46 protein-coding genes (2 of these 46 cut by a window edge) are annotated in these 57,671 nt (G+C 60.2%); 22 read left to right on the top strand and 24 right to left on the bottom strand.

What is annotated here, in order from left to right; all coding sequences use genetic code 11:
* The 6 genes in view from tssG to tssA are tightly spaced (at most 33 nt apart) and all read right to left on the bottom strand, a layout consistent with a single transcriptional unit that may run on beyond the window.
* Positions 1–96, bottom strand: partial view of a type VI secretion system baseplate subunit TssG gene (gene tssG, locus J3P86_RS00480; protein WP_434626741.1) — the start only. It extends 924 nt beyond the left edge of the window; the window shows 96 of its 1,020 coding nt (coding positions 1–96); the start codon lies at positions 94–96; its stop codon lies beyond the left edge, outside the window.
* Positions 60–1,847, bottom strand: a complete 1,788-nt coding sequence (gene tssF / locus J3P86_RS00475) for a type VI secretion system baseplate subunit TssF (RefSeq protein ID WP_434626743.1) — start codon at positions 1,845–1,847, stop codon at positions 60–62. The genes tssG and tssF overlap by 37 nt, the downstream gene beginning before the upstream one ends.
* A 2-nt stretch (positions 1,848–1,849) precedes the next feature.
* Positions 1,850–2,263 (bottom strand): type VI secretion system baseplate subunit TssE, encoded by a 414-nt coding sequence (gene tssE, locus J3P86_RS00470; protein WP_434626745.1) that lies wholly within the window; start codon positions 2,261–2,263, stop codon positions 1,850–1,852.
* A 14-nt stretch (positions 2,264–2,277) separates the two neighbouring features.
* A complete protein-coding gene (gene tssC, locus J3P86_RS00465; protein ID WP_434699216.1) occupies positions 2,278–3,747 on the bottom strand; it encodes a type VI secretion system contractile sheath large subunit in 1,470 nt (489 codons plus the stop codon).
* Positions 3,748–3,774: 27 nt separating this feature from the next.
* The gene (tssB, locus tag J3P86_RS00460; RefSeq protein ID WP_434699215.1) at positions 3,775–4,278 is read right to left on the bottom strand and encodes a type VI secretion system contractile sheath small subunit; all 504 of its coding nucleotides are present in this window, start codon (positions 4,276–4,278) and stop codon (positions 3,775–3,777) included.
* A gap of 33 nt (positions 4,279–4,311) precedes the next feature.
* Positions 4,312–5,868 (bottom strand): type VI secretion system protein TssA, encoded by a 1,557-nt coding sequence (tssA, locus tag J3P86_RS00455; RefSeq protein WP_434700691.1) that lies wholly within the window; start codon positions 5,866–5,868, stop codon positions 4,312–4,314.
* Between the two features lie 418 nt (positions 5,869–6,286).
* Here tssA and J3P86_RS00450 point away from each other — a divergent pair, with 418 nt between their 5' ends.
* The 6 genes from J3P86_RS00450 to J3P86_RS00425 all read left to right on the top strand — a co-directional run bounded on the left by J3P86_RS00450 (position 6,287) and on the right by J3P86_RS00425 (position 17,389).
* Positions 6,287–8,350: a type VI secretion system tip protein VgrG gene (locus J3P86_RS00450; RefSeq protein ID WP_434699214.1), complete on the top strand. Its 2,064-nt coding sequence runs from the start codon at positions 6,287–6,289 to the stop codon at positions 8,348–8,350.
* Positions 8,347–9,198, top strand: a complete 852-nt coding sequence (locus J3P86_RS00445; protein WP_434699213.1) for a DUF4123 domain-containing protein — start codon at positions 8,347–8,349, stop codon at positions 9,196–9,198. Before J3P86_RS00450 ends, J3P86_RS00445 begins: the two co-directional genes overlap by 4 nt.
* 35 nt (positions 9,199–9,233) lie before the next feature.
* On the top strand, positions 9,234–9,956 hold the full coding sequence (locus J3P86_RS00440; protein WP_434699212.1) for a hypothetical protein: 723 nt from the start codon (positions 9,234–9,236) through the stop codon (positions 9,954–9,956).
* Positions 9,957–10,013: 57 nt separating this feature from the next.
* A complete protein-coding gene (locus J3P86_RS00435; RefSeq protein WP_434699211.1) occupies positions 10,014–12,152 on the top strand; it encodes a lipase family protein in 2,139 nt (712 codons plus the stop codon).
* Positions 12,153–12,359: 207 nt separating this feature from the next.
* A complete protein-coding gene (locus J3P86_RS00430) occupies positions 12,360–16,766 on the top strand; it encodes an RHS repeat-associated core domain-containing protein (RefSeq protein ID WP_434699210.1) in 4,407 nt (1,468 codons plus the stop codon).
* Between the two features lie 5 nt (positions 16,767–16,771).
* Positions 16,772–17,389, top strand: a complete 618-nt coding sequence (locus J3P86_RS00425; protein ID WP_434626761.1) for a hypothetical protein — start codon at positions 16,772–16,774, stop codon at positions 17,387–17,389.
* A gap of 113 nt (positions 17,390–17,502) precedes the next feature.
* Here the strand turns inward: J3P86_RS00425 and J3P86_RS00420 are convergent, their stop codons facing one another.
* From J3P86_RS00420 to J3P86_RS00410, 3 genes are all read right to left on the bottom strand, one after another.
* A complete protein-coding gene (locus J3P86_RS00420) occupies positions 17,503–17,778 on the bottom strand; it encodes an HU family DNA-binding protein (RefSeq protein ID WP_065758133.1) in 276 nt (91 codons plus the stop codon).
* A 191-nt stretch (positions 17,779–17,969) separates the two neighbouring features.
* Positions 17,970–19,118 (bottom strand): NAD(P)/FAD-dependent oxidoreductase, encoded by a 1,149-nt coding sequence (locus J3P86_RS00415; protein ID WP_434570564.1) that lies wholly within the window; start codon positions 19,116–19,118, stop codon positions 17,970–17,972.
* Positions 19,119–19,142: 24 nt separating this feature from the next.
* On the bottom strand, positions 19,143–19,310 hold the full coding sequence (locus J3P86_RS00410) for a rubredoxin (RefSeq protein ID WP_003177199.1): 168 nt from the start codon (positions 19,308–19,310) through the stop codon (positions 19,143–19,145).
* A 134-nt stretch (positions 19,311–19,444) separates the two neighbouring features.
* Here J3P86_RS00410 and J3P86_RS00405 point away from each other — a divergent pair, with 134 nt between their 5' ends.
* Together J3P86_RS00405 and ubiA are read left to right on the top strand one after the other, a co-directional pair.
* On the top strand, positions 19,445–20,050 hold the full coding sequence (locus tag J3P86_RS00405; protein ID WP_434626764.1) for a chorismate lyase: 606 nt from the start codon (positions 19,445–19,447) through the stop codon (positions 20,048–20,050).
* The gene (gene ubiA, locus J3P86_RS00400) at positions 20,050–20,940 is read left to right on the top strand and encodes a 4-hydroxybenzoate octaprenyltransferase (protein ID WP_434699209.1); all 891 of its coding nucleotides are present in this window, start codon (positions 20,050–20,052) and stop codon (positions 20,938–20,940) included. The genes J3P86_RS00405 and ubiA overlap by 1 nt, the downstream gene beginning before the upstream one ends.
* Before the next feature lie 155 nt (positions 20,941–21,095).
* Here the strand turns inward: ubiA and J3P86_RS00395 are convergent, their stop codons facing one another.
* Positions 21,096–21,479, bottom strand: coding sequence for a COG4315 family predicted lipoprotein (locus J3P86_RS00395; RefSeq protein WP_434570569.1), 384 nt, complete (start codon positions 21,477–21,479; stop codon positions 21,096–21,098).
* 152 nt (positions 21,480–21,631) lie between these two features.
* On the opposite strand from J3P86_RS00395, the gene phoB reads away from it, so the two are divergent.
* The 3 genes from phoB (at position 21,632) to J3P86_RS00380 (ending at position 25,152) form a co-directional block, all read left to right on the top strand.
* A complete protein-coding gene (phoB, locus tag J3P86_RS00390; protein ID WP_003177195.1) occupies positions 21,632–22,321 on the top strand; it encodes a phosphate regulon transcriptional regulator PhoB in 690 nt (229 codons plus the stop codon).
* Between the two features lie 81 nt (positions 22,322–22,402).
* Positions 22,403–23,689 carry a phosphate regulon sensor histidine kinase PhoR gene (phoR, locus tag J3P86_RS00385; protein WP_434631561.1) on the top strand — a complete coding sequence of 429 codons (1,287 nt, stop codon included), beginning with the start codon at positions 22,403–22,405 and terminating at the stop codon, positions 23,687–23,689.
* A gap of 122 nt (positions 23,690–23,811) precedes the next feature.
* A complete protein-coding gene (locus J3P86_RS00380) occupies positions 23,812–25,152 on the top strand; it encodes a hemolysin family protein (protein WP_434626770.1) in 1,341 nt (446 codons plus the stop codon).
* Between the two features lie 175 nt (positions 25,153–25,327).
* Here J3P86_RS00380 and J3P86_RS00375 read toward each other — a convergent pair whose 3' ends face one another.
* The 8 genes from J3P86_RS00375 to J3P86_RS00340 all read right to left on the bottom strand — a co-directional run bounded on the left by J3P86_RS00375 (position 25,328) and on the right by J3P86_RS00340 (position 36,051).
* Positions 25,328–26,224 carry a peptidoglycan DD-metalloendopeptidase family protein gene (locus tag J3P86_RS00375; RefSeq protein WP_434626772.1) on the bottom strand — a complete coding sequence of 299 codons (897 nt, stop codon included), beginning with the start codon at positions 26,222–26,224 and terminating at the stop codon, positions 25,328–25,330.
* 246 nt (positions 26,225–26,470) lie between these two features.
* Positions 26,471–27,424, bottom strand: a complete 954-nt coding sequence (locus tag J3P86_RS00370) for a response regulator (protein ID WP_305497677.1) — start codon at positions 27,422–27,424, stop codon at positions 26,471–26,473.
* Between the two features lie 165 nt (positions 27,425–27,589).
* Positions 27,590–28,351: a phosphate signaling complex protein PhoU gene (phoU, locus tag J3P86_RS00365; protein ID WP_072397242.1), complete on the bottom strand. Its 762-nt coding sequence runs from the start codon at positions 28,349–28,351 to the stop codon at positions 27,590–27,592.
* A gap of 72 nt (positions 28,352–28,423) precedes the next feature.
* Entirely contained in the window at positions 28,424–29,257 is an 834-nt protein-coding gene (gene pstB, locus J3P86_RS00360) for a phosphate ABC transporter ATP-binding protein PstB (protein ID WP_305497678.1), read from the bottom strand.
* A gap of 142 nt (positions 29,258–29,399) precedes the next feature.
* Complete coding sequence (pstA, locus tag J3P86_RS00355; protein WP_434602405.1) at positions 29,400–31,070, bottom strand: phosphate ABC transporter permease PstA; 1,671 nt, start codon at positions 31,068–31,070, stop codon at positions 29,400–29,402.
* 15 nt (positions 31,071–31,085) lie between these two features.
* On the bottom strand, positions 31,086–33,119 hold the full coding sequence (locus J3P86_RS00350; RefSeq protein WP_434700690.1) for an ABC transporter permease subunit: 2,034 nt from the start codon (positions 33,117–33,119) through the stop codon (positions 31,086–31,088).
* Between the two features lie 396 nt (positions 33,120–33,515).
* Positions 33,516–34,514: a phosphate ABC transporter substrate-binding protein PstS gene (locus tag J3P86_RS00345; protein WP_092333675.1), complete on the bottom strand. Its 999-nt coding sequence runs from the start codon at positions 34,512–34,514 to the stop codon at positions 33,516–33,518.
* 238 nt (positions 34,515–34,752) lie between these two features.
* Positions 34,753–36,051, bottom strand: coding sequence for an MFS transporter (locus J3P86_RS00340; RefSeq protein ID WP_434699208.1), 1,299 nt, complete (start codon positions 36,049–36,051; stop codon positions 34,753–34,755).
* 375 nt (positions 36,052–36,426) lie between these two features.
* Between J3P86_RS00340 and J3P86_RS00335 the strand changes: the two genes are divergently transcribed.
* Both J3P86_RS00335 and J3P86_RS00330 read left to right on the top strand, forming a co-directional pair.
* Complete coding sequence (locus tag J3P86_RS00335; protein WP_003177184.1) at positions 36,427–36,831, top strand: acyl-CoA thioesterase; 405 nt, start codon at positions 36,427–36,429, stop codon at positions 36,829–36,831.
* Positions 36,832–36,888: 57 nt separating this feature from the next.
* Complete coding sequence (locus tag J3P86_RS00330) at positions 36,889–37,788, top strand: D-hexose-6-phosphate mutarotase (protein WP_434626779.1); 900 nt, start codon at positions 36,889–36,891, stop codon at positions 37,786–37,788.
* A 126-nt stretch (positions 37,789–37,914) separates the two neighbouring features.
* Here J3P86_RS00330 and J3P86_RS00325 read toward each other — a convergent pair whose 3' ends face one another.
* The 4 genes from J3P86_RS00325 to purE all read right to left on the bottom strand — a co-directional run bounded on the left by J3P86_RS00325 (position 37,915) and on the right by purE (position 40,474).
* On the bottom strand, positions 37,915–38,451 hold the full coding sequence (locus J3P86_RS00325) for a DUF3299 domain-containing protein (protein WP_305497682.1): 537 nt from the start codon (positions 38,449–38,451) through the stop codon (positions 37,915–37,917).
* 85 nt (positions 38,452–38,536) lie between these two features.
* Positions 38,537–38,782, bottom strand: coding sequence for a GlsB/YeaQ/YmgE family stress response membrane protein (locus J3P86_RS00320; protein WP_256229514.1), 246 nt, complete (start codon positions 38,780–38,782; stop codon positions 38,537–38,539).
* A 102-nt stretch (positions 38,783–38,884) separates the two neighbouring features.
* Positions 38,885–39,970: a 5-(carboxyamino)imidazole ribonucleotide synthase gene (locus J3P86_RS00315; protein WP_434699207.1), complete on the bottom strand. Its 1,086-nt coding sequence runs from the start codon at positions 39,968–39,970 to the stop codon at positions 38,885–38,887.
* Between the two features lie 12 nt (positions 39,971–39,982).
* Positions 39,983–40,474 carry a 5-(carboxyamino)imidazole ribonucleotide mutase gene (purE, locus tag J3P86_RS00310; RefSeq protein ID WP_003196369.1) on the bottom strand — a complete coding sequence of 164 codons (492 nt, stop codon included), beginning with the start codon at positions 40,472–40,474 and terminating at the stop codon, positions 39,983–39,985.
* Between the two features lie 352 nt (positions 40,475–40,826).
* Between purE and J3P86_RS00305 the strand changes: the two genes are divergently transcribed.
* Positions 40,827–41,396 carry a reprolysin-like metallopeptidase gene (locus J3P86_RS00305; protein WP_434699206.1) on the top strand — a complete coding sequence of 190 codons (570 nt, stop codon included), beginning with the start codon at positions 40,827–40,829 and terminating at the stop codon, positions 41,394–41,396.
* A gap of 45 nt (positions 41,397–41,441) precedes the next feature.
* Here J3P86_RS00305 and J3P86_RS00300 read toward each other — a convergent pair whose 3' ends face one another.
* Positions 41,442–42,353, bottom strand: coding sequence for a LysR substrate-binding domain-containing protein (locus J3P86_RS00300; protein ID WP_434602400.1), 912 nt, complete (start codon positions 42,351–42,353; stop codon positions 41,442–41,444).
* Between the two features lie 182 nt (positions 42,354–42,535).
* On the opposite strand from J3P86_RS00300, the gene aspA reads away from it, so the two are divergent.
* The 7 genes from aspA (at position 42,536) to J3P86_RS00265 (ending at position 55,364) form a co-directional block, all read left to right on the top strand.
* Positions 42,536–43,960, top strand: a complete 1,425-nt coding sequence (gene aspA, locus J3P86_RS00295) for an aspartate ammonia-lyase (protein ID WP_434570586.1) — start codon at positions 42,536–42,538, stop codon at positions 43,958–43,960.
* Positions 43,961–44,446: 486 nt separating this feature from the next.
* Entirely contained in the window at positions 44,447–45,898 is a 1,452-nt protein-coding gene (locus J3P86_RS00290; RefSeq protein ID WP_434626787.1) for an alanine/glycine:cation symporter family protein, read from the top strand.
* A 132-nt stretch (positions 45,899–46,030) separates the two neighbouring features.
* The gene (locus J3P86_RS00285) at positions 46,031–47,035 is read left to right on the top strand and encodes an asparaginase (RefSeq protein WP_434626789.1); all 1,005 of its coding nucleotides are present in this window, start codon (positions 46,031–46,033) and stop codon (positions 47,033–47,035) included.
* A 115-nt stretch (positions 47,036–47,150) separates the two neighbouring features.
* Positions 47,151–48,143 (top strand): AraC family transcriptional regulator, encoded by a 993-nt coding sequence (locus J3P86_RS00280; RefSeq protein ID WP_434626791.1) that lies wholly within the window; start codon positions 47,151–47,153, stop codon positions 48,141–48,143.
* Between the two features lie 320 nt (positions 48,144–48,463).
* On the top strand, positions 48,464–49,495 hold the full coding sequence (locus J3P86_RS00275; RefSeq protein WP_434699205.1) for a histone deacetylase family protein: 1,032 nt from the start codon (positions 48,464–48,466) through the stop codon (positions 49,493–49,495).
* An 11-nt stretch (positions 49,496–49,506) separates the two neighbouring features.
* On the top strand, positions 49,507–50,607 hold the full coding sequence (locus J3P86_RS00270) for a polyamine ABC transporter substrate-binding protein (RefSeq protein ID WP_434626795.1): 1,101 nt from the start codon (positions 49,507–49,509) through the stop codon (positions 50,605–50,607).
* Positions 50,608–50,756: 149 nt separating this feature from the next.
* Positions 50,757–55,364 (top strand): dermonecrotic toxin domain-containing protein, encoded by a 4,608-nt coding sequence (locus J3P86_RS00265; RefSeq protein ID WP_434699204.1) that lies wholly within the window; start codon positions 50,757–50,759, stop codon positions 55,362–55,364.
* Positions 55,365–55,401: 37 nt separating this feature from the next.
* Here J3P86_RS00265 and J3P86_RS00260 read toward each other — a convergent pair whose 3' ends face one another.
* On the bottom strand, positions 55,402–56,952 hold the full coding sequence (locus J3P86_RS00260) for a PLP-dependent aminotransferase family protein (RefSeq protein WP_434699203.1): 1,551 nt from the start codon (positions 56,950–56,952) through the stop codon (positions 55,402–55,404).
* 101 nt (positions 56,953–57,053) lie between these two features.
* Here J3P86_RS00260 and J3P86_RS00255 point away from each other — a divergent pair, with 101 nt between their 5' ends.
* A protein-coding gene (locus J3P86_RS00255; RefSeq protein WP_434699202.1) for an FMN-binding negative transcriptional regulator crosses the window boundary here: on the top strand, positions 57,054–57,671 show its 5' portion. The gene runs 24 nt beyond the window's last position; the window shows 618 of its 642 coding nt (coding positions 1–618); it begins with the start codon at positions 57,054–57,056; its stop codon lies off the right edge, out of view.

Here is a 57,671-nt window from a genome sequence, read left to right as displayed (position 1 = left end):
GATCACCAGTAAGATCGCCTGGAACAACGAATACTCGCGTATACCTCTCGTCAGCGCGCTCATAGAAGCGGCTGCTGGCCCATACGGGGTGTCCATTGGTACACCTCTCCCTGCGTACTGTTTACCCGCAACTGGTGATACGAGTTGAGGCTGGCGTAGAGCGCGAAAAACTCGTTGAGGACGGACGCGAAGACGTACAAATCACCTTCGCCGATATAGCCCTGAGGATTGATCGTCAGCTCTGTACATATGCCGCGAACGGGCAAGCCGTGATGCAGTCGATCAACATGGTGGTGTTCAATCGCCTTCAGGCCGCTCAGCAGAAGCTTGCTGACCTTTTCGGTCTGTTCGTCGTGGTAACGCGGAAAGTCGTAGGTCTCGAGTATTACTTTCAGCGCATTGACGTCCACCAGCGACAGGTAGTTGAGCGACATGTTGCTGATGAGCTTCCAGAGGAAGTCACGATCCAACGGAGGCGCGTAACTCGGCGTAACCGGACCGATATTGCGGAAACCAAGCGACGCCGGGCTCTTGTCGCCCGGTTGATTGATATCACCCGGATTGAGCTGGCGCGGCAGGTTCCGATTGGTGCACATCAACTCGATCGACAGCGTCTCGTGGGTCGGGTTGGGCCGGATGCCGAATCCCAGGCAAGTGTCAAAGCCACCGTGAAGCAACGAGGGCCGTTGGCGAACGCTGTAATAACCGCGATTGCCAGGTACGTCGAAACTGGAATCGTGTTCGAAGGATTCGAAAGGAACGTAGGCTTGGTAACCCAGCCCACCGGGGTTCCAGCCAGTAACGCTTTCGACGGAAAACACGCCGCAGTGTTCAGGGTCGTATCGGGCCGGCAAGAGCAGGTATTCATCCTGCTTCCCATCCAGGCGAATCGGCTGCGCGTCATGTTTGAACAGATTGACGATGGGCGTGCAATAAAGCTTCACGTTATCCAGCGTCGGACGTAACCGCTGATTACCGCTCTTGCCGATGTCGAAACGCAGGTCCAGCCCTCGCATCTGTTTCAGGATGTCTTGCGGCAACGTGTTGAGTACATCGAGGCCATTGACGTCGATGAACAGGAATTTTTCCTGGAACGCGAAATATTCTTGCAGGTAGCGATAGCCGCGAAAGGTGTTCAACGGATAAGGGACCAGCGCGTGCTCGTCGGCGAACCCCACCGGCCGGACTTGGCTGGCGGCGATCCTGAACGTCAGGGGATCACCATTCGCAGCGGTTACGGGACCGCCATCACCGCCCAACGGGATCAGCTCGACATGTTCCAGGTTGCGCATCAGATTGAGGTAGAGCATCTGGCTGATATAACGCTCGCCGGTCAGATGCAGGCGCAAACGGCTTAGCTGCAATTCTCCCAGGTGGCCATCGCAAGTCATCTGCAGACGCAGGCTCAATAACGAGCCGTTTCCCTTTACCGAGTAACCGAGCCCAGTCAGATCCAGCGACAATACCTCGGTCGGGTAACAGGTTCGAAAACGACAGATCACCTCTTTGATCGGCTTGCTCTCCACCGGCGTATCGCGCTCGACCTGCAATGCGGGACCAGCCCGCTGTAGCGGATCAAACTGCAAGATACCGAAGGACGGTAGCGGCCTCATGTAGTTGGGCCAAAGCAGTTGCATCAACGAATGGCTCAACTCCGGCAGTTCGTCATCGAGCTTCTGCCGCAAACGCCCTGTCAGGAACGCGACGCCCTCCAGCAACCGTTCAACATCAGGGTCGCGCCCAGCCTGGCCGAGGAACGGTGCCAGCGCAGGATTGCGCTCGGCAAAACGCTGGCCCAACTGGCGAAGCGCGCTCAACTCGCTCTGGTAATACTGATTGAATGACATATCTATCCTTGAATGACCTTGATCTGGCCATTGCCGTCCAGGCATGCGGAGAAATTCACCGCTCCCCTGAAGCCTTCCACTTCCAGAAAGGCGTCAATGCGAAAAGACAGGCGGAGCTGGTCGGCGTCATTGGGCGCTGAAACGACACAGACATTCCTCAGGCGCGGCTCGTAAGCCTCGATAGAGGCCTGGATCGCACGACAGGCCTGACCACGGGCGTCGTGCAAACTCAGCCGCATATCGTTGAGGTCGGGCAATCCGTAATCGGCTGCGGTTTGTGCGCTGCCCGCTCGGGTGCAAAGCATTTTTGCCAGATGGGCAGCCACGGACGCTCCGGCGCAGGCATCGCGACTCAATCCCGAGCGTGCTTCGGTATCGCCATTCAAGCGTTCGAAAAGGCTGCCGTATCCAGTCATGGCGCGAGCTCCGTTTACTCTTTGTCCAGCTTGCCGACCAGCGACAGGGTGAAATCGGCGCCCATGTACTTGAAGTGTGGGCGGACATTCAGGCTGACGCGATACCAGCCCGGCTCACCCTCCACGTCTGTAACGATGACCTGGGCCGCACGCAACGGCCGCCGGCCACGGACTTCGGAGCTCGGGTTCTCCTGGTCGGCGACGTATTGGCGGATCCACTTGTTCAGCTCCAGCTCAAGGTCGGTGCGTTCTTTCCACGAGCCGAGCTGCTCACGCTGCAGCACCTTCAAGTAATGAGCCAGGCGGTTGACGATCATCATGTAAGGCAGTTGCGTACCGAGCTTGTAGTTCAACTCGCTCGCCTTGCCTTCGGCACTGATGCCAAAGAATTTCGGTTTCTGCACGGAACTGGCGGAGAAGAACGCAGCGTTATCACTACCTTTACGCATGGTCAGTGAGATGAAGCCTTCTTCGGCCAGCTCGTATTCGCGACGGTCGGAAACCAGCACTTCGGTAGGGATCTTGGTTTCGATCTCGCCCATGCTTTCAAAGTGGTGCAATGGCAGATCTTCAACCGCGCCGCCGCTCTGGGGGCCGACGATGTTCGGGCACCAGCGGAACCTGGCAAAGCTATCGGTGAGCCGAGTGCCGAATGCGTACGCCGTGTTGCCCCACAAATAATGCTCATGGTCATTGGCAACGGTTTCCTTGTAGACGAACGATTTGACCGGGTTTTCCTGCGGATCATAGGGTGTACGCAAAAGGAACCGCGGCACGGTAAGGCCTATATAACGTGCGTCTTCCGATTGACGAAAACTTTGCCATTTGGCGAATTGCGGACCTTCAAAATGCCCTTTGAGATCCTTGAGGTCTGGCAGGCCAGTGAAGCTTTCCAGACCAAAAAATCCTGGACCGGCCGCAGCGATGAAGGGCGCATGGGACATGCACGCCACGCTGGCTACGTACTGCATCAGCTTCACATCGGGGGATCCGGGAGACAGGAAATAGTTCGCGATGATCGCCCCGACCGGCTGGCCGCCGAACTGACCGTATTCGGCGGTGTAGATGTGTTTGTACAAACCCGACTGCATGACTTCCGGCGAGTCTTCGAAATCATCCAGCAAATCGTCTTTGGAAATACTGAGCATCTCAATCTTGATGTTCTCGCGAAAATCCGTGCGATCAACCAATAGCTGCAGGCCACGCCACGCCGACTCCAATGCCTGGAAATCGGCGTGATGGAGGATCTCGTCCACCTGGCGGCTGAGCTTGGAGTCGATCTCGGCGATCATGCGGTCAACCATGGCCTTCTTGACTGGCTCGCCGCTGTTCTGCGGCTTGAGAAGCTCTTCGATGAATGCCGACACGCCTCGCTTGGCAATGTCATAGGCGTCGTCTTCAGGCGTCAGGCGCGTTTGAGCGATGATGCTTTCGAGAATGCTGTACTCGCCGCTATCTCGGTGCTGCGCTGCGTGATTATTCATATGGCGACTTCCTTGGCTGAGAGAGAATCAAACGTCCGGGGCTGAGGCAGCCAGGCCCAGTTCATCCAGCACGCGATTGCGGGATGTATCGTCGGCAAGCACGCCTTCGATGGCCTTGCGAAACGCCGGTGCGTTGCCCAACGGCCCTTTGAGTGCCACCAGCGCATCTCGCAGCTCCATCAACTTCTTGAGTTCGGGCACTTGGTCGACCAGGTTCGCCGGGTTGAAATCCTTCATCGAACGCAAGCGCAGTTGTACGGCGAGCTCGTCGGTATCGCTCTCTTGCTGGAGGCGGTTCGGTACGCTCAGGAGCAGGCTCAGCTCTTGCTTGGCCAATACTTCGTCGAAGGTCATCCTGTCGATGCTGATCGGTTTGCGGTCTTCGATCTTGCGTTCGTCCTTGCGATGGATGTAGTCACCGATTGCCAACAGTTTGAGGGGCAGTTCGATCTCTTCCTGGCCCCCTCCGATAGCAGGCTTGAAGGTGACGTTGATGCGTTCCTTGGGGGCGACAGAGCCTTCTTTGGCCATGACTATTCTCCTTGCGATTAGAGGCCTGCAGGCCTATTCGATGACCCGTTCCAGGTCGAGATGACACAACCTGCGGTAGGTTTCATCCTTGCGCTCGCGAACGAGGTGGTTCTGGGGCAATAACTCACAGCAGTGATGCAGCAGATGCAGGACCTGTAGCTCGAGATCGGGCTCCCAGGCATTCAAGCCCGCGTCTTGCAACGCCTGGTTCAGCGCTTCGAGCTGGACCTTGGCAAGCTCGTATTTCTTGGCCGAGAAGCACAAGCGAGCCAATGAGAATCGCCAAAGGAAAAGCGCCCGCGCACCCTCAGCGGTTTGCATCCCTTGCCTGAGAAACTGAACGGCAGGCTTGAGGCCGTCCACGGTCAGTATTGATCCGGCTTCTTCCAGGGCCAGCTCCCAAGGCGCCTGGTTATCGATGGTCTCGACTCGTGGCGCAGTGTTGGGGCGTTCCAGGCGAGGCATGACCTGCGCAGCGATCCAGGCCCGGGTGGCCGGGTCGGCGAACGGCTCGCCGTCGTGCCAGCGCAGCTCGACGACGCCCGGAAGGCGATGGATGAATAATGCGAAATGGACCTCTACCTCGCGCATGGCCGATTCGGCATTCAACCCTTGAAGACACTCCCATGCGAGCCGCTGACCGTCGAACCAGAACGGCGCCTTTGTCAGGCTGGTCTCGATCTCTACCAGCAGGTCCGCGTACTCGCCCCGCTCGCGTCTGTCCTGATAAGCCTTGAGCTTATCCACCGGAAGCCTGCGTAGCTGGGTAACCTGTTCGGCATTGCGCTCCGGCACCGCGTCGATGCCCAACCAGAGCAAGGTGCGGTTGAGGCGCAGCGCGCGCGCATCCGTCACTTTTTGCTTGAGCCACCAGGCGCATAACGTACGAGCGCTCTCCTGCTGAGCCCGCAACACCTTGTGGGCATCCCTTTCGTTTTCGATCGGAGCACCGGAAGCGAGCAGTTGGGTAGCGGCTTGCTTTACTTGAGCCACCATCGTCCCGACAGATCCAGGCTGCGGCTGGCCACTGGTCACACGCTGGATCATGCCCTTGAGACGTCGGCACAGCGGCAATACCAAAGGCGCGTCATTGCCGAGATGAGTGGTGAAGACGGCATCAAGGTCTTCAAGTTGTTCTGCCAGATGACGGAACAACGGCAGTTGCTTGCCTATCGCGACATCTTCACTTAACGCCTGCTCCAGGCGAGGCACCAACCAATGAAAACTGGCGGCACGGGTTCGGGTCTTGACCGGGTGGAGCTCAAGCCAATGGTTCTTGCACAGGTGTCGCAAAAGCCCGAGGCCGGCTAGCAACCCTTGGAACGACTCACGCTGGTACAACGCCCAGGTCAGCCAGGCGGCCACTCGCAAATCTTTTGACTGGGTACGCAGCAGGGCTTCACTTTTTTCAAGGACCTTCAGCCAGTCGATCTGGCCGTTCTCATGCATCGACTGGGCTTTGCCGAGCTCGCGTTCCAAAACTTCATATTCATCTGAAAAACGCACATCTACCCCCGCGAAGTTTTCGCTGGAAACGGGACAACTGGCAAGGACCAGATAATGGGCAGAGAGTTTTTCAGAGTAAGACATGTATGCCTTCAAAATTTGCTCAGCTTTATTAATCCGCGGCAAGCCATCAACACTAGTTTTGACGTAACCGTCAGAATTTTTTCATCAGCGATAACTTATGCAAGCGGATTTGGCTCATGCACCGCTATCCGTTCGACGCGAAGCATGCCAAGGTTCTAAAAATAAAAATGTAGGAAACTTCTCTAAATACGGTATTAATCAAAGAAATCTTTAGCACTCAAACTACAACCCCTAGAGCCCTACTATTTTTTTCTAACTTTTAACATACCCATTCGAAGCAGAATTGAGACGAATGATTTCTACCTACGCTTAATTTAGAAAATTCTTACATACCCGTCTTTTTTCATCGTAATGGAGTGCGGTAGTCCTCTGGCTTGCTTCAATGAAGGGAAGCCAGCCCATTGCGAAGGAACGGAGCATGCCCACTCATCACGCGTTTCCAACGTTTCACCTTGATATCGAGGACTTCGGGCGTGATCTTCAGGTACTGAAATTCGAAGGTCGCGAAGCAATCAGTACCCCTTATCTGTTCGATATAGAACTGGTCAGCGAACGAAAGAATCTGGACCTCGAGAAACTCTTGCACAAGCAGGCGTTTCTTGGGTTTAACGCAAAGGACTGTGGCGTCCATGGACAGATCCACCGTGTAACTCAACGCGACTCCGCAAAACGCCTGGCTCATTACAACGTGCAACTGACGCCCAGGCTGGCTTATTTGCAGTACCGCACCAATCAACGCATCTTTCAGCAAATCACTGTTCCCGAGATCATTTCTTCAATTCTCAAGGAATATGGAATACTGGCTGACGCCTATAGCTTCCGACTGGGTACGAGCTATTCACCGCGTGACTACTGTGTCCAGTACCACGAATCGGACTTGGCTTTCATCGCGCGCCTGTGTCAGGAAGAAGGCCTGCACTACCATTTCCAGCATAGTAAGTCGGGCCATCACCTGGTGTTTGGCGATGACCAGACCGTATTCCAGAGGCTTGATCGTCCCACGGCTTATAAACAAGGCAACGGCCTGCTGGGCGAGGAGCCGGTTGTACAACGTTTCGATGTGCGGCTGGAAACCCGGGCCAGCAGGGTTACTCGTCGTGATTATGATTTTGAGAAATCAACGTTCACCCTCGAACAGGACTACCAGCCAGCGATCAACAAAATCCGACCGGACCTGGAGGCTTATGACTACCCCGGGGGTTTCATCCAACAGGAGCATGGGAAGCGATTGACCCGGCGGGCCTTTGAAAGCCATCGCGCCGACTATCGCAGGGCCGAGGGTACAAGTGATCAGCCAGAATTGGTGTCCGGCCATTTCCTGATGTTAAGTGAGCACCCGCGCCCGGAGTTGAACGACTTGTGGCTGTTGACCGAGTTGCATCATGAAGGCAGCCAGTCGCAAGTGCTGGAGGAAGGCCTGGACGACGACATCGGACGCCCTGAGAGCGAAGGCTACCGGAACAGCTTTGTCGCCACGCCGTGGGATTCGATTTTTCGCTCACCACGGGCTCATGAAAAACCGCGAATGTCCGGAAGCCAGACGGCTATCGTTACCGGTCCGCAAGGCGAAGAAATCCATTGCGACGCGTACGGCCGGGTCAAGGTCAGGTTCTTCTGGGATCGCGCCGGCGATACCAGTGAAAACAGCAGCTGCTGGCTGCGGGTGGCGTCCAATTGGGCCGGGAACGGCTTCGGCGCAGTCACCATCCCCAGGGTAGGCATGGAAGTACTGGTGACCTTCCTGGAAGGCGATCCAGACAAACCTCTGATCAGCGGTTGCCTGGTCAACAGCAGCAACGCCGCGCCCTATCAGTTGCCCGCACAAAAGACCCGAACGGTGTTTCGTTCCCGCAGCTCACCGGGTGGCCGAGGTTTCAATGAGCTACAGCTGGAAGACCGCGCGGGGCAGGAGCTGATTTACCTCCGAGCCCAGCGCGACATGGAGCAGAAGATCGAGCATGACAGCCGACTGGAGATCGGCAATGAACGTCGAGAAAACATCAAGGGCAACAGCACCACGGTGCTGCAAGCCAGTGAACACCGGACCATCGCTGCCGATCGCACGGTCCAGGTAAAAGCCAACGACTACCTGCACGTTGCCAATCGCCATACCCACGCGGACCAGGCGCTGGTCGTCGAGGCCGGCCAGCAGGTGCATATAAAAGCCGGTGCTCATCTGGTCCTGGAAGCGGGAGCGACGCTCAGCCTGAGTGCCGGAGGCGAGCATATCGTGATCGGCCATGGCGGCATTTTCAGCAGTAGCGCAATCCAATTGGGTGGCGCCCCGCTTCCCGGTGCACGTGCCGCAGCATTCGATCCAGGGTCGATCGACCCGTTGGCTACGCTGCTCAACCTGCCGCCCACGCTTGCGCCCACCCAACGCGCCCTGATGACAACCAGCAAGGTCGCCGGAGCGGATTTCTGCCCCCTTTGCGAAGCCTGCCGCGAGGGCGCATGCCCGATGGAGCCCATAGCCGCATGAACGATACCCAACCTCGGCAGTGGCTGCTTGAACACCTCCGCCTCGGCCATGCCCTGTGTGTGATCCTGGATGCGGACGGCGAACAACCGATGCTCCAGGCCCTGATCAAGAACAGTCGACCCGATCAATATCTGAGCGTCTACAGCAAAACCCTGATTGCCGATCTCAGCGAGGTCGGGCCGTTTGTCTTCACCTTCGATAACCCCAACGATAAAAATCTCCAGGAGTTGCTCAATCGACCGGACAGTCATTGGGGTTGGCTCGCCAGCCTCCCCAAGGGCCACCTCCCCCAGTTAGTCGGGCACTGGCGCGAACGATTGATTGTTGGGGAGCGTCCTCATCAAGCGGTGTATCGCTTCCACGACAACCGGGTATTGGCCCGGGCGCTTGCGTATCTGCCAGTCGAAGCGCATGCCGCCTATCTCGGTCCGGCCAATAGCGTGTGCTATTGGCAAGGTGACCGCTGGGAACACATCGACAATCCCTCCCCCGGGACACATCCGGTGCCAGAGGTGCTGCTTTGGTTGCAAGTCCCCATACCCGAACAGCAAGCACGAGCAACGCGCCGGATCAATGCCCGACGCTTTTTATTGGCCGAGCACCTGGACGCCTACGCGAAGCTCGCCGAACACGAGGACCCGGACGCCTGGTTGCATGCCACCCTCGACCAGGCCGAAGCATGGAACTGGTTGGCGCCCGAACAACTGGCTTTTTTCCTGGCCCAGCGCCTGAAAACGCCAACACGGACGCCGACGCAGTGGCAAGCACGCCAAGGCGAGAGCCCTGAGGAGCATTTTGAACGGGTGCGGTTGATGGTGGACTTCTGGCAAGGAGAAGCATCGCCATGACACGGGTCTTACGGGGCACATGCCTGGGCTGCTGCATGGCAATCACTGCGGGATGTGCCGACAGACAACCAGACACATTTACTTTTACGGGTGATTTGCCGCCTGGCTTTGCCTATGAGGCGGCGGTGTATTACGTCCCCGCTCCTGGGGAAACCTGCACCGTCGAGAAAAAATACAACAAGGCACCGGTGTTCAAGAGCAAGGACAAACCCATTGCCGAAATTCTTATCCGTAGAACTCGCAGCGGCTGTCCGCTGGTGATCAGTCGTATCGAGCTTGGAATTAGCTCTATCTACGGCCCGCATTGGCTCGATTCCAGTCGAGATACTGCCAACGTGGTTATACGTGATGAGCTGGAGGAGCAATACAAGGGCACCTTCAGCAAGACGGGGGAGAGCATCTTCCACGGCCAATGCCAGTGGCTGTTCCGCACCTCGGGGGCCAAACGACGCATCGTAAAAATCCTCGATTGCAAAAAAACCAACCCAAAGGGCGACGTTGGAAACGGTCGGCCTTTTTCGGCGTTCACGCTTGATCAACTGCCGGGGAAAACGGTGAGGATGAAGATCAAGATGGCAGACGAGGAAAGACCTTACATGAAGGACACATGGGTCAAGTTCGCCAATGGCTGGAAACGCTGCATGGGAGACAATTTCGAAGATCGATACGCTTTTTGTCTCGGCAATTACAAGGATTTCAGTGGATTTCATATGCCGGACGGCGAGCCATGCACCATTTACCCAAGTTGTACCGAATAAGGAAGTTTACGCATGATGTTGTCGAAAACGGCTTCGGAGTCACGCCTTAGGAGTCGCATGCTCGACTGCCCTGCGGGCGGTAAATGGACCAGCTTTCAATTGGTGGATGAATTGGGTTCTGGCGAGCCTTACGCATGGCTGGCCTATGTTGTCACCGACTCGGAAGGGCAAACGTACCGCGGCGATCTCGATGCCACGGGAAGGGGCAAGGTCAGCAATCATTTCGCCGGGCCGATCGCCTTGACCTTGGATCAGGAATATCAGGGCCAGGAACGGTTATACATAGAGCTCCAGAGCAGAGATAGCTACCCGCTCAAAATCACCGAACTCCAAGTTCGCGCCGAACAAACCCCCTACCTGAACGACAACGCCACCAGCACCCGAGAGAACCCCGCCCAAGCCTGCGCCGGTCAGTTCTTCCAGGTGGAGGTGCGCGACCTAGTCAAGCATGTCGCCCATCTGCCGCCGCGGGTGTACCGACATTACCCAACCAACCAGGGGCCGGCACGGCTCATGGGAAAGTTTGGCGAGACTGGCGTAGCGTTGATGCCTCAACTGCATACCGTGTTGGAAGTGCGCCCGCTGCGGGCCTTGCGGCCCATGCTGTCCATCACTCCGCAATTCTGCGCGCTCAACCTGTACCAGTTGGCGCTCATGGCGACCTTGAGTTACTGCCCCTTCGGCCAGAAGCCCGGCGAGGCTCCAATACACTTATCGGTGAGTTTCCCCAAGCAACCGAGCGTGGGCAACTGGTTCGGCGTTGCCTTGGCCAAGTCCGAGGAGCTTTGGAAGGTTGACCCGGGACAGGTAAAACACCATTACCCCTTGTATGAGGATGTGCCCTACTCCAAGCGACTGGAAATCGTCCCGTTCGACCCTGCTCTGTACCCTATGAACAATCCGGAACTGGGTGTGAAGCAGGAGCATCCCGCCAAGGTCCATTTTCTCGATGACACTGCAAAAGAAGAAAGCACCGATACCCAAGCTTTCATCACTCACAACGACGAAATAATTCTGATCGCAGTGCGCGGCACAGCGCAGATGCTTGCCGATGGCCTGCGTGACGCCGACGCGCTCCAGGTTCCCTTTGAGGAAGGTGGCGGTAAGGTGCACCAGGGGTTTTACGGAGCAGCCAAAAAAGCTGCTGCCTTCGTAATTGATTACCTGGAAAGGTTTCATGCCGGTCAGAAACTGCTGATCTGTGGCCATAGCCTGGGCGGCGCCGTGGCATTGCTGCTCGCAGAAATGCTACGTCTGAGGGAAGGATTCAGCTACGACATCCAACTCTACACCTACGGTGCCCCTCGCGCCGCCGACGCCGTCTTCGTCGAAAATGCCGCCCCCCTGGTGCATTACCGCATGGTCAATCACAACGACCCGATACCCAGCGTACCGGGCAGTTGGATGGACACCAAGGCGAGTGTCTATGGCACGGGTTTCGCGCTGATGTTCGCCAACGTGCCGGCCGGCTTCTCAGTGTTCGTGGCTGGCATCTACAACTGGACGGGGGAGTCCTATGAACACCACGGCACCTTGCGCCATTTCCTGCCCGTGGAGTTCGGTCGTCAGGAGCGGTCGACGATCCTCTGGACGCCAGGCTGCGACACCCTCACGCAACATGCCGCTTGCGAGCTGGCCTTGGAGCAGAGACGTGGCCTGCCGGACCGGGCGAAGTTCACCGCCCAGCTCTTTCAGGCCGGTAACCACCTCATGACCTCCAGCTATCTTCCTGCGTGCTGGGCAACCCTGCGCCGCTGGCAGGAGGCTTTGGAGTCGAAGAGCCCTCTGGTGACACAGCGTGAGTACGAATGCATCGAAAATGCGCTGGAACAGATCACTCGGCAGTTGCGTAACGAAAGCAGACAGTTGATCGGGCGTCCAGATGGCTACGAGCGCACCCACCAACCGATCATTGATGCCCTCGCCCGTGAGGTTGACAAGGTGCACGCCACACGTGCTCGCCTGAGAGGGCTGCACACGACGTTGGTCAGCGACCAAGACGTTTACGGCAGCCTGTCCAAATACCCTGAGCAACTGGCGCAACACCTGACCCGCTGGCAGGCCCATCCGGAAAATCGCGTGGCTGAACAACTGGCCATGGCGCCTGCGGCCGGCACCGATATCGAGCTGGTCCATGGTGCTCATGGGTACGTCATCGGTAAGCCTTATACGCTGGATATCGATGCGATCATTTGACAAAAAAAGTCCTTGGCGAAAGCGACAGGAAGCGCCTGCCGTGGTTAACATACGACCCGCCGATTGCCTCATGAAATCGAAGCTGATCAGACGCCTTGGCGTAGCCTTGGTCAGCGAGCCATCACCCACAGGGAAGGGGCGCAATGGAAGGCTTCATATCGCTTGAAACCATAGCTGTCGAACGCTCCGCGCGCATGAGCCCGCGGCATGTCTGATGCGCTCTGGGCCGCCCGCCTGGGCGACGCGCTGGACCACACCTCAATGATGGCCGACATACTTGGCGGCGTACTGGAGGTGGCGGCGAACATTGCGATCACCGCCCTGGCGACCGCCGCGGTGGTCGCGGCCACGGGCATTACCGTGGTTACCGGCGGGCTGGGTTGCTTCGTGCTCGGTCTGGTGGTGGGCACCGTGGTTGGCCTGGCGATGAGCAAGACCGGAGCCGACAAGGGCCTGAGCAATATATGCGAGGGCATCGGCAACGCCCTTTTCCCGCCCACGGTGCAGGCCAACATCCTCACCGGCTCCGACGATACCTTCACTAACAACATTCGCGCGGCCCGTGCGGCCGGGGCAATCGAGTCTCACGTTGCCGCCGCCGGTACGGAGCTCGAAGCCCCTGAGCCTGAAGAAGAGCCCAGCTACCTGGACATGGCCGGGGCTTTCTTTTCGCAGATGTGGCGCCCCACGGTCGCCACGCCCGCGCCGGGCGCGGTGCCCAAGCCGGAAGACCTGGTGCTGTGTACCAAGCACCCGCCAATGCCACCGCAGTTCATGGCCGAGGGCTCGGACAAGGTCACCATCAACGGCCAGCCCGCCGTGCGCAGCGGCGACCGTAGTACTTGCGATGCCAAGGTCGTGTCGTCCGGGCTGATTTCGCCCAACGTCACCATTGGTGGTGGCTCGGTGGTGGTGCGCGAGATCCGCAGCGGCAAGACGCCGGGCGTGGGGCTGGCGGTCACGGCACTGCTGATGCTCAAGGGCGGCAAGGGCAAGTTCTTCAGCAAGTTGCCCTGCATGCTGGTGGGCGGCGCGGTGTCCATGGCCGCGAGCAGCGCGGCCAATGCCGCGGCCAACGCCGCCATGGGCTCGTCGAACCCGGTGCATGCTGCCACGGGGGCCAAGGTGCTGGGCGGCGATGCAGAACTGGACTTCGTGTTGCCTGGCATCCTGCCGATTGACTGGCAGCGTTTCTACAACAGCCGTGACGAACGCCGCGACGGATTGTTCGGCGCCGGCTGGAGCGTTTCCTACGAGGTTCAGGTCGACATCCTGCCCCACCCCGACGGCGGCGAGACCCTGCTGTATACCGACGAACAGGCCCGCCCCATCGACATGGGTTCGATCCCGTTGGGCGGCGCGGTGTTCAGCCCCGGCGACGGCCTCGCAGTGCGGCGCCATGTGAGCGGACAACTGCTGATCGAAAGCGACGACGGCTTGTACCGTTTGTTCGAACCGACGCCTGGAAACTCATCGCGGCTGCGCTTGAGCCAGTTGGGTGACCGCAACGACAATCGCATCCATCTCGACTATGACGAAGCTGGCCGCCTGGTGCGGCTGCGCGATACGTTTGATTTGCTCCAGGTCGAGCTGACTCGTGAAAACGAACGCGTCAGTCGGATCGAACGCCTCTACCCCGACCAGCAGCGCGAAGTGCTGGTCAGCTACGCCTACGATGCGGCGGGCAATCTCACCGCAGTGCGCGACGCTGGCGGCCAGGTGCAGCGGCGGTTCAGCTACGACGCCGGGCAGCGGATGGTCGAACATCAACTGCCTGCCGGCCTGCGCTGCTTCTACGAATGGGCCTTGATCGAAAACCAGGAGTGGCGCGTGGTCCGCCACTGGACTGACGAAGGCGACGCCTACCAGTTCGACTACGACCTCACGGCCGGCATAACGCGTATCACCGACAGCCTGCAACGCATCAGCATCCGGCATTGGAACAGCCAGCACCAGATCACCCGGTTCGCCGACAATCTCGGCCAGACCTGGTCGTTCGAGTGGAACGACGAACGCCAGTTGCTCAGCGCCACCGACCCGCAAGGCGGCCAGTACCATTTCAGTTACGACGAGGCCGGCAACCTGATCGGCGAAACCGACCCACTGGGCCGCAGCGAGTCTACCCTCTGGCTCGAGCATTGGGCGCTGCCACTGGTGGAAACCGATGCCGCCGGCAACAGCTGGAAATACCGCTACGATCAGCGCGGCAACTGTGTCGCCGAAACCGACCCGCTGGGCCAGGTCACCCGCTACCGTTACGACACCCACGGCCAGGTGGTGGAAATCATCGACGCCACCGGCAAGAGCAAGAAGCTGCGCTGGAACCCGTTCGGGCAACTGGTGGAACACATCGACTGCTCGGGCTACCCGACGCGTTTCAGTTATGACCCGCGCGGCTATCTGCAGACCCTCACCGACGCCCTCGGCGAGCGCACCCGATTCAGTTACGACGCCCAAGGGCGCCTGCTCGGCAGCCAGTTGCCGGATGGTCGCACCGAGCACTACCAGCGCGACAGCGCCGGCCAGCTCACCGGCCACACCGACCCGGCCGGGCACACCACGCATTACCAGCACAACCGCCGCGGCCAGGTGCGCCAACGCATCGACGCCCAGGGCCGGCAGGTGCAGTTTGCCTACGACAGCTTCGGCCGGCTGCAAGCGCTGATCAACGAGAACGGCGAAAGCTATCGGTTCGCCTGGGATGCCGCGGATCGGCTGGTCGAACAGCAGGACCTGGATGGCAGCGCCAAGCGCTACGCTTATGACCGGCTGGACAACGTTGCGCGGGTGACGGCTGTTCCGGCGGCTCACGGCAGCGGCCTGGCGCAGGTTCCCGAAACATCACCGGCGCCTGTCGTCCACCGTCTGGAACGCGACGCCGCGGGCCGGTTGATCGCCAAAGTCACCGATGATGGCCGCACCGAATATACCTATGATCCGCTGGACCAGCTCACCGCCGTTACCTTCACTGACCTGCAAGGCGCCGCGCAGTCCCTGAGTTTCGCCTACGATGCCCTCGGCCAGCTGCTCGCCGAAAACAGCGCCGCCGGCAGCCTCCGGCACCACTACGATGAACTCGGCAACCTGATCCAGAGCCAACTGCCCGATGGCCGCTGGGTCAATCGGCTGTACTACGGCAGCGGTCACCTGCACCAGATCAACCTCGACGGCCAGGTCATCAGCGATTTCGAACGCGATCGCCTGCATCGCGAGGTGCTGCGCACCCAAGGGCAAATCAGCACCCGCAGCGAATACGACCGCAGCGGCCGCCTGCGCGCCCGTCAACGTCGTCACAGCAGTCAGCCCGCGCTGCTGCCGGCGGCGGTGCAGAAACACTTTGAATACGACCCCGCCGACAACCTGATTGGCAAGCTCGACCAGCAACCCGCCACTCAGCAGCGCCAGTTGCTGCACTACGACGCCACCGGTCGCATCATCGCCAGCCAGGACAGCCTGCACGGCCAGCGCGAGACCTTTGCCTACGACGCCGCCGCCAACCTGCTGGACGGCCCGGCGCCCGGCGCCGGACTGGTGGTGCACAACAAGCTGCTGACCTATCAGGACAAGCGCTACCGCTACGACGCTTTCGGCCGGCTGATCGAGAAACGCAGCGCCACCCGCGGCCTGCAACGCTTCGCCTACGATGCCGAAAGCCGTTTGATCGAAGTGCGCAACGACAACGGCAGCGTAGTCAGGATGACTTACGACCCGCTGGGCCGGCGCATCGAAAAAGCCGAGCACGACAGCCACGGCTACCCGCTGGGCGAAACCCGCTTCACCTGGGACGGGCTGCGCCTGCTGCAGGAACATCGCCACCAGCAAACCAGCCTCTATCTTTACGAAGACGACGGCTACGAACCGCTGGCCCGCGTCGACGGCAGCGCCCCGCTGCAAAAGATCCGCTACTACCACAACGACCTCAACGGCTTGCCGGAGCAACTTACCGAAGCCGATGGGCACTCCGTCTGGCAGGCCACGTATCGGGTGTGGGGCAACACGCTTGAGGAGGTTCGCGAACCGTATTACATCGAAGAGCAGAACCTGCGGTTCCAGGGGCAGTACCTGGACCGGGAAACCGGGCTGCATTTCAATACGTTCAGGTTTTATGATCCGGATATAGGGCGGTTTACCACGCCGGATCCGATCGGGTGGCTGGGAGGATTGAACCTCTACCAATATGCACCAAACCCCCTGACCTGGATCGATCCATGGGGATGGGCTTGCCGAAGCGCAGTCAGTGGCAATAAAGGCCGAACCAAGGCGATCAACGATCTCAAACGCAACAAGTTCAAGATCGTCGCGGAGGAAGTCACCATGAAGGTCAACGGTAAACGTATTCGCGCCGACTTTGTCGCCAGAGACCAACGTGGAAAACTGCACGTATTTGAAGTCAAGCACGGCACCGGGAAACTGACCCCCAACCAGACCGATTCAAAAGCCTTTGACATGACCAAGCCGGCCAACACTACGCAACATCTGGGTGGGGGCACGATCAAACCGTCCGCCGGCACGAAGGGATCGTTCAAGGTTGATACCAAAGGCAAGCCTGGCGTACCGCTAGGCGGCAAAGGCGCACAGCACAATGCCACCTTCAATCTTTTAATTTACAAGTGATTACGATGAGCCAAGAAATTCGCAAAAATGTGGAAGTGGAGTTACTGGCGACGCTGAAAAACAAAACGTCACCACACCTGGATCTGAAGGCCAGCAAAAATAAAATTGGTCTGTTCAAAGCCAAAGAAAAGCTTGGGGAAATCTACATTCAGCACCTGACCAAAGCCGATGGTTATTACGCTGGGTTGGAGATCCATGCATGCGAGGCTTTCAGCTTCTGCAAAGAGCAATCGCCGCCCTACCAGAGTCGGTTGTTGAACGCGTCATTTTTGTCGAAGAGTTCCTTGTCGGAAGAGACGAAACAATTCGGTGACGAACTGGGAGGCATCATCAGAACCCCGTCTCCCCAGGCCCTCAGCGCAACCGTCAACAAAATAAGCGAACGGCTCGAAAAGTTTTACCTGTCCAAGGCAGAGCACTGCATTCTCGGCATGCCTGCATTGATTGATGATGTATTGGCCGAGCCTGACAACTACGCATTCCCGTTCCTGACGATTCTCTTTGCAGCGCAAAAAAACGGTCTGGGTCTGGATTCAGATGTGCTCAAGAAAGCTCTGGCGACCAAATCAATATTCGGAAACAAGCAGTTCGACCTGGCGCTTGCGAACAAACTGCTGGGCTAGGGCTAAAGCTTCCTGACCATGGGGTTTGTTACGGACGTAAAAAAGGCATATCGACTTCATCGGTATGCCTTTTTGTTGCCGCTTGCTTTCCTCGACCGAGGTAGTCGGCGCAATTATGGGTTAACGCTGTCCTTCAGGAATTTGCCTGGCTTGAACGCAACCGTGTTGCTGGCCTTGATTTTTACCGGCTCGCCGGTTTGTGGGTTCTTGCCGGTGCGGGCGCCGCGGTGGCGTTGCAGGAAGGTGCCGAAGCCGACCAGAGTAACGCTGTCCTTGCGATGCAGGGCGCTGGTGATTTCTTCGAGAACAGCGTTGAGGACGCGGTTGGCTTGTTCTTTGGTGAGGTCCGCTTTTTCCGCAATGGCGGCGGCGAGTTCTGGTTTACGCATGAATGAAGCCCCTTTGACGATTTTTTTGTTGTTATGTCCGTGCTGTTCTCTTCGGAACAACCCCTAAGGCGCCGCAGGCTCTACTCTGCGGCAGACCGGAGTGAGGATGGCACGGGGCCGCAACCGGCGCCAGTGTCCGGCGGGCGTTTGTGGCCGGAAAAGCAGGGCATATGCGACAGAGCGACCAGTATTTACGCCAGTAGTGCCGGAAGCTGCTTGTTCAGCGCCAGTTTCTCCATCACCGCCGTACCGGTCAGGGCGTAGCCCAACAGATTGCCATGGGCGTCGCGGCACAGGGCCTTGATGTCGGCGCCCTCCCCTTCGACGCTCCACGCGCCTTCGCTGCCCCGTGGTGGCGGCGATACCACCAGCGGGCAGACCGGGGTCTTCACAGTGATCGGCATGGCACCGTAGCTGACAGCGGTCGGGTTGCCAGCCAGGGTCTGGGCCAGGGCGCGGGCGCAGCTCATCAGCGGCATGACGTAGAGCAGGTTCAAGCCATCGACTTCGGCACAATCGCCTAAAGCGTAGATATTGGCGTGGGAAGTTTTCAGCTGACGATCAACCACCACGCCGCGATTGACCACCAGCCCGGCGGCAGCCGCCAGGTCGATGCGTGGGCGCAGGCCGATGGCCGAGACCACCAGATCGCAGGGAATCACCTGGCCATCCGACAGATGCGCCTCCAATCCGTCGGCCACACGTTGCAGACGGTTGAGCACCGGCCCCAAGTGGAAATGTGCGCCGAGGCTTTCCAGCCCGGCCTGGACGGCTGCGGCAGCGGCCGGATGCAGCAGCGTCGGCATGACTTGCTCGCAGGGGGCCACCAGTTCCACTTCGTAGCCGCCGAGGACCAGGTCGTTGGCGAATTCGCAGCCGATCAGGCCGGCACCGAGCAGCAGCACCCGGCGCTTGCCAGCGGCGGCGGCCCGAAAACGTGCGTAGTCTTCGAGATCGTTGATCGGGAAGATCAGGTCCGCCGCATCGCCCTGCACCGGCACGCGCACGGTTTCAGCGCCCCAGGCCAGGACCAGATCGCGATAACTTACCGCTTCCTCGCCAATCCACAGGCGTTTGTGGCCCGGGTCGATGCCGCTGATGCGCGTGTGGGTGCGCACTTCGGCCTTCAACTGCTCGGCCATGGCGCCCGGCTCGGACATGCTCAAGCCATCGGCGTCCTTGTTCTTGCCGAACCCCGTGGAGAGCATCGGCTTGGAGTAGGAGCGGCCGTCGTCCGCGGTAATCAGCAGCAACGGGGTTTCGCTGTCGAGCTTGCGAAATTCCCGGGCCAGGTTATAGCCAGCCAGGCCGGTACCGACGATGACGACAGGTGCGCTCATGTTGCTCTCCGTTTGATGAAACGATCAGTTGATTTCGATCATTTCGAAATCCATTTTGCCGACGCCGCAGTCCGGGCACAGCCAGTCCGCCGGCACATCTTCCCAGCGGGTGCCGGGCGCGATGCCATCGTCGGGCCAGCCGTCAGCTTCGTTGTAGATCAGGCCACAGACGATACATTGCCACTTTTTCATTCCGATACTTCCTCAAGATGTCAGGCCTTGGCCGGTATTTTCCGGCTCAGGGCCGTTTTGTACTGATCGGTCGCGACAGATGCAAGCGGGATCGGCGCAGCGGCGCCCTGGCTCGGCCAAAATCGCCGACCGGCATGGTAAGCTCGCGGCCTCATTCGCTGCCATTCAAGACCCTTGTGCCGCCTACAAATTCGATATTTCCTACACTTCGATGGCTTCCCCAGCACCTGCTGTCGCCCCGTCCCGATGCCTGCGTGCTCGACTGGTTGTTCGACCAGGGCTCCCTGACCCGGCGCCTTACAGGCCTGTCGGATGACCACTTCAGCGTGACACCGCTGCTGGAGGGCTGGCAGCCGTTGCGCGCCGACGAGTGTGCCGCGCTGGACCTGGCCGAGGGCAGCGAAGGCTGGGTGCGCGAAGTCTACCTGCGCGGCCATGATCAACCATGGGTGTTCGCCCGCAGCGTGGCGGCACGCAGCGCGTTGCAGGGCGACGGTTTGCAGATGGACGCACTGGGCAGCCGCTCCTTGGGCGAGCTGCTTTTTTGTGACCAGGCATTCCAGCGCCGGGCGATCGAGGTGTGCCATTACCCGAGCGAATGGTTGCCACCCGAGGTTCGCGCCCACGCGTTGTGGGGCCGTCGCTCGCGTTTCGATCGCGGTGCGTTGAGCGTGCTGGTGGCGGAGATTTTCCTGCCGCCGCTGTGGACCGTCGCTCGCGCCTATTCGGAGAATTGCTGATGTACGTGCAACTGCTCAAATCCTTGAACCGCCTCAATCCGCGGGCCTGGGACTTCGTGCAACTGACCCGCATGGACAAGCCCATCGGCATCTACCTGTTGCTGTGGCCGACATTGTGGGCGCTGTGGATTGCCGGCGAAGGCTCGCCGTCCTTGGCCAACATCGTGATTTTTGTGTTGGGCGTAGTGCTGACCCGTGCCGGCGGTTGCGTGATCAACGACTGGGCCGACCGCAAGGTCGACGGCCACGTCAAACGCACCGAGCAGCGCCCGCTGGTGAGCGGCAAGATCAGCTCGAAGGAAGCCCTGGTGTTCTTCGCGGTCTTGATGAGCGTGAGTTTCCTGCTGGTGCTGTGCACCAATGCGCCGACGATTCTGTTGTCCTTGGGCGGACTGGCGCTGGCGTTCAGTTACCCGTTCATGAAGCGCTACACCTATTACCCGCAAGTGGTGCTGGGCGCGGCGTTTTCCTGGGGCATGCCGATGGCTTTCACCGCCGAAACCGGCCATCTGCCGGCCGCCGCATGGCTGCTGTACATTGCCAACCTGCTGTGGACGGTGGGCTACGACACTTACTACGCGATGACCGACCGGGACGACGACCTGAAGATTGGCGTGAAATCCACGGCGATCCTGTTTGGCGATGCCGATCGGGTGATCATCCTGACGCTGCAAGGCCTGGCCTTGGGCTGCCTGCTGCTGGCCGGGGCTCAGTTCAAGCTGGGAGGCTGGTTCCATCTCGGTCTCGTGGCCGCCGCCGCGTGCTTTGCCTGGGAGTTCTGGTACACCCGCGGAAGGGACCGGATGCGTTGTTTCAAGGCGTTCCTGCACAACCACTGGGCCGGGTTGGCGATTTTTGTCGGGATTGTGCTGGATTACGGGTTGCGGTGAGCTCTGTGGCCGAGCACTGGGTGTGGGATTAAGAACAACCCTGTGGCGAGGGAGCTTGCTCCCGCTGGGCTGCGAAGCGGCCCCAAAAATCTTGCGGTCGCTACGCAACCGAGCGGGAGCAAGCTCCCTCGCCACGAAAAGCGGTTCGGTGCTGGTCAGTCGGGCTTGGCGATCTTCCAGACGCCGCCCTTGCCGTCGCCGGTCTTGTCACCCGCCTTCTTGTCGCCGACGAAGGTGTACAACGGATCGCCGTCATAGGCCCACTGTGACGCGCCATCATCACGCGTGATCACGGTCCATTCGCCTGAAGGAGTCGCGGTGCTTTCAGCCTTGAGTGGTGGCCAGTTTTCGGCGCATTTATCGTTGCACATCGACTTGCCGCCGTCGTCCTTGTCATAGGTGTACAACGTCATGCCCTTATGATCGACCAGCACGCCATCCTTGACCATTGCCGGTTCGCCAGCCGCAAGCGCCATTCCCGGCAGCGCCAGCGCAGCTACCAGCCCCAACGCCTTGAGGGATCGAGTGTAATAAGCCATGGAAACCTTCCTTTGCAGTTGTCAGGATTCGGACCCAAAAGCCTAGCCCAAGATCGCCTCTGCTGCCGTCCGGGGAAATAACTGTCACACGACTGCAATAATTCCGTTATCTAATGCGGCGCAAGACAGTTAAATGACAAGAGGATTACCCCATGGTTGGCAGGAGCATTCTGATCGTCGACGACGAGGCGCCCATCCGCGAGATGATCGCCGTTGCGTTGGAGATGGCCGGCTATGACTGCATGGAAGCAGAAAACTCTCAACAGGCCCACGCCATCATCGTCGATCGCAAGCCCGACCTGATCCTGCTGGACTGGATGCTGCCAGGCACCTCCGGCATCGAGCTGGCCCGACGTCTCAAGCGCGATGAGCTGACGGGTGACATCCCGATCATCATGCTCACCGCCAAGGGCGAAGAAGACAACAAGATCCAGGGCCTGGAAGTCGGTGCCGACGATTACATCACCAAGCCGTTTTCCCCTCGGGAGCTGGTGGCGCGCCTCAAGGCCGTGCTGCGTCGTGCCGGGCCGACCGATGGCGAAGCGCCGATCGAAGTTGGCGGCCTGCTGCTGGACCCGATCAGCCACCGCGTGACCATCGACGGCAAGCCCGCCGAGATGGGCCCGACCGAATATCGCCTGTTGCAGTTCTTCATGACGCACCAGGAGCGCGCCTACACCCGTGGGCAACTGCTGGATCAGGTCTGGGGCGGCAACGTGTACGTCGAGGAGCGCACCGTGGATGTGCACATCCGGCGCTTGCGCAAAGCCCTCGGCGACGCCTATGAGAATCTGGTACAAACCGTGCGCGGCACCGGTTATCGTTTTTCGACAAAGGCCTGACCCGAGCCCTTACCGCCCGACAAGCTGACAAGGACGCGCGCTCAAGTGAATCAAAACTGGCATGGCACCCTGATCCGCCACATGTTGTTGCTGGTGACCGGTTGCCTGTTGATCGGCCTGATCACCGGCTACTACGGCTGGAGCCTGGCCGTGGGCCTGGCGCTTTACCTGGCCTGGACCCTCAAGCAATTGCTGCGCCTGCACGAGTGGCTGCGCCTGCACCAACCCGACGAGGCCCCGCCCGACGGCTACGGCTTGTGGGGCGAGGTGTTCGACAGCATCTACCACCTGCAACGGCGCGACCAGCGCGTTCGCGGCCGCCTGCAGGCGGTGATCGACCGCGTCCAGGAATCCACCGCCGCGCTGAAAGACGCGGTGATCATGCTCGACAGCGACGGCAACCTCGAATGGTGGAACCGCGCCGCAGAAACCCTGCTGGGCCTCAAGACGCCACAGGACAGCGGCCAGCCAGTGACCAACCTGGTGCGCCATCCGCGCTTCAAGGAATATTTCGAGCAAGACAATTACGCCGAACCGCTGGAAATCCCGTCGCCCACCAATGATCGGCTGCGCATCCAGCTGTACATCACCCGCTATGGCAACAACGAGCACCTGATGCTGGTGCGCGACGTGACGCGTATTCATCAACTGGAACAGATGCGCAAGGATTTCATCGCCAACGTATCCCATGAACTGCGTACGCCATTGACGGTGATCTGCGGTTACCTGGAGACCCTGCTCGACAATGTCGAAGAGGTGAACCCGCGCTGGACCCGTGCCTTGCAGCAGATGCAGCAGCAGGGCGGACGCATGCAGACACTGCTCAACGATCTGCTGTTGCTGGCGAAGCTGGAAGCCACCGACTATCCCTCGGACAACCAGCCGGTGCCCATCGAGGACCTGTTGCAAGTCATTGCCGAAGATGCGCAGGAGTTGTCCGGCCCCAAGCAGCAGTCCATCACGCTTGAAGCAGACCCGACCGTACAACTCAAGGGCAGCGAGGCGGAACTGCGCAGCGCGTTTTCCAACCTGGTGTTCAACGCGGTCAAATACACGCCTGAACAAGGGCGGATCCATGTGCGCTGGTGGGGCGATGAACAAGGCGCACACCTGAGCGTGCGCGATTCCGGCATCGGCATCGACAGCAAGCACCTGCCGCGCCTGACCGAGCGTTTCTACCGGGTCGACTCCAGCCGCAACTCCAACACTGGCGGAACCGGGCTCGGTCTGGCAATCGTCAAGCATGTGCTGCTGCGCCATCGTGGACGCATGGAAATCAGCAGCGTGCCCGGCCATGGCAGTACGTTTACCTGCCATTTCACCCCGGCGCAGGTGGTCCGCGGACGGCACTCCAGCCACGACGAATGACGCCGGCGGGCGTTCCCCACTAGGCAATCGCCCGGTCAGCCGCTACATTGGCTGACTTGTGCCTGCCTTTTCAGGCGCCGATTTCCCATCATACGAACATACGGAACCTGCAAAACTCCATCATGGACCCTTCCCCTGGCTTGTCCCTCGCTACACTCTTCGCCGAATTCGGCATGATTCTTTTTGCTCTGATCCTGGTCTTGCTCAACGGTTTTTTCGTTGCGGCCGAATTTGCCATGGTCAAGCTGCGCTCGACCCGGGTCGAGGCCATTGCCGAACAGAACGGCTGGCGCGGGCACATCCTGCGCACCGTCCACAGCCAGCTCGACGCCTATCTCTCGGCCTGCCAGTTGGGTATCACCCTCGCCTCCCTGGGGCTGGGATGGGTCGGCGAGCCGGCGTTCGCGCATATTCTCGAGCCGCTGCTGGGCGCGGTCGGCGTCCAGTCGCCGGAAGTGATCAAGGGTGTGTCGTTCTTCACCGCGTTCTTCATCATTTCCTACCTGCACATCGTGGTCGGCGAGCTGGCGCCCAAATCCTGGGCGATCCGCAAACCGGAACTGCTGTCGCTTTGGACGGCCGTGCCGCTGTACCTGTTCTACTGGGCCATGTACCCGGCGATCTACCTGCTCAATGCCAGCGCCAACGCGATCCTGCGTATCGCCGGCCAGGGTGAGCCCGGCCCGCATCATGAACACCATTACAGCCGCGAGGAGTTGAAGCTGATCCTGCACTCCAGCCGTGGCCAGGACCCGAGCGACCAAGGCATGCGCGTGCTGGCCTCCGCCGTGGAAATGGGCGAGCTGGAGGTGGTGGACTGGGCCAACTCCCGGGAAGACCTGGTAACGCTGGAATTCAATGCCCCGCTCAAGGAAATCCTGGCGATGTTCCGTCGCCACAAGTTCAGCCGGTATCCGGTGTACGACAGCGAGCGCCAGGAATTCGTCGGCCTGCTGCACATCAAGGACCTGCTGCTGGAACTGGCGGCCCTGGACCACATCCCCGAATCGTTCAACCTGGCGGAACTGACCCGCCCGCTGGAGCGAGTATCGAGGCACATGCCGTTGTCGCAGCTGCTGGAGCAGTTCCGCAAGGGCGGGTCGCACTTCGCCGTGGTCGAAGAAGCCGACGGCAATATCATCGGCTACCTGACCATGGAAGACGTTCTGGAAGTGCTGGTGGGCGATATCCAGGACGAACACCGCAAGGCCGAGCGCGGCATCCTCGCCTATCAGCCGGGCAAGCTACTGGTGCGCGGCGACACCCCGCTGTTCAAGGTGGAGCGCCTGCTGGGCATCGACCTGGACCACATCGAAGCGGAAACCCTGGCAGGGTTGGTCTACGAAACCCTGAAACGGGTGCCGGAAGAGGAAGAAGTGCTGGAAGTCGAAGGCCTGCGGATCATCATCAAGAAGATGAAAGGGCCGAAGATCATTCTGGCGAAGGTGTTGATGCTCGGTTGACCGGCCCGGTGGGCCTCTGTGGCGAGGGGATTTATCCCCGCTGGGTCGCGAAGCGGCCCCAACACTGCCAACTCAATTCAACGGACACACCGATGTAAGGTTTTTAGGGCCGCTTCGCAGCCCAGCGGGGATAAATCCCCTCACCACAAAAGCCCCCTCCACCGCCGCTGCGGCGCTACTGCTTGCCCAACGCAAAGTTGGGCAAGTCACCCACCGGCTGGTTGAACTGATAGGGAATCGACACCAACCCCAGCCCGGTGTTGCGCTGTACCACGAAGTGCAGGTGCGGGCCGGAGCTGTTACCGGTGTTGCCTGATAGCGCCAGCGGCGTGCCCACCACGACCCGTTGCCCCTCCTGGACGCTCACCGAGCCCTTCTGCAGGTGCAGGTAGACTCCCATGGTCCCGTCATCGTGCAACACGCGCACAAAGTTGCCGGCAGGATCGGTGCCGCGCCCGGTCTGCTCGTTCTCGGTCTTGACCACCACGCCGCCCCGCGCCGCGATGATCGGCGTGCCTTCGGGCATCGCGATGTCCATGGCGTAGCGGTTCTTCGGGCCGTAATGGCTGTATTGGCCGTTGGCGCCCTGGCTCAACCGGAAAGGCCCGCCACGCCAGGGCAACGGATAGCGATAAGCTTGCGCCGTGCCTGCGGGGTCGCCCAGGGAGTATTCGAACCTTGGGGTATAAGCCAGAGGCCTGCCGGGCCGAGTGGCCGTCAGCAGCGCCAGGCGCAGATTGCTGCGCGCCGGCAGCACGCGGCGGATCGGCCGGCTCGGCGCCCCGCTGACGTTGCGCAACCCGGCGAAGCTCAGCTCGATTTCCACCGGGGCATAGAGGTCGTTGCGCACGTACACCGCGTCCGCGCCCTTCTGCTTCCTGATGTCGAGAAACACCTGGCGCTCCAGGCGCTCGACCATGCGATCACGAAATACGAACACCTGGGAGCCTTTGCTGGGGCGGTCACTGTAGGAGACCACGCCATTGGCGTCGGTGGATTTGTAGATGGTCATGGCCAAGGCCGGGGTGGCGGCCAGGACAAGACCACAGGCGAACAGCAACGGCACGAGCATGGGCAAGAATTCTGTCGAAATGAAGGCCTGCAAAGCAGCCTAGCAGCTGGGATGGACCAGCGTAGTCGACGGATGTTTCAAAATTGGATCGGCGGTCGGGTTGAAGCTGATGGCCTCATCGTCGGATCGCCGCCCGGAGCAAGCTCGCTCCCACAGTGATTTGTGCAGGCCACACAAATCTGTGCCCTACAAAAAACCTGTGGGAGCGAGCCTGCTCGCGAAAGCGGACTGAGGGGCGCCGCCAGATCAGGCGCCCGGTACGAAGTGCTTCTGCGCCGTGCCGCGGGCGATCAGGCGGGAGATGTAGTCGAGTTTCTGCGGGTCTTTGTCGACGAAGCGGAAGGTCAGTTGCAGCCATTCGCTGTCAGGGGTTTGCTCATGGGCGACGATGGCATGCAGGTAGCCGTTCAGACGAGCGGTTTCGGCGTTGTCGCCCTGTTCCATGTCCAGCACCGAGCTCTCCAGCACTTGCGGCAGGATGTCGGTGCGCTTGACCACCAGCAACGCTTCCTTGAGGCTCAAGGCCTTGATCACGCATTGCTGGGTGCCGCTGGACAGGCGCAACTGGCCTTGGCCGCGATTGGCAGTGGGTGCGGACGCGGCAGGTGCCTTGACGGGCGGGCTGTTGAGCAAGCCACGTGCCGCCGGAGCGGCAGCCGCAGCGGGTGCAGGCGCGGCAGCGGGCTTGGCAAACGGGTTCGCCGCTGGCGCAGCCGCGGCAACCGGAGCGGCCTTGCCGCCGGTCAGGGCACTGAGCGAATCATTGCCGAACGCCGAATTCATCTTGGTCGGGGCGCTGTTCATCAACGTGTCGAGCTTGCCGACCTTGTTCAAGGCCTGCTTGACCTTGGTCAGCAACTGTTCGTTGGTGAAGGGTTTGCTGACGTAGCCGGAAACGCCGGCCTGGATCGCCTGGACCACGTTCTCCTTGTCGCCACGGCTGGTCACCATCACAAAAGGCATGCCCTTGAGATTGTCCTGCTGGCGGCACCAGGTCAGCAATTCCAGGCCGGACATTTCTGGCATTTCCCAGTCGCACAGCACCAGGTCGAACGCTTCACGGGCCAGCAGGGCCTGGGCTTTCTTGCCGTTCACCGCGTCTTCGATGCGGATGCCTGGGAAGTAGTTGCGCAGGCACTTCTTCACCAAGTCACGAATGAACGAAGCATCGTCCACGACCAACACACTGACCTTACTCATCCAGATACACCTCTAAAAAATCCCGGCAAGCATACCGCCTTACTGATGGCACATCGCCAAAAACCTTCAGTCACGCCGGGACTTTTCGTTCGCGGGTGCTGCTTTCGATTAAAAAAACCGCAAAAAAAAGCCCGACCAGAAGGCCGGGCGCTTTTCTTGGCAATCTTACTTATCGTCAGTTTGACCGGGAACATTAGCGGTTTCGGACGGGGTGCCCTCAACTTCTTCCTTCATCCGCTTGAGCCCCATGTGCCGGACATCGGTGCCACGCACGAGGTAGATCACCAGTTCCGAGATGTTGCGTGCATGATCGCCGATACGCTCCAACGAACGCAGCACCCAGATGATGCTCAACACCCGGGAAATCGAACGCGGGTCCTCCATCATGTAGGTCGCCAGCTCGCGCAGGGCGGTCTTGTACTCGCGGTCGATGATCTTGTCGTACTGGGCCACCGACAGCGCCAGGTCGGCGTCGAAACGGGCGAAGGCGTCCAGCGCATCGCGTACCATGTTGCGCACTTGGTCACCAATGTGGCGAACCTCGACGTAGCCGCGCGGCGCTTCACCTTCTTCGCACAACTGGATGGCGCGACGAGCGATCTTGGTGGCTTCGTCGCCGATCCGCTCAAGGTCGATCACCGACTTGGAGATGCTGATGATCAGGCGCAGGTCGGAAGCCGCAGGCTGACGACGGGCCAGGATGCGCAGGCATTCTTCGTCGATGTTGCGTTCCATCTGGTTGATCTGGTCATCAATCTCGCGCACTTGCTGGGCCAGGCCGGAGTCGGCCTCGATCAGCGCGGTCACCGCGTCGTTGACCTGCTTTTCCACCAGCCCGCCCATGGCCAGCAGGTGGCTGCGCACCTCTTCCAGCTCGGCGTTGAACTGCGCGGAAATGTGGTGGGTGAGGCCTTCTTTACTAATCATCTTTGGCGTCCTTGGAGCGTCCGGTAAGGTGCGGCGGACCGCAGCGTAGATTCAATGAGCAACAACGGCTTCCTAGCCGTAACGACCGGTGATGTAGTCCTCGGTCTGCTTCATGGCCGGATTGGTAAACAGGGTATCGGTGTCGCCGAATTCCACCAGCTTGCCCATGTACATGAACGCGGTGTAGTCGGACACCCGCGCCGCCTGCTGCATGTTGTGGGTCACGATGACGATGGTGAACTTGGACTTGAGCTCGTAGATCAGTTCCTCGACTTTCAGCGTCGAGATCGGGTCGAGTGCCGAGCAAGGTTCGTCGAGCAGCAGCACTTCCGGCTCCACGGCGATGGTGCGGGCGATCACCAGACGCTGCTGCTGCCCACCGGACAGGCCCAGCGCCGATTCGTGCAGGCGGTCCTTGACCTCATCCCACAGCGCCGCGCCCTTGAGTGCCCACTCCACGGCTTCATCGAGTACGCGCTTCTTGTTGATGCCCTGGATCCGCAGGCCATAGACGACGTTCTCGTAGATGGTCTTGGGGAACGGGTTGGGCTTCTGGAACACCATGCCCACGCGACGACGCAGTTCGGCAACGTCTTCGCCCTTGCGGTAGATGTTGTTGCCGTAGAGGTTGATTTCGCCTTCGACGCGGCAGCCGTCCACCAGATCGTTCATGCGGTTGAAGGTGCGCAGCAAGGTCGACTTGCCGCAGCCCGACGGACCGATGAACGCGGTGACGCGCTGTTTCGGGATGTTCAGGCTGACATCGTACAGCGCCTGTTTCTGACCGTAGAACAGGTTCAGGCCGGGCACTTCGATGGCGACGGTTTCCTGAGCCAGGTTCAGGCTCTGCTTGTCGCGGCCCAGGGCCGACATGTTGATGCCGTGTGTAGGTGCTTCGTGTTGCATGGGAGGCTCCCTGTGCTAACAAATTCGGTTCGGAACGCCTGTGTGGCGACCCCATGAAATTCCAATGTGGGAGCGAGCCTGCTCGCGAAGGGGGCCTTGAGGCCGCCAAAAGCTTCGCGAGCAGGCTCGCTCCCACAGACCCTCAACTATCCAGTGCCTTGTACTTCTCACGCAGGTGGTTACGGATCCACACCGCCGACAGGTTCAGGGTCGCGATCACCAGCACCAGCAGCAACGCCGTGGCGTAGACCAATGGCCGGGCTGCTTCGACGTTCGGGCTCTGGAAGCCGACGTCATAGATATGGAAGCCCAGGTGCATGATTTTCTGGTCCAAGTGCAGGTACGGGTAGTTGCCATCCAGCGGCAGCGACGGCGCCAGTTTCACCACGCCCACCAGCATCAGCGGCGCTACCTCGCCGGCGGCACGGGCCACGGCGAGGATCATGCCGGTCATCATCGCCGGGCTCGCCATCGGCAGGACGATTTTCCACAGTGTTTCGGCCTTGGTTGCACCGAGTGCCAGGGAGCCTTCGCGCACGGTCCGCGGAATCCGCGCCAGGCCTTCCTCGGTGGCCACGATCACCACCGGTACGGCCAGCAGCGCCAGCGTCAAGGAAGCCCAGAGCAGGCCCGGCGTGCCGAAGGTCGGTGCCGGCAAAGCCTCGGGGAAGAATAGCCGGTCAACCGAGCCGCCCAGCACATAGACGAAAAAACCCAGCCCGAACACGCCGTAGACGATGGCCGGAACGCCTGCGAGGTTGTTCACCGCGATGCGGATCAGGCGGGTCATCGGCCCCTGGCGCGCGTATTCACGCAGGTAGACCGCTGCCAGCACGCCGAACGGCGTGACGATCATCGCCATGATCAGGGTCATCATCACGGTGCCGAAAATAGCCGGGAAGATCCCACCTTCAGTGTTGGCTTCACGCGGATCGTCGCTGAGGAACTCCCAGACCTTGCTGAAGTAGAAACCCATCTTGGTGAACGTGCCCATGCCGTTTGGCTGGTAGGCGTGCACCACTTTGCCGATCTCGATTTCCACTTCCTTGCCGTTGGCATCGCGGGCCGTCAGGCTGTCGCGGTTGAACTGCGCATGCAGGTCGGTCAGGCGCGCTTCGATGTCCTTGTAGCGGGCGTTCAGTTCGGCGCGTTCGCTTTCCAGGTCAGCCTGGGCGGCGGCGTCGAGCTTGCCGTCCAGCTCCAGCTTGCGACCGTGCAGGCGGATGCGCTCGAGGCCGGCGTTGATCGCGCCGATGTCGACTTTTTCCAGAGTCTTGAGTTCGTCGGCCAGTTGATTGACCCGCTCGATACGCGCCTGCAACTGCGGCCAGGCGGCTTCGCCCTCGGCGATGACCTTGCCTTGTTCCTTGACGTTGACCAGGTAGCCGTAGAAGTTGCCCCACTCACGTCGCTCCAGAGCCATCAGCTCCGGCGGGGTCGTCTGGTTGCTCAGCCAGTCGCCGACGATCCAGGTGAAATCGGTGCCGTTGAGATCCCGGTTACCGACCTTGACCAGTTCGCGGGTCATGAACTCCGGGCCTTCGTCCGGCACCGGCAGGCCAGCGCTTTTCAGGCGCTCGCGAGGCACTTCTTCTTTCTGTACGACTTCGCCGACCACCAGGTGCGCCGGCATGCCCGGTACGTTGTAGCTGGCGTGGATCAGGTCGGCCGGCCAGAAGTGGCCCAGGCCGCGCACGGCAATCACCGCCAACAGGCCAATGGTCATGATGACCGCGATGGACACCGCGCCACCGCTGATCCAGACGCCCGGGGCGCCGCTCTTGAACCATCCTTTCAGGGAGTTCTGTTTCACAGACTTCTACCTTTCTTAAAGCGACGAATATTTCTTGCGCAGACGCTGACGGATCAGCTCGGCGAGGGTGTTCATGACGAAGGTGAACAACAGCAGCACCAAGGCCGACAGGAACAGCACGCGGTAATGGCTGCCGCCGACTTCCGACTCAGGCATCTCCACCGCGACGTTGGCCGCCAGGGTGCGCAGGCCTTCGAACAGGTTCATTTCCATCACCGGGGTGTTGCCGGTTGCCATCAGCACGATCATCGTCTCGCCCACCGCCCGGCCCATACCGATCATCAGCGCCGAGAAGATGCCCGGGCTGGCGGTGAGGATGACCACGCGGGTCATGGTCTGCCATGGGGTAGCGCCCAGGGCCAGCGAGCCGAGGGTCAGGCCGCGAGGCACACTGAACACGGCGTCTTCGGCAATGGAGTAAATGTTCGGGATGACCGCGAAGCCCATCGCCAGGCCGACCACCAGGGCGTTGCGCTGGTCGTAGGTGATGCCCAGGTCATGGGAGATCCACATGCGCATGTCGCCGCCGAAGAACCAGGCTTCCATGTACGGGCTCATGTATAGCGAGAGCCAGCCGACGAACAGGATCACCGGGATCAGCAAGGCGCTTTCCCAGCCGTCCGGCACTCGCAGGCGAATGGATTCCGGCAGGCGGCTGAAAGCGAAACCGGCGACCAGGATACCGATCGGCAGCAACATCAGCAGGCTGAAGATGCCCGGCAGATGCCCTTCGACGTACGGCGCCAGGAACAGACCGGCGAAGAAACCGAGGATCACCGTCGGCATCGCTTCCATCAGCTCGATCACCGGCTTGACCTTGCGGCGCATGCCCGGCGCCATGAAGTAGGCGGTGTAGATCGCTGCGGCAACCGCCAGCGGCGCGGCCAGAAGCATCGCGTAGAACGCCGCTTTCAGGGTGCCGAAGGTCAGCGGCGACAGGCTCAGCTTGGGTTCGAAGTCGGTGTTGGCGGCAGTCGATTGCCAGACGTACTTGGGCTCATCGTAGTTTTCGTACCAGACCTTGCTCCACAAGGCGCTCCACGAGACTTCCGGGTGTGGGTTTTCCAGGACCAGCGGTTGCAGCTTGCCGCCCTGCTCCACGATCAGGCGGTTGGCCCGTGGCGACATGCCGAACAGGCCTTGGCCATCGACTACCTGATCAACCAGCAAGGTGCGGTGGGCAGTACTGTGGAACACGCCGAGCTTGCCGGCGGCGTCGAGCGCAACGAAGCCCTTGCGACGCTCTTCGGCGCTGATCTCGACGATGGGTGCGCTGCCCATCTGGAAGGTACGAATCTGTTTGAAACGCAGCTCGCCGTCCGGATCGCGAGCCATGAACCACTGGGCCAGGCCGCCCTTGGAATCACCGATGATCAGCGATATGCCACCGACCAACTGGGCAACGGCGGTGACCTGGGCGTCAGCGTTCTCGAGCAGCTTGTAGCGACCGTTGAGGCTCTTGTCCCGCAGGCTGAACACATCGGCCTGGGCGCGCCCGTTGACCACATACAGCCACTGCTGGCGCGGGTCGACGAAAATGTTTTTTACCGGCTCGGTCATCTGCGGCAGATCGATACGCGTCTGCTCGCTGGTGATTTCACCGGTCATCATGTTTTCTTCGCTGGTGAGCGACAGCACATAGAGCTGCGCGCCGCTGGAGCCAGCCAGCAGCAACGTCGAATCGGTCGCGTTGAGGCTGACATGCTCCAGGGCCGCGCCCTGTTCGTTCAACGCGACCGGCGCTTCACCGTAAGGGTATTCGATGGCCGGAGAGATGGTTTTCTTGCCGTCGGGGTAGCTGACTTTATAAGTGTGGCGGAACACCAGGGCCTGGCCATTGGACAAGCCGATCGCCACCAGCGGGCTGCCGGGCTGATCTTCACCGATGGACGTCACAGTGGCGCCGGCCGGGATCGGCAGGTCGACACGCCGCAGTTCGGCACCGCTGTCGAGGTTGTAGAACAGCGCCACGCCCTTGTCGGAAACCCGCATCGCCACCTGGTTCTGTTCTTCGATGGCGATCATCAGCGGCTTGCCGGCGTCTTGCATCCAGGCAGGGGTAATCGAGTCCTTGGCGGTCAGGTCCGCGCCTTGGAACAGCGGCAGTACCACGTAGGCCAGGAAGAAAAAAATCAAAGTAATGGCGGCGAGGACGGCGAGGCCGCCAACCAGCACGTACCAACGGGTGAGGCGATCCTTGAGCGCGCGGATGCGGCGCTTGCGTTGCAGCTCAGGCGTATTGAAGTCAATGCGCTTGGGAGGGGAAGTCGTAGTCATTGTGGAGTTGGCCAGATCATTCATGCGCACACCCTAGCGATCCTGTATGACAGAAAGATGACAGTGAAGTGACGCAACAAATCCGCCGCCGGTGGGAACCGGCAGCGGATGGAAATTTGGTCTGTGGCAGCGAGCAAGCTCGCTCCCACAGGGGCCTGGGCTCAGGCGTTACTGCTTGGCGACGTTGCCGCCTTCCTGCAGACCCAGGTCAGCCAGTGCCTTGGCGGCGACTTTGGCTGGAACCGGGATGTAGCCGTCCTTGACCACGACTTCCTGGCCTTGCTTGGACAGGATCAGCTTGACGAACTCGGCTTCCAGCGGGGCCAGAGGCTTGTTCGGTGCCTTGTTGACGTAGACGTAGAGGAAACGCGACAGCGGATACTTGCCGTTCAGGGCGTTTTCTTCGGTGTCCTCGACGAACTCACCGCCTTCCTTCTTGGCCAGGGCAACGGTTTTCACGCTGGCGGTCTTGTAGCCGATACCCGAGTAGCCGATGCCGTTAAGCGAGCTGCTGATCGACTGCACAACCGAAGCCGAACCTGGTTGTTCGTTGACATTTGGCTTGTAGTCGCCTTTGCACAGGGCTTCTTCCTTGAAGTAGCCGTAGGTGCCGGACACCGAGTTGCGGCCAAACAGCTGGACTGGCTTGTTGGCCAGGTCGCCGGTCACGCCCAGGTCGCCCCAGGTCTTGACGTCAGCCTTGGCGCCGCACAGGCGAGTCGAGGAGAAAATCGCATCGACCTGAGCCATGGTCAGGTGCTTGATCGGGTTGTCCTTGTGCACGAATACCGCCAGGGCATCCACGGCAACCGGAATAGCGGTCGGCTTGTAGCCGTACTTCTGTTCGAAGGCTTGCAGCTCGTTGTCCTTCATCTTGCGGCTCATCGGGCCCAGGTTGGCGGTGCCTTCGGTGAGTGCGGGCGGCGCGGTGGAGGAACCGGCGGCCTGGATCTGGATGTTGACGTTCGGGTATTCCTTCTTGTAGTTCTCGGCCCACAAGGTCATCAGGTTAGCCAGGGTATCGGAGCCGACGCTGGACAGGTTGCCCGACACACCAGTGGTCTTGGTGTAGCTCGGGATCGCAGGGTCAACAGCGGCAACCGCGTTGGCAGTCGCGACGCCAGCAGCGACAAACGTCATTGCCGCCATCAAACGCTTCAGTTTCATGCCTTACTCCTAGCAGATAGGGTGTGTTAAGTCGGCCAAGTATCGATAAGCCGTATGAACACTCTATGGCTGAAATATGACAATTGGATGAAAGGCCAGCATTGGGTTTCGCAGGATGATTCATGGTGCGCCCATCGCGAGCAAGCTCGCTCCCACAGAGGATATGCGATAAACACCGAACCCTGTGGGAGCGAGCTTGCTCGCGATGAGGCCAGTACAGGCAGTGAAAGACCAGGGCCTAGCGGCCCTTCTTCCAGAGATACCCACCAATCAACATCCCGATCCCGCAGATAATCGCTACGTAGTACGCCGGCCCCATCGGACTCTCTTTCAACAGCAGGGTCACGATCATCGGGGTCAGCCCGCCGAAGATCGCGTAGGCCAGGTTGTAGGAGAACGACAGTCCGCTGAAGCGCACCACGGCCGGGAAAGCATTGACCATGACGTAGGGCACCGCGCCGATGGTACCCACCAACAAGCCGCTCAAGGCGTAGAGCGGGAACAACCACTCGGGGTGCTCGAACAGGCTGTGGTAGAAGGTCCAGAAGGTGATCATCAGCAAGCCACTACCAAAAACGAACACCCGGCCGGCGCCGAAGCGGTCAGCCAGCACACCCGCGCCGATACAGCCGAAACTGAGGAATACGATCGCCAGGCTATTGGCCTGCAACGCGGTGGTCGGGCTGAAGTGGTACACGGTCTGCAGCACGGTTGGGGTCATCAGGATCACCACGATGACGCCCGCCGACAACAGCCAGGTCAGCAGCATCGAAATGGCGATGGCGCCGCGATGATCACGCAGCACCGCGCGCAACGGCACTTCTTGGGCCAGGGCCTTGCGCAATTGCAGCTCGGCAAATACCGGGGTTTCATGGAGCCAGCGGCGCAGGTACACCGAAAACAGGCCGAACACGCCGCCCAGCAGGAACGGGATCCGCCAGGCGTAATCCGCTACTTCCACCGGCGTATAAATGCTGTTGATGGCCGTGGCGACCAGCGAACCCAGCAAAATCCCCGCCGTCAGGCCGCAGGTCAGCGTGCCGCAGGCATAGCCGATGTGGCGCGCCGGCACGTGTTCGGAAACGAATACCCAGGCGCCTGGCACTTCGCCGCCAATCGCGGCGCCCTGGATTACCCGCATCAACAGCAACAGAATCGGCGCCCACATGCCGATCTGCGCGTAAGTGGGCAGCAGACCCATGATCAGGGTCGGCACGGCCATCATGAAGATGCTCAGGGTGAACATCTTCTTGCGTCCCAGCAGGTCGCCGAAGTGGGCCATGATGATCCCGCCCAGCGGCCGGGCCAGGTAACCGGCGGCAAAGATGCCGAACGTCTGCATCAGGCGCAGCCACTCGGGCATCTCGGCGGGGAAGAACAATTTGCCGACCACGGTGGCAAAGAACACGAAAATGATGAAATCGTAGAATTCCAGCGCACCGCCCAAGGCAGAAAGCGACAGGGTCTTGTAGTCGTTACGGGTCAGCGGACGGGCGGGTTGTGCGGGTGTCGCCGTGCTCGAAGGCGCAGTGGTCATGGCAAGGGCTTCTCTTATAGTCGATTCTGCGGCCCCGACAACACTGAATGGGCGCCCGGGCAGGTTCGGCACGATAGCAAATTGTTCGAAAAAGCACATAGAGGCGCGTAATTGACAGTCGAAATCAGAACCGAGTGGTCGTCTCGACGACTATCGCCCGATATACTCGCAACCTTGCAACACTCTGTAAGGGGTTGCTGTGCGAAAACGTCGTTGGTGGCGCAATACGAGATCAGCCGGTTTCGCAGAGTTTCCCTTTGGCACGCCTTGACGAAAAACGTGACGAACGCGGCATGTTCGGGCTGAATCGTTTTTTTAAGGACGGCTACTCACCTGAAGTACAAGACAGCGTTACGGGTCAGAGGCACCCCCGGCATGATAGAGCTCGAACAAGAAGATCCAATCCCGCAGGGCGATCTGGCCCTGCAAATCACCGCGCTTCCCCGAGAGACCAACGGCTTCGGGGATATTTTCGGCGGTTGGCTGGTGTCCCAGATGGACCTGGCCGGCACCGCGATGGCCAGCAAGGTTGCCGGCGGCCGCGTGGCTACCGTGGCGATCGATCGCATGGCGTTCCTGGTGCCGGTGGCAGTGGGTGCGCAATTGTCGTTCTACACCCAGGCCCTGGAAATCGGCCGGAGCTCGATCCAGATGATGGTCGAGGTCTGGAGTGACGACCCATTGTCCAGCGAATGGCGCAAGGTCACCGAAGCGGTGTTCGTGTTCGTCGCCATCGATGGCAGTGGTCGTACCCGCTCGGTTCCACCTCGGGCGCGTTAAACACGGCGGCCGTTTTGCGGTCCATTGCAGTCCATGTTCCTGAACGAGATTTGCAGCATGCCAACGCCTAACGTCGAAGCCGTCAAACTGGATGAACTGAACGGTTGGCGCATCCGCCACGGTCAGGCCGAGTTGCTCGTGGCCCAGCAAGGCGCGCACGTTCTCAGCTATCAGGTGGACGGCCAGCCGCCGCTGATCTGGCTCAACGACCAGGCGACGTTCAAGACCGGCAAGAGCATCCGTGCCGGCGTACCGGTGTGCTGGCCGTGGTTCGGCAACCTGACGCGCAACCCCGACAGCGTCCAGGCCATGCGCGTCAGCAACGAACCGGCCACCGCTCACGGCCTGGTACGGGCAATGGATTGGGAACTCAAGGGCATCGAAGCCGAGGGTGAAAGCCTGAAGATCGAATTCGTGCTGCCCTATCCCGAAAACGGTTTGTCCGGCTGGCCCCATCAGGTCGACCTGACCTTGACCATGGTCATGGACGAGCAACTGCATATCCATCTGACCAGCCATAACCGTGGCAGCGAAACCGTCAGCCTGAGCCAGGCGCTGCACAGCTATTTCGCGGTCAGCGACGTGCGCAACGTGCATGTCGACGGAGTGGATGGCTTGCGCTACGTCGAGACCCTGGATGACTGGAACGTCCATACCCAGGCCGGCGAGCTGCATTTTGCCGGCGAAACCGACCGGATCTATCTCGATACGCCGCCGACGCTGAGCATCGTCGACGCGCATTGGCAGCGACGCATCGAATTGACCGCTACCGGTTCACGTTCGGCGGTGATCTGGAACCCCTGGACCGAACGCGCCAAGGCCTTCAGCGACATGGCCGATGATGGCTGGCAACGCATGCTCTGCATCGAGACGGCCAATGTGATGGATGATGTGGTGACGTTGTTGCCAGATGCCAGCCATACGCTGGGCGTGAGCATTCGCAGCAAACCGCTCTAAACACACTGAACAAATCCCCTGTGGGAGCGAGCCTGCTCGCGAAGGCGGCGTGTCAGTGAATACATATCTTGACTGACACACTGCCTTCGCGAGCAGGCTCGCTCCCACAATGGGTTGATGCCAAACCTACAAATCCGCCTCCTGCACCACCCGCACCTTCTGCGCCTCCATCGCATACGCCGCGCTCGCCAGGTCGTTGTCGACCTTTTCGATCTTCAGCGTGCCGGTGACCCACAGCGGCGTGTAGATATCATCCAGCTTCAGGCCTTTGGGATAACGCACCAGCACCAATTGATTGGGCGGCGGTGGCGGGACATGGATGCAGGCCCCCGGGTAAGGCACCAGGAAAAACAGCGTGCTGCGGCCCTTGGCGTCGGTTTCCAGCGGCACCGGGTATCCGCCGATGCGGATGTGCTTGTCGTTCATTGACGCCACGGTCTTGGTCGAATACATCACCGCCGGCAAGCCTTTGCTCTGCTTCAGGCCACCCTTTTCGGTGAAGGTGCCGTTGGCTTCGGGGGAGTTGTGATCGATCTCGGGCATGGCCTCGAGGGCCTTCTGGTCCGACTTGGGCATCAGTTCGAGCCAGTCGGTTTCGGGCAGCTCGGCGGCGTGGGCCAGGCCAGTGCCCAGCAGAAGGAAGGTCAGCAGTAGACGGCGCATGAAAGGGCTCGGCATAAGGGAAAATACGACGCCGGGCATTCTAGCCCTCCGCGCGCGCCACGCGCAGAGGACTTTCGCGCTTTGATCAGTTCCTTTTGATCAGGCCGTAGATCACCAGCAGCACCACCGCGCCCACCAGGGCACCGAGGAAACCAGCGCCTTCGCCTGCCTGATAGATGCCCAGGGCCTGGCCGCCGTAAGTGGCTGCCAGCGAACCGCCGATACCCAGCAGGATGGTCATGATCCAGCCCATGCTGTCATCGCCAGGCTTCAGGAAACGCGCGAGCAGGCCAACGATCAGGCCGATAAAAATGGTTCCGATGATTCCCATGGTATTCCCCTCTGATTAAGTAGCTATGCCAAAGCCTAGTCAGACTTTGGCACCTTGCCATGAGAGAAGACGGCCGACGAATGGTTCCACCGATGTTTCAGATTATTGCTCGGCGATCAGCGTCTCGACCTTGATGATCTGCTGGGCCAGCGTGGCCCGGTCGGCGCAACGCAGGTTGGCGTGACCAACCTTGCGCCCGACCTTGAACGCCTTGCCGTAGTGATGCAGGTGGCAGTCGGCGATCGCCAGGACCTTCTCGGTGTCCGGCACCTTGCCGATGAAGTTCAGCATCGCGCTTTCGCCGACCTTGGCCGTCGACCCCAGCGGCAGCCCGGCGACCGCCCGCAGGTGGTTTTCGAACTGGCTGCACTCGGCGCCTTCGGTGGTCCAGTGCCCGGAGTTGTGCACGCGCGGGGCGATTTCATTGGCCTTGAGGCCGCCATCCACTTCAAAGAACTCGAACGCCATGACGCCGACATAATCGAGCTGCTTGAGTACCCGGCTGGAGTAGTCTTCAGCCAGGGCTTGCAGCGGGTGGTCGGTGCTGGCGACGGACAGCTTGAGGATGCCGTCCTTATGGGTGTTGTGCACCAGCGGGTAGAAACGGATTTCACCGTCACGGGCACGCACGGCGATCAGCGAGACTTCGCCGGTGAAAGGCACGAAGCCTTCCAGCAGGCAGCCGACGCTGCCCAGCTCGGCGAATGTGCCGGCGACGTCTTCCGGGTTGCGCAGGACCTTCTGGCCCTTGCCGTCGTAACCCAGGGTGCGGGTCTTGAGCACGGCCGGCAGGCCGATGGACGCAACGGCGGCTTCCAGGTCGGCCTGGGACTGAATGTCGGCGAAGGCCGGGGTCGGAATGCCCAGGTCCTTGAACATGTTCTTTTCGAACCATCGATCGCGGGCGATGCGCAAGGCTTCGGCGCTCGGGAAGACCGGGACGAACTGGGACAGGAAGGCAACGGTCTCGGCCGGGACGCTTTCGAACTCGAAGGTCACCAGGTCGACTTCATCGGCCAGCTGGCGCAGATGGTCCTGATCGCCGTAATCGGCACGCAGGTGTTCACCCAGCGCCGCGGCACAGGCGTCCGGCGCCGGATCCAGGAAAGCGAAGTTCATCCCCAACGGCGTACCCGCCAGGGCCAACATGCGACCCAACTGGCCGCCACCGATTACACCGATCTTCATTCGTCAACAACCTCAGGCAATGCGTGGGTCTGGATTGTCCAGGACGCTGTCTGTCTGCTCAGCGCGGAATTTTTTCAGCACGGTATGAAACTGCGGATGCTTGGCGCCCAGGATACTCGCCGACAACAGGGCTGCGTTGATCGCGCCGGCCTTGCCGATGGCCAGGGTGGCAACCGGGATGCCGGCGGGCATCTGCACGATCGACAGCAACGAATCGACGCCCGAGAGCATCGATGACTGTACCGGCACGCCCAGTACCGGCAAGTGCGTCTTGGCCGCGCACATGCCTGGCAGGTGAGCCGCGCCGCCGGCGCCGGCGATGATCACTTCGATGCCACGCGCCTCGGCTTCTTCGGCGTACTGGAACAGCAGGTCCGGGGTGCGGTGGGCGGACACCACTTTCACCTCGTAGGGGATGCCGAGCTTTTCCAGCATATCGGCGGTGTGGCTAAGGGTGGACCAATCGGACTTGGAGCCCATGATCACGCCAACCAGTGCACTCATCGTCGTGCCTCTTCTCTCTGGGCGCCCTGGGGCGCGTCAAAAAACAACAAGCCACGCAGGAAACCGGCGTGGCTTGTTGTACGAATTATGGCCGGGTGGACCGACCGAAGGCCGGGCAGTATACCGTAATGAAGCAGATAAACAGCCCCTGTCGCGACCATCTGTCATGCGTTGCGCAAACCGCGGCTTTCCTGACTATCGAGTCAGTGCGCCGGGCTCATTTACGGGGAAATATCTTGAGGTGCAGCAGCGGTTTATCCAGTTCAAAAAGCAGCCTATAAGAATCCGGCACGGTGCGCTCTTGTAACCAAGGGGCACTTTCTGGAGCACTCATTGAACAGGACGTTCAAACATGCCAAAACCTATCGTGATCCTAGTTATCCAACACGACGATCTAAAAGACTACAGTGTGAGCCAATTCTATCCCGATTATTTTTCCTGGTTTAACACCGAGCTGGAAAGAGTTGCACATCGTAAAGTCCAGATTACAGTCCATCCCGTGGGTACTTACCCCGCGCTCTCGGGATTCAATTACAAGCATGTAGACGAAGTAAAAACCATCCGGGAATGGCGGCGACTGGTGGCGGAACTGCACATCGAGACGGTGCAGAACCGCGGCCTTGAGCCGTCCCTCACCAAGATCCTGTTGCTGACTCGGGACAATCTCAACAGCAAAGTTGCCGGTATCGCGGACGTCAAGGGCTACGCGGCCATTGCTTCAATTACTAAATTCCGGACACCGGCCCATGAAATAGGCCATATGCTGGGCGCGACCCATGATGACGGTGCGATCGAATATGATGGCTGGTGGCATAATTCGATCATGTTCGGCGACGACTTCCAGGATTTTCGTGGCAATACTTACCGCTTTACCGAAAAGAACCGGGCAAACATCCGTAGCTACGTAGACTCCTTCGACTGACCCGCCCATCCGGCGTGAAAGCCCAGACGACGGTTTTCACGCTTTTCAAGCCGCAGGGCTGGCCGCCCCACCCTCAAGCTTGCGCCACAACAACCGCACATTGGCCTTGCGCACCAGGGCGCAGCGGTACAGGCGGATTTCCAGCGGCACGTGCCATTGCGCCCCGCCGCATATCACCAGCTCGCCCCGGGCCAGTTCGTTGCGCACACTCAGGTGCGGCACCCAGGCGATGCCCAGGCCTTCCAGGGCCATGCTTTTCAGGCTGTCAGCCATGGCCGTCTCGTAGACCGTGGTGAAACGCAGGGCCCGCTGGCGCAACAACTGGTTCACCGAACGGCCCAGAAAAGCGCCGGCGCTGTAGGCCAGCAGGGGCACGCTGGTCTCGCCCTCCAGGTCGAACAACGGCTTGCGGTCGGCATCGGCCGCGCAGACGGGGAGCATTTCGGTCTGGCCCAGGTGCAACGATGGGAAGATCTCCGGGTCCATCTGCATCGCCGAATCCGGGTCGTAGAAGGCCAGCATCAAGTCGCAGCCCCCTTCACGCAGGGCATGCACCGCATCACCGACATTGGTCGCCACCAGCCGCGTGGCGATGTTCATGCCTTCGTTGCGCAACTGGGCGATCCAGCGCGGAAAGAAACCCAGCGCCAGGGAATGTGCCGCCGCTACCTGGATAACTTCGCCCTGCCCGCCCTCCAGGTGGTGCAAGTGCCGCAGCACTTCGCCCAACTGCTCGACCACCGTGCGCGCCGTTACCAGGAACAACTGTCCCGCCGCAGTCAGTTCGATCGGCGTGCGGGAGCGGTTGACCAGGGTCAGCCCCAGCGCCGCCTCCAGGCTGCGGATCCGCCGGCTGAACGCTGGTTGCGTCACAAAGCGGCGCTCGGCCGCCTGGGAAAAACTGCGCGTCGCGGCCAAGGCACTGAAGTCCTCTAGCCATTTGCTTTCAAGATTCATCTCCGTCCTCCCGTAGGACGCACCAAAACAGGTCACACGTTCGCCGCATCATCGGCGTCACACGCGCATTATGCCGAATGTGCATAGGCCAGTGCTTAACAGCATTGGCCCTAAATTTTCTGAAAGCCTAGGATTCACAGCGTTCCGGCTCAGACCGGGTCCTTATTGAGATGATTGACATCATGTCCTCCGCTGCATCATTCCGCACAGAAAAAGACCTGCTTGGCGTACTCGAAGTACCGGCGCAAGCGTATTACGGCATCCAGACCCTGCGAGCGATCAACAACTTTCGTCTCTCCGGCGTCCCGATCTCGCATTACCCGAAACTGGTGGTCGGTCTGGCAATGGTCAAGCAAGCCGCCGCTGACGCCAACCGTGAGTTGGGCCAGCTCAGCGAAGCCAAGCACGCCGCCATCAGCGAAGCCTGTGCACGATTGATCCGCGGCGATTTCCACGACGAATTCGTGGTGGACATGATCCAGGGCGGCGCCGGCACGTCGACCAACATGAATGCCAACGAAGTCATCGCCAACATCGCGCTGGAGGCCATGGGTCACCAGAAGGGCGAATACCAGTATCTGCATCCGAACAACGACGTGAACATGGCGCAGTCGACCAACGACGCCTACCCGACCGCGATCCGCCTGGGTCTGCTGCTGGGCCACGACGCGTTGCTGGCCAGCCTCGACAGCCTGATCCAGGCGTTCGCCGCCAAGGGCGAGGAATTCAGCCACGTACTTAAAATGGGCCGTACCCAACTGCAAGACGCCGTGCCGATGACGTTGGGCCAGGAATTCCGCGCGTTCGCCACCACCTTGAGCGAAGACCTGGCGCGTCTGAAAACCCTGGCGCCTGAATTGCTCACCGAAGTGAACCTGGGCGGCACCGCCATCGGTACCGGCATCAACGCCGATCCGCGTTACCAGGCCCTGGCCGTACAACGCCTGGCGACCATCAGCGGCCAACCGCTGGTTCCGGCCGCCGACCTGATCGAAGCGACCTCCGACATGGGCGCCTTCGTGCTGTTCTCCGGCATGCTCAAGCGCACCGCGGTCAAGCTGTCGAAGATCTGCAACGACTTGCGCCTGCTGTCCAGCGGCCCACGCACCGGCATCAACGAAATCAACCTGCCGGCCCGCCAGCCAGGCAGTTCGATCATGCCTGGCAAGGTCAACCCGGTGATCCCTGAAGCGGTGAACCAGGTCGCGTTCCAGATCATCGGCAACGACCTGGCGCTGACCATGGCGGCCGAAGGCGGCCAACTGCAACTGAACGTGATGGAGCCGCTGATCGCCTTCAAGATCTTCGACTCGATCCGCCTGCTGCAACGGGCCATGGACATGCTGCGCGAGCACTGCATCGTCGGCATCACCGCCAACGAAGCGCGCTGCCGCGAACTGGTCGAGCACTCGATCGGCCTGGTTACCGCCCTGAACCCGTACATCGGCTATGAAAACGCCACCCGCATCGCCCGCGTTGCCCTGGAAAGCGGCCGCGGCGTGCTGGAACTGGTGCGCGAGGAAGGCTTGCTCGACGACGCCATGCTCGACGACATCCTGCGCCCGGAAAACATGATTGCTCCGCGTCTGGTCCCACTGAAGGCTTGATCGACGCGACCACTGCTCACCAGGTCGAGGGACTAGACACCTCTCACCTTTTGAGGGCTTGGGGACTCGTTCCCCAGGCCCTTTTTTTTAACCGACAACTGAAAGCGGGAGCAAATTTGTAGGAGCAAGCCTACTCGCGATAAACAGCGACGCGCTGCCGTTGTACCCCGCGTCGCCAGCTATCCAGAGCCGGCTCACTTCCACAAGAACCTGACCGATAGGCCAGGAGATACAAGGGTCCGTTTCGTCGCACGCACCACAACTGTGCAGACGGGCGCCGCACTGATAGGTATAGTGCCGCCCCTCTTCGCATGAGTGGTCGTCGGTAGCGAGACCTCACAACATGCGAAAACCGAACTAATAACAAACCCGCGAAGTGGACCGGGACGAACATCGCCTCAACTGTCGTGCCGCGCGCCGGCCGATGTAACACGATGTTTCCAAATGGCCAGCATTTGCTTAAACAAAAAACAGCGAGGAATACTCATGCTCGAAGTCATCAACGACTTCCTCTCAGGGAAAGTGCTGATCGTGCTCATTGTCGGGCTCGGTGGCTACTTCACGATCCGCTCGCGTTTCGTCCAGTTCCGTCATTTCTTTCATATGTTCTCGGTGTTCCGGGACAGCCTGAAAAGCAGCACTGACCAGCTCAGCTCCTTCCAGGCCCTGATGCTCAGCCTTGCCGGCCGTGTCGGCGCGGGCAACATCGCCGGTGTCGGCATCGCCGTGACCCTCGGCGGGCCTGGTGCAGTGTTCTGGATGTGGGTGACCGCGCTGGTCGGCATGTCCAGCAGCTTCTTCGAGTGCTCCCTCGGCCAGCTCTACAAGCGCTGCGATTCCGAAGGCCAGTTCCGTGGTGGTCCGTCCTACTACATCCAGCACGGCCTGCAGAAACGCTGGCTGGGCATGATCATGGCGTTCCTGCTGCTGATCACCTTCGGCTTCGCCTTCAACGGCCTGCAAGCCCACGCCGTCACTCACTCCCTGAATAACGCCTTCGGCCTCGATACCACCTACACCGGCCTCGGCCTGGCGGTGCTGCTGGGCCTGGTATTCATCGGCGGGATCAAGCGAATCGCCAAGGTTGCGGACCTGCTGGTACCGGTCAAGACCCTGGCATACATCGCCGTGACGCTTTACGTGATCGTGCTGCAATTCGAACATGTACCAGGCATGCTGGCGACGATCGTCAGGAGCGCCTTCGGTCTGGACCAGGCCTTTGGCGGCCTGATCGGCAGCGCCATCGTCATGGGCGTCAAGCGTGGCGTGTTCGCCAACGAAGCCGGCCTGGGCAGTGCGCCTAACGTGGCCGCCGTGGCGTCGGTGGAGCACCCGGTCGCCCAAGGCGTGGTCCAGGCGTTCAGCGTTTTCCTCGACACGTTCGTGATCTGCACCTGCACCGCGCTGCTGATCCTGCTGTCGGGTTTCTACACCCCAGGCTTCGAAGGCGACGGCATTGCCCTGACCCAGAACTCCCTGGCGGCCGTGGTCGGCGACTGGGGCCGGATATTCATCTCAGTGGCCCTGTCGTTGTTCGTGTTCACCTCGATCCTCTACAACTATTATCTGGGCGAAAACAACCTGCGCTTCATGCTAGGTGAAAACCGCAAGGCGCTGATGGCCTATCGCGCCTTGGTCCTGGGACTGATTTTCTGGGGCGCCATCGAGAACCTCGGCACCGTGTTCGCGTTCGCCGATATCACCATGACGCTGCTGGCGTTCGTGAACCTGATCGCGCTGTTCCTGCTGTTCAAGGTCGGCATGCGCATCCTGCGCGACTATGACGACCAGCGTTCGGCTGGTATCAAGGTTCCGGTCTTCGATTCCAGCAAATTCCCCGACCTGGACCTGGACCGCAAGGCCTGGCCAGCGAACCCGTCGACCCCCGCCGCTGAATCCGGCAACGCCCCCGCGAGCCTGGCCGCAGCGCAACGCTGATCGGCAGGTTGTTTGAAATAAACCGGGCGCATCCCCTGCGCCCGGCGTGACACAACACAAGGTCGGCGTCATGCTCGGCCTTATGTTGCAGCAGCGAGTGAAGCTGCTGTTTTCGTCCTCGGAGAACACCCCATGAATGCCTCGACCTATCCCGCCGCCCAGCACGTCATGGTGCTCTACACCGGCGGCACCATCGGTATGCAGGCCAGCGCCAACGGCCTGGCGCCGGCATCCGGTTTCGAAGCGCGGATGCGCGACTACCTGCACAGCCAGCCCGAACTGGTTATCCCGCAATGGCGTTTCCGGGAGATGTCGCCGCTGATCGACAGCGCCAACATGACCCCGGCCTACTGGCAGCAACTGCGCGAAGCGGTGGTCGACGCCGTCGACGTACAGGGCTGTGACAGTGTGCTGATCCTGCACGGTACCGACACACTGGCCTACAGCGCCGCCGCCATGAGTTTCCAGTTGCTCGGCTTGCACGCGCGGGTTTGCTTCACCGGTTCGATGCTGCCGGCCGGCGTGACCGACAGCGACGCCTGGGAAAACCTCAGCGGCGCCCTGGTCGCCCTCGGCCAGGGCCTGGCGCCGGGCGTCCACCTGTATTTCCACGGTGAACTGCTGGCGCCGACCCGCTGCGCCAAGGTGCGCAGCTTTGGTCGCCATCCGTTCAAGCGCCTGGAGCGCCAGGGCGGCGGCATCAAGGCCACTTCGCTGCCGGCGCAGTTGAATTACAACCAGCCGAAACAGTTGGCAAATGTCGTGGTGCTGCCATTGTTCCCTGGCATTGGCGCCGAGGTTATCGATGGCTTGCTGGGCAGCGGCATCCAGGGCCTGGTGCTGGAGTGCTACGGCAGCGGCACCGGTCCGAGCGACAACCCGGCCTTCCTCGCCAGCCTGGAACGGGCGCGGGACAACGGCGTGGTGGTCGTGGCGGTCACACAATGCCATGAAGGCGGCGTCGAGCTGGACATCTACGAAGCGGGCAGTCGCTTGCGCGGCGTCGGCGTGCTGTCCGGCGGCGGCATGACCCGCGAGGCCGCGTTCGGCAAGTTGCAGGCGTTGATCGGTGCGGGCTTGCCGGTGGATGAGGTTCGGCGGCTGGTTGAGCTGGATCTATGTGGCGAGCTGATCTGACACCCTGAAAAACCCTTTGGGAGCGAGCTCGCTCCCACAGGTTCGCGTCGAACTCCCGATTTCAACCGGCATATAACTTGCTCCCCTTCCAGCCTCCCTCGGCTGGAAACGGACCATGCTGCATTCCCACCTCACCACGCTCAACGCGGTCTCCCTGGTGCTCAACGCGTTCAGGAACGAAGGCTTGCCCAGTGAAGCGCTATTGGCCGGCAGCGGCATCAGCATGGCGCACCTGAGCCGGGCCGACACACGCATCACCACCAACCAGGAGATGCAGGTCTGCGCCAACGCCGTGGCGCTCAAACGTGACATAGGCCTGGAATTGGGCCGCAACATGCACGTTTCGTCCTACGGCATGCTCGGCTATGCCCTGCTCACCAGCGCCACCTTAGGTGACGCTTTACGCCTGGCGCTGCGTTACCCGGCGCTATTGGGAACACTCTTTGAGCTGACACTGGAAGACGACGGCGAGCACATCTGGCTCAGCGCCAGCGACTATCGGGAAAACCCGGCCCTGGCGGTGTTCAATGCCGAGTTCTGCATGGTCTCGCTGAGGGTCATCTGCAACGACCTGCTCGGTCATGCGCTCCCCTTGCGCGCGACGCGTTTCGAACACTCGGCACCGGATTATCAGGCACGTTATGAGGCCCTGTTCGAGTGCCCTGTGCGTTTTGACAGTATCGACAACGCGTTCGCCTTCGATCGTCACTGGCTCGCGCAGCCCTTGCCACTGGCTGACCCCATCACTCATCACGCCATGGCCGAACGCTGCCGCCGCCAGAACACCGAGTTCACTGGCAGGCAGGCCTGGCTGGGACGCATCCGCCACTCGCTCGCCGCACAACTGGATGCCCCGCCAGGCCTGGAAGGCTTGGCCGAACAGATGAACTGCTCGGCGCGCACCCTGCGCCGGCATCTCAAGGACCTGGGCTGCAGCTACCAGGAATTGCTCGATGAACTGCGCTTCGAACGGGCCAAGCAGATGCTCGGTGAAGATCAATTGCCGATCTACCGGATCGCCGAAATGCTCGGCTTCAGCGAAACAGCCAGCTTCCGCCACGCATTCGTACGCTGGAGCGGCGTGGCGCCGAGTCAGTTCAGGCCATGAACGCTGCCCTGTGGCGAGGGAGCTCCGCTCGGCGGCGCAGCCGTCGTAAATCGGATAACGCGGTTTATCTGTAGAAGATGCGTCAAGCGTTTTGGGCCGGCTTCGCCACCCAGCGGGAGCAAGCTCCCTCGCCACGGGACATAAGGGGAGGCCTGGATATTGGTGTTGCCCCGAACCGGCGCATGCCCGCGCCAACAAGGGGCGATTTACGGTCAACTATTTTGGCCATTTCGATCCCCTTTTGGCCTCTCCTGCCGTTCTCCCAAACGCGGCGCGCCGCAAGACTGTGGATACCGGATCAGCCCCTGCGGAGAACAACAATGCTGACGATTTATTCCGACGATCACCACCTGCACCATGGACGTTGCGAGTTGATGGACGGGCAGCTGATGCCCTGCTTCGAAATGCCCTCCCGCGCCGATCATGTGCTGGAGCGGGTCAAGGCTAGGGCGTTGGGGCCGGTGGAGGCGCCACGGGATTTCGGCCTGGGGCCGATCCAGCGCATCCACAGTCCGCAATACCTTGAATTCTTCGAGAGTGCCTGGGACCGCTGGAGCGAATTCAACCGCGACGGCGACCTGCTGCCCTATACCTGGCCGGCGCGCACCCTGCGTACCGTTATCCCGACGAGCCTGCACGGTCAACTCGGCTATTACAGTTTCGACGGCGGCGCCCCGATTACCGCCGGCACCTGGCAGGCCGCCTACAGCGCAGCCCAGGTCGCCCTCACCGCCCAGGCCGAAATCCAGCGCGGTGCCCGCAGTGCCTTCGCGTTGTGTCGGCCACCGGGGCACCACGCCGCCAGCGACTTGATGGGCGGTTATTGCTACCTCAACAACGCGGCGATCGCCGCCCAGGCTTTCCTTGACCAGGGCCACCGGAAGGTCGCGATCCTCGATGTCGACTACCACCATGGCAACGGCACCCAATCGATTTTCTACCAACGCAGCGATGTCCTGTTCGCCTCGATTCATGGCCATCCTGAAGCCGAATTTCCGTTCTTCCTGGGCTACGCCGACGAGCGCGGCGAAGGTGCCGGCACGGGATTCAATTTCAACTACCCGCTGCCCGCCGGTTCCGGTTGGGACAGCTGGAGCGCCGCCCTCGAACAGGCCTGCGGCGAGGTCCTGGACTATGACGCCGATGTCATCGTCGTCTCCCTGGGCGTGGACACCTTCAAGGACGACCCGATCTCTCAGTTCAAGCTCGACAGCCCGGATTACCTGGCGATGGGCAAACGCATCGCGGCGCTCGGCAAACCGACGCTGTTCGTGATGGAGGGTGGTTATGCGGTGACCGAAATCGGCATCAACGCGGTGAACGTTCTCGAAGGTTTTCAAAGCGCCCAATGAGGAATATCAGCATGAAAAGACTCAAGCGTCTGATGGCTCCAGCCCTCTGCGCCACGCTGCTGTGCGGCGCGGTCCAGGCCGAGGAGCGCACCCTGCGTGTCTACAACTGGTTCGACTACATCACGCCCAAGGCCCTGGAAGACTTCAAGGCGCAGCACAGCCAGGTCAAACTGGTCTACGACATCTTCGACACCAACGAAGCCCTGGAGGCCAAGCTGCTCACCGGTAACGCCGGCTACGACGTGGTGGTGCCGTCCAATGTGTTCCTGGCCAAGCAGATCGAGGCCGGCGTATTTCAGCCTCTGGACCGCAGCAAATTGCCGAACTGGAACCACCTCGATCCCAAACTGATGAAGCTGATCGAAGCCAACGATCCGGGCAACAAATTTGCGGTGCCCTATATGTACGGCACCATCCTGATCGGTTTCAACCCGGCCAAGATCAAGGCCGCGCTGGGCGACAATGCGCCGGTGGACAGTTGGGACCTGATCTTCAAGGAAGAAAACATCAGCAAGCTCAAGCAGTGCGGCGTGGCCCTGCTCGATTCGCCTTCGGAAATCCTGCCCTTGGCCCTGCAGCACCTGGGCCTGGATCCCAACAGCAAGAAACCGGCGGACTATGCCAAGGCCGAAGCGCTGCTGATGAAGATCCGCCCGCATATCACGTATTTTCACTCATCCAAATACATGGCCGACATCGCCAACGGCGACATCTGCGTAGCGGTCGGCTACTCCGGCAGCTTCTCCCAGGCCGCCAACCGCGCCAAGGAGGCCAAGAACGGCGTGACCGTGGACATGCGCCTGCCCAAGGAAGGCGCGCCGATCTGGTTCGACATGCTGGCCATTCCCAAGGGCGCGAAGAACCCGGACGACGCCTACGCCTTCATCGACTATCTGTTGCAGCCGAAGGTGATCGCGCCCGTCAGTGACTTTGTCGGCTACCCGAACCCGAACAAGGACGCCACCGACATGGTCGATCCGGCAATCCGCAACAATCCCAACCTGTATCCGACCGAGGCGGCAATGGCAACGCTGTACACGTTGCAACCCTTGCCGAGGGATGCCGAGCGGGCGCGGACGAGGGCCTGGACGAGGATAAAGTCAGGCCAGTAACGCGGCTGCAAAAACTCGAGACGTCGTCTCGGATCTGTTGAAAGACCTATACATAGTTACCACCTTTCCTGCCTTGCGCCCTCCTAGGATGAAAATCCCGAAGCATCCGGCTTCGGGGGCTTTATCGGGCACAAGACAGGAATATTCAGATGACACAACCTCCATCCAGCAATCCCGCTTCTGAGATCGATCTCCAAAGAGCCGTATTCAGTCAACTACTCATGGGCCCCTCCTATATAGAGGTAGCCGCCGTCCTTCTACGCGATGCTCTAAAAAAGCAATATCCGACGCTGGACCTTGATCCGAACACAACGGTAATCGGCGAACCGGCGTGGGACATCATTGATGGCGAAATCGTGGAGCTTCCCACACGCTATGAAACACTCAGCGATAGGTTGGCGGAGCAGGTCATCAATAGCGATCCGGTGTTGCTGATCGATGGCTTGCATTTCCTCAGTCGACTACCGCTGAGCAGGCCCGATGTGCATTTACCGGTCCGCATCGAGCAGATCGGGTGTCTTATCAATGAATTGACACCGGCCATCTTTGCGGCGGGCCAGGAACAGCAGTTGAAATTCTGGAACGCGTTATCCGACAGTTCCGGCCCGCGCTGGCACTATTTGTCCGAAACCCTGCAAAACATCTGGAACGTCACAGAAGTCAACGGCTGGACTGAGACTGAATGCGACATGGCCAGAGAACTGTTCCTTCACCCCACCTCGCAGGATCGCGAAAATAACAGCCGTTATGGGGCCCAGGCATACCTGATCGATATCAACGCGATTACCGATTATGGAACCGGACGCCACAGGGCAAACGCACTGGTGGTACTGACCGGCACGATTGACGGCGCAGAAGTCATTCTTGCGCATTCAATGCTCAATGGTTATGAAAAGTTTGACTCCCGCTCCGCACTCGAACAATCGCTTGCGGACCATGCCTACCCCAGGCCCGACTATAAGATGCAGTGGCGCTTCTTTGAGCCCTCCGAGAACATTTTTGCTTATGCAGCCTGCGCAATAATTTCGTCGCAGATCGAAATTATCGGCGACCCGGGTATAGCGAAAATGTCGCCCCCTGACGAAACTGAATCGCCGGACGGGAGTCGTTCCGTTGATCTGGAGTGGTTCAAAAACAAGTTACCCGACTGGCTGACGACCGCTTCCGCATCCGACCAGAATATGTTTGCCGAACACCTGAAAAAACTCTCGGAACTGAATGGCTCGCAGGCTGGCAAGACCTACCTGGATGATATCCCCCCCATCAAGAGCTTCGTATTGAGTGCTCTGAAAACACGGATGCAATCACAACACGCCGACGCCTCGACACTGGATCTGGAAACCATTGAAATCCAGATAAGCAACGTTGTCGTCTGGGGTAGTTTTGTCGTCCCCGGAAAGATCGAAACCACTCGATTCAGCCTCGTCGAATTGGCACTGCAAAATCTGATCGCCGTTCCCTTGGGCGATAAAATCGTCCGGTCGCTCGATGGCAAAGAATTGCCTGACTGGATGACGGTTGCTTTCATCGAGAATGTGATCACCACAATCGACATCGGTCGCACTTACCCCCAGTGGGTCAAAAGCAAGTTACTTGACGATCCGCTAGAATCCAAACGCCGCGAACATTTGTACACTTCCCAACTCCGGGTACAGCTCCCCATGCTTGCATTGGAAAGCCAACTCCGTGGACAAGGCGGCATTGATGAACGCGGTTATAGTTATGTCGCGGCACTGATGAACCCCGACGAGGCCGATCGCAAAGTGGACGGACAGCCCATCGTCCTGCGACAACTGGCTTTCGTACCCGAGCTGCAACTGGGCAATACCCAGGACATCGTGGCCAACATGTTTGTAATCGGTCCGCAAGATTCAAATGCCGGGCCTTGCCTGCTCTACCGTCCCCTGCTTGAGCCACAGCTGTGCCAGTACCCGTCATTCAGCAACTTGCTATATGACATCAGGCAAACCGCCTCCCTGCGTCAATCCGTACTCGCCTGGCTGCCCAAGGAAGTGCATAACAGCTACAGCCGGTACATTTTCCCAGGGCCGCTGCCTTCACCCTGGAGCATCGTGGAGTTCGTGACGAACCCTTTGGCGGCGATCTCCAACAGCGGCCCCATCAGCTTGAGCAACGAGACCTTGGGGTCGGATTTCCTGCCCTTGTTATACAAAGCCAACGCCACGGCCCTGGTGGAGCTTGCCGATCGCCAATCGGTCTCCAACAGCGAAAGCCGCTGGGAAAGCTTCAGGCAGGCAGGCTGGGTGATTTTCAACTTGGCACTGCCCTACTTGGGCACTACCGTAGGCAATGCGTTCTGGCTGTGGCAAATCCTTGATGATCTGGAGACATTGTCGCAGAGCGACGAAACGGTTGGCGCCCAAGCCAGATGGCAAGTCATTACCGACTTGCTGTGCAATATCGCACTGGCGACTACTACTTTCAGCCTCGACCGCGCCAGGACAGCCGGGCGCGAACATCCGACAGAAGCTTCTGAACTGGTTCGTGAACTCGAGAGCCTGGCCAAACCAAAACCCGAACTCATTATTGAAAAGCTCGCACCGGTGAAGCAAAAACTCGCGGCCATCGAGCACTATGACACTTTGCGAACCAGCGGCGCCCTGATCAGCCAATCGCGAGAAAGCGCCAGGCTTCTGGAACCCCTGAGTGTCGGAAAACCGCAAAACCCAGGGCAACCCAAGAGCGGGGGCCCGCTCAAAGGGCTTTACGAGCAAGGCGGGAAGCTTTATGTGGAATTGGCAGGTAAATGGTTCCAGGTACTCGCGGATGAAGAACAAGTCGCCATCGTCGATGGGAATGACCACACCCGAGCGGGACCTCTCCTGATGAGTGACACGCAAGGCCAGTGGAACGTTGATACCCGCTTGCGTCTACGCGGAGCAGGATCGGCAAGCATCGTACGAAAGATAAACGCCGAGGCGAGCCGTCGCAACGTTAAAGCGTACGAAGAGCTGAACCGGCTCGAAGTCCGCAGGCTGGAAAACCAGAAATTGCTGGCAATGCATTCGAAGCGGTTGAAGGAAGCCTCGGGCCCGTCCAGGGATGCCAGCCGCGAGGTGTATTTGAGCGCATTGAAGACGCAGCGTGAGAGTTATGACGAAGCGTTGCAGTTGCTGCTTGACTGGCCCATTTCTCAGTCCAGGCCGGACTCTACCCGAACCAGGCTCGGTTACCTCAACGCGCAAATCAATTTCACGTTCGCAGAGATAGACACGCTGGGAGAACGATTTACCCCAGTGATGCAAGCCGCCACGGAAATGATTACCTCCGGGGTCAAGATCCTGGAGCAACAACATGCGAATACAGCCTATAGCTTGCTCCAGCTCGGCAACGAGATGATCGAACGCTTGGACTACATGGAAACTCGCTTTTCCAGGCTCAAGGAGCTGGGCAGAGAGGGATTCGAGTTTGTCCGACAACACCGAAAAATGATGCCTGTTTATAAAAGCGACGATCTTCGGCTGTACCAGTTGGACATGTATCGCCACCTCTGCCTGTCGCTCGACAGTGTTAACACCGTACCTGAAGCCTGGGCGGATATTAACCAGATGGTTGATAACTCCACGGTTGCGTTCCAAAGCCTGCGCGACGCAATTGACGAGCGCAGCGTGATCCGCCTGGATGAGCAAATCAATGCACTCGGCAGCCTGACCGAACAATTCACGGCCATTGAAGACCACGTCAAGTATGTGGCTGATGAATACCGGGAACATGCCCGGTTGGCCCAACTCAACCGACTCAAAAACCAGGTCAGCGCCATGAAGAAAAGGGCCTTGCGCCATTTGGCGCTTGCCCTCGACGAAAGAAGCACCCGGCGCAGTACACCTGCTCCCTACCAGGAACGTCCGCGGCCCAGGAGGAAGTTCATCAGGGCACGCTTCTGGGGTCTTGTGAGCGTCGAACCCCGCCTATCGGAGCTGTATGAAGAAACCGATTGGGCCGACGTGAAAAAACCGTTCTCGGATGAAATCATTGTCACGTTCCACCATAAAAAAACCGGAGAATGGGTACAACACATCAATCCCGACGCGCCGCCACAACCCACCCCAACGCTGACCAGCTGCATTACCAAGGGCCAAGCCCTTATTGATGGATTGCCTGCGTTCAAGGCGCAAGTGGAAGAAAGCAAAAAACAGTCAGATCGTACTCCGGCGGGTGTCGGGATGGTGATCAATGCACACGCTCGCAGGATGGATACAATCAGCGTCGCAATCAAAACGGTGCTCGACCAAGTGCAAAGCGCCGGTACAAACGAAACGACTGAAATTTCTCCAGCGGAAAAAACCCAACGGCGAACAGCTGAGTCCCTGCGGGTAGAACTTGAAAAAGAAACCCTGGCCCTTTATGCGCTGGGATTTGATACCGAGCAGCAAGCCATCAAGCAAAGCCCACCGACCATGAGTAATGTCCTCTGGCTCAAAGAGCGAAACCAGATTGTCATTACAGGAAAGAAGAAACGTCAGAGAATCAAGAGTGCCCGCTATCTGGACAGGTACGAAATCAGGGACCGAACCGACAGGAAAACCCTATGGTTCGCAGATTTCCATTACTCCAGAAACTGGACACCTGAACATGCGTTTCTCAGCGGCCATTTGAAGACCCCTGAACAAGTTGCGTCGGGAAAACCCGTCGTCCCTCCTCAACGGCTTAGCCAAAGCCAATTGATCGATCTTTACCGCAGTGAGATCGACGTGGAACAGGCCAAGGCGGTGTTCTTTCCAGCGGTACGGTCTTAAAAGCCAGAACCGGGAAGCCCTCCATTCCGGCTCCGTATCAGCGGATTCCCCAGGCTTTTGCCAAGCTTGCCAGAGCAGTGTCTATCGCTGCAGACGGCACGGCGGCGAACCCCAGCACCATGCCTGCCCGGATTTGGGACGGCGCCGTGGCGGGCAACCAATAACTGCTCAATCCGTTGATTTCGACGCCGACGCAAGTGGCCTGGGCAATCAGTTCACGCTCGCGCTCGATGCTCTGCACTGGAACCGTGACATGCAGCCCGGCGACCACGGTGGGCATCGCGCCAACGCCTGCGACAGCCTCCGGCCAGCCCGCCAGAAGCGCATCGCGGCGGGCCAGAGCGGCCCGACGCATGCGCCTGATGTGCCGTTGGAAATGTCCAGCGGCCATGAACTCGGCCATCACCGCTTGAGTGCTGACTTCAGAATGGCGCACATCCACCGCCCGACGGCGGGCGAAGGCATCGACCAGGCCGGGCGGCAGCACCAGGTAACCCAGGCGCAACGCCGGGAACGCAACCTTGCCGAACGTCCCGACATACAAGACACGGCCTCCACGATCCAGCGCAGCCAAGGGCGCCAGCGGCGCGCCGCTGTAGCGGTACTCGCCGTCATAGTCGTCTTCGACGATCCAGCCATCGTTGCGCCCGGCCCAGGCCAGCAGTTCCAGCCGCCGCGCCAGGCTCATGACTACTCCGGTCGGATATTGATGGGATGGCGTCACGTAAGCCAGCCGACAGTGGTCCAGTGCAGCCAGCGCTGCACAATCGAGCCCGTCGCTGTCCACCGGCACGCCCCGCACATCGCCACCGGCCACGGCAAACGCATGCCCCGCGGCGCGATAGCCGGGATTTTCCACCGCGACGATGTCGCCAGGGTCCACCAGCAACTGTGCACAAAGGCTGATCGCCTGTTGCGCGCCACTGGTGATCACAATTTGCTCAGCCGAGCAGTGCAAACCCCGTGAACTACGCAGGTAGGCCGCGACCAGGCCGCGCAGGCGCGCATCGCCTTGGGCATCGCCGTAGCACAACTGCTGCAGGTCCGGTTTTCGCCAGAACGCCGCGTTCAGCTTGGCCCACACGTCGAAAGGAAACAGATCGAACGCCGGAACGCCGACCCGAAATGCTCTTGGCGGTCCGCTCGGGGGCTGGGCCAAATGGTGCTTTTCGACCCGTTCGAGCGCGTTGCTGTGGATAACTTTGCTGGATGAAAACACAGGGGAATCAAGCTGAACTGTGGATAAGGCTGTGGGTAAGCCTGTTGAAAACCCTGTGGATGGTTTTGTGGATAATTTTCCCGACGGCATTGCCAGCGGTGAAAGTTTCGCCACGTAGGTGCCGTCACCCACTCGCCCTTCTATGAAGCCTTCGGCATACAGCTGGTCGTAGGCGCGTACCACGCTGTTGCGGGAAATCGACAACGCCGCCGCCAGGTCGCGGCTGGCCGGCAATCGTGTGCCGCTGGCCAGGCGTCCGTCCAGTACTCGCCCACGCAAGGCCTGATAGAGCTGGCGACTGAGCCCATGGCGGCGGTCCAGCTCGATGCCGGCGGGGTTGAAAGACAATGGCGGTACGGCATCGGGCATGACTGCACCTGTAAATGGACCTGTCGAATTGGCCGAAAGTGGCTCTTACAACAGACCAATAGCCTGCCTACGATGAAGCCAATCGCCAAGGAAAAATTTCCATGTACAACCCAAAAGCCTTTGCTGTGGAAGACGTGCCTCACTTGCATCGCATGATGGATGACTGTCGCCTCGCCGTATTGGTTACCCACGGCGAACACGGCTTGCAGGCCAGCCACCTGCCGCTGTTGCTGGACACACGACAGGGACCGAACGGAACCCTCCATGGGCACATGGCTCGCGCCAATCCGCAGTGGCGTGACCTGGAAGCCGGTGCCGAAGCGCTGGTGGTATTTGCAGGCGTCGACGCTTACGTCAGCCCGGGTTTCTATCCGGGCAAGGCCGAGCACGGCAAGGTCGTGCCCACCTGGAATTACCTCGCCGTCCACGCCTATGGCAACGCCGAGGTGTTCGGCGATCCTCAACGGCTGCGCAACCTGGTCGGCGAGCTCACCCACCGCCATGAAAGCGGTCGGGCCCAGCCATGGAAAATCGACGACGCCCCGGCGGAATATATCGACAGCATGCTCAAGGCCATCGTCGGCTTCGCGCTGCCCATCCAGCGTCTGGAAGGCAAGCGCAAGCTCAGCCAGAACCGCAGCCCCGCGGATGCCGCCGGGGTTCGCAACGGGCTCGCCATGAGCCCCGACCCGCAGGGCCAGGCACTCGCACGCCTGATG

Source organism: Pseudomonas sp. D1-1 (assembly GCF_051132225.1).
Taxonomy (GTDB): Bacteria; Pseudomonadota; Gammaproteobacteria; order Pseudomonadales; family Pseudomonadaceae; genus Aquipseudomonas.
Note: the sequence above shows the minus strand (reverse complement) of the source record. Positions and strands in the feature narration are given on the sequence as shown.

Coding starts and splice junctions, on each gene's coding strand:
- tssF (WP_434626743.1), bottom strand. CDS start 1,847: ATGTCATTCAATCAGTATTACCAGAGCGAGTTGAGCGCGCTTCGCCAG.
- tssE (WP_434626745.1), bottom strand. CDS start 2,263: ATGACTGGATACGGCAGCCTTTTCGAACGCTTGAATGGCGATACCGAA.
- tssC (WP_434699216.1), bottom strand. CDS start 3,747: ATGAATAATCACGCAGCGCAGCACCGAGATAGCGGCGAGTACAGCATT.
- tssB (WP_434699215.1), bottom strand. CDS start 4,278: ATGGCCAAAGAAGGCTCTGTCGCCCCCAAGGAACGCATCAACGTCACC.
- tssA (WP_434700691.1), bottom strand. CDS start 5,868: ATGTCTTACTCTGAAAAACTCTCTGCCCATTATCTGGTCCTTGCCAGT.
- J3P86_RS00450 (WP_434699214.1), top strand. CDS start 6,287: ATGCCCACTCATCACGCGTTTCCAACGTTTCACCTTGATATCGAGGAC.
- J3P86_RS00445 (WP_434699213.1), top strand. CDS start 8,347: ATGAACGATACCCAACCTCGGCAGTGGCTGCTTGAACACCTCCGCCTC.
- J3P86_RS00440 (WP_434699212.1), top strand. CDS start 9,234: ATGGCAATCACTGCGGGATGTGCCGACAGACAACCAGACACATTTACT.
- J3P86_RS00435 (WP_434699211.1), top strand. CDS start 10,014: ATGCTCGACTGCCCTGCGGGCGGTAAATGGACCAGCTTTCAATTGGTG.
- J3P86_RS00430 (WP_434699210.1), top strand. CDS start 12,360: ATGTCTGATGCGCTCTGGGCCGCCCGCCTGGGCGACGCGCTGGACCAC.
- J3P86_RS00425 (WP_434626761.1), top strand. CDS start 16,772: ATGAGCCAAGAAATTCGCAAAAATGTGGAAGTGGAGTTACTGGCGACG.
- J3P86_RS00420 (WP_065758133.1), bottom strand. CDS start 17,778: ATGCGTAAACCAGAACTCGCCGCCGCCATTGCGGAAAAAGCGGACCTC.
- J3P86_RS00415 (WP_434570564.1), bottom strand. CDS start 19,118: ATGAGCGCACCTGTCGTCATCGTCGGTACCGGCCTGGCTGGCTATAAC.
- J3P86_RS00410 (WP_003177199.1), bottom strand. CDS start 19,310: ATGAAAAAGTGGCAATGTATCGTCTGTGGCCTGATCTACAACGAAGCT.
- J3P86_RS00405 (WP_434626764.1), top strand. CDS start 19,445: ATGGTAAGCTCGCGGCCTCATTCGCTGCCATTCAAGACCCTTGTGCCG.
- ubiA (WP_434699209.1), top strand. CDS start 20,050: ATGTACGTGCAACTGCTCAAATCCTTGAACCGCCTCAATCCGCGGGCC.
- J3P86_RS00395 (WP_434570569.1), bottom strand. CDS start 21,479: ATGGCTTATTACACTCGATCCCTCAAGGCGTTGGGGCTGGTAGCTGCG.
- phoB (WP_003177195.1), top strand. CDS start 21,632: ATGGTTGGCAGGAGCATTCTGATCGTCGACGACGAGGCGCCCATCCGC.
- phoR (WP_434631561.1), top strand. CDS start 22,403: ATGTTGTTGCTGGTGACCGGTTGCCTGTTGATCGGCCTGATCACCGGC.
- J3P86_RS00380 (WP_434626770.1), top strand. CDS start 23,812: ATGGACCCTTCCCCTGGCTTGTCCCTCGCTACACTCTTCGCCGAATTC.
- J3P86_RS00375 (WP_434626772.1), bottom strand. CDS start 26,224: ATGCTCGTGCCGTTGCTGTTCGCCTGTGGTCTTGTCCTGGCCGCCACC.
- J3P86_RS00370 (WP_305497677.1), bottom strand. CDS start 27,424: ATGAGTAAGGTCAGTGTGTTGGTCGTGGACGATGCTTCGTTCATTCGT.
- phoU (WP_072397242.1), bottom strand. CDS start 28,351: ATGATTAGTAAAGAAGGCCTCACCCACCACATTTCCGCGCAGTTCAAC.
- pstB (WP_305497678.1), bottom strand. CDS start 29,257: ATGCAACACGAAGCACCTACACACGGCATCAACATGTCGGCCCTGGGC.
- J3P86_RS00350 (WP_434700690.1), bottom strand. CDS start 33,119: ATGCAAGACGCCGGCAAGCCGCTGATGATCGCCATCGAAGAACAGAAC.
- J3P86_RS00345 (WP_092333675.1), bottom strand. CDS start 34,514: ATGAAACTGAAGCGTTTGATGGCGGCAATGACGTTTGTCGCTGCTGGC.
- J3P86_RS00340 (WP_434699208.1), bottom strand. CDS start 36,051: ATGACCACTGCGCCTTCGAGCACGGCGACACCCGCACAACCCGCCCGT.
- J3P86_RS00335 (WP_003177184.1), top strand. CDS start 36,427: ATGATAGAGCTCGAACAAGAAGATCCAATCCCGCAGGGCGATCTGGCC.
- J3P86_RS00330 (WP_434626779.1), top strand. CDS start 36,889: ATGCCAACGCCTAACGTCGAAGCCGTCAAACTGGATGAACTGAACGGT.
- J3P86_RS00325 (WP_305497682.1), bottom strand. CDS start 38,451: ATGCGCCGTCTACTGCTGACCTTCCTTCTGCTGGGCACTGGCCTGGCC.
- J3P86_RS00320 (WP_256229514.1), bottom strand. CDS start 38,782: ATGGGAATCATCGGAACCATTTTTATCGGCCTGATCGTTGGCCTGCTC.
- J3P86_RS00315 (WP_434699207.1), bottom strand. CDS start 39,970: ATGAAGATCGGTGTAATCGGTGGCGGCCAGTTGGGTCGCATGTTGGCC.
- purE (WP_003196369.1), bottom strand. CDS start 40,474: ATGAGTGCACTGGTTGGCGTGATCATGGGCTCCAAGTCCGATTGGTCC.
- J3P86_RS00305 (WP_434699206.1), top strand. CDS start 40,827: ATGCCAAAACCTATCGTGATCCTAGTTATCCAACACGACGATCTAAAA.
- J3P86_RS00300 (WP_434602400.1), bottom strand. CDS start 42,353: ATGAATCTTGAAAGCAAATGGCTAGAGGACTTCAGTGCCTTGGCCGCG.
- aspA (WP_434570586.1), top strand. CDS start 42,536: ATGTCCTCCGCTGCATCATTCCGCACAGAAAAAGACCTGCTTGGCGTA.
- J3P86_RS00290 (WP_434626787.1), top strand. CDS start 44,447: ATGCTCGAAGTCATCAACGACTTCCTCTCAGGGAAAGTGCTGATCGTG.
- J3P86_RS00285 (WP_434626789.1), top strand. CDS start 46,031: ATGAATGCCTCGACCTATCCCGCCGCCCAGCACGTCATGGTGCTCTAC.
- J3P86_RS00280 (WP_434626791.1), top strand. CDS start 47,151: ATGCTGCATTCCCACCTCACCACGCTCAACGCGGTCTCCCTGGTGCTC.
- J3P86_RS00275 (WP_434699205.1), top strand. CDS start 48,464: ATGCTGACGATTTATTCCGACGATCACCACCTGCACCATGGACGTTGC.
- J3P86_RS00270 (WP_434626795.1), top strand. CDS start 49,507: ATGAAAAGACTCAAGCGTCTGATGGCTCCAGCCCTCTGCGCCACGCTG.
- J3P86_RS00265 (WP_434699204.1), top strand. CDS start 50,757: ATGACACAACCTCCATCCAGCAATCCCGCTTCTGAGATCGATCTCCAA.
- J3P86_RS00260 (WP_434699203.1), bottom strand. CDS start 56,952: ATGCCCGATGCCGTACCGCCATTGTCTTTCAACCCCGCCGGCATCGAG.